Source organism: Pseudomonas violetae (genome assembly GCF_023072615.1).
In the GTDB taxonomy this organism is placed as follows: domain Bacteria; phylum Pseudomonadota; class Gammaproteobacteria; order Pseudomonadales; family Pseudomonadaceae; genus Aquipseudomonas; species Aquipseudomonas violetae.
In genome coordinates this window covers 1-45715 of record NZ_JAKNRW010000041.1, presented here as the reverse complement: position 1 = coordinate 45715, position 45715 = coordinate 1, and the positions used below count along the sequence as shown (strand labels likewise).

44 protein-coding genes are annotated in these 45715 nt (G+C 58.7%); 15 read left to right on the top strand and 29 right to left on the bottom strand.

What is annotated here, in order from left to right; translation table 11 throughout:
* Positions 1-366: 366 nt before the first annotated feature.
* Positions 367-1848 (top strand): APC family permease, encoded by a 1482-nt coding sequence (locus L9059_RS26990; protein WP_247293956.1) that lies wholly within the window; start codon positions 367-369, stop codon positions 1846-1848.
* 64 nt (positions 1849-1912) lie between these two features.
* Positions 1913-3775: an NAD(P)-binding protein gene (locus tag L9059_RS26985; protein WP_247293954.1), complete on the top strand. Its 1863-nt coding sequence runs from the start codon at positions 1913-1915 to the stop codon at positions 3773-3775.
* A gap of 63 nt (positions 3776-3838) precedes the next feature.
* Here L9059_RS26985 and L9059_RS26980 read toward each other — a convergent pair whose 3' ends face one another.
* The 3 genes from L9059_RS26980 to L9059_RS26975 all read right to left on the bottom strand — a co-directional run bounded on the left by L9059_RS26980 (position 3839) and on the right by L9059_RS26975 (position 4650).
* Entirely contained in the window at positions 3839-4081 is a 243-nt protein-coding gene (locus L9059_RS26980; RefSeq protein WP_247293952.1) for a hypothetical protein, read from the bottom strand.
* A 22-nt stretch (positions 4082-4103) separates the two neighbouring features.
* The gene (locus L9059_RS31135; protein WP_428480304.1) at positions 4104-4355 is read right to left on the bottom strand and encodes an AbrB/MazE/SpoVT family DNA-binding domain-containing protein; all 252 of its coding nucleotides are present in this window, start codon (positions 4353-4355) and stop codon (positions 4104-4106) included.
* A gap of 109 nt (positions 4356-4464) precedes the next feature.
* Positions 4465-4650 carry a hypothetical protein gene (locus L9059_RS26975; RefSeq protein WP_045061012.1) on the bottom strand — a complete coding sequence of 62 codons (186 nt, stop codon included), beginning with the start codon at positions 4648-4650 and terminating at the stop codon, positions 4465-4467.
* A gap of 388 nt (positions 4651-5038) precedes the next feature.
* Here L9059_RS26975 and L9059_RS26970 point away from each other — a divergent pair, with 388 nt between their 5' ends.
* Complete coding sequence (locus L9059_RS26970; RefSeq protein WP_247293950.1) at positions 5039-6664, top strand: glucan biosynthesis protein D; 1626 nt, start codon at positions 5039-5041, stop codon at positions 6662-6664.
* A gap of 76 nt (positions 6665-6740) precedes the next feature.
* On the opposite strand, the gene L9059_RS26965 is transcribed toward L9059_RS26970, so the two are convergent.
* The 3 genes from L9059_RS26965 to L9059_RS26955 form a co-directional block, all read right to left on the bottom strand.
* Positions 6741-7847, bottom strand: a complete 1107-nt coding sequence (locus tag L9059_RS26965) for an NADH:flavin oxidoreductase/NADH oxidase (RefSeq protein ID WP_247293948.1) — start codon at positions 7845-7847, stop codon at positions 6741-6743.
* Between the two features lie 228 nt (positions 7848-8075).
* On the bottom strand, positions 8076-9785 hold the full coding sequence (gene recJ / locus L9059_RS26960; protein ID WP_247293946.1) for a single-stranded-DNA-specific exonuclease RecJ: 1710 nt from the start codon (positions 9783-9785) through the stop codon (positions 8076-8078).
* Positions 9786-9850: 65 nt separating this feature from the next.
* Positions 9851-10393 (bottom strand): YaeQ family protein, encoded by a 543-nt coding sequence (locus tag L9059_RS26955; RefSeq protein ID WP_007897614.1) that lies wholly within the window; start codon positions 10391-10393, stop codon positions 9851-9853.
* A gap of 145 nt (positions 10394-10538) precedes the next feature.
* On the opposite strand from L9059_RS26955, the gene L9059_RS26950 reads away from it, so the two are divergent.
* Complete coding sequence (locus L9059_RS26950) at positions 10539-11738, top strand: CaiB/BaiF CoA transferase family protein (RefSeq protein WP_247293944.1); 1200 nt, start codon at positions 10539-10541, stop codon at positions 11736-11738.
* Positions 11719-12636: a TIGR02285 family protein gene (locus L9059_RS26945; RefSeq protein WP_247293941.1), complete on the top strand. Its 918-nt coding sequence runs from the start codon at positions 11719-11721 to the stop codon at positions 12634-12636. Before L9059_RS26950 ends, L9059_RS26945 begins: the two co-directional genes overlap by 20 nt.
* A 170-nt stretch (positions 12637-12806) precedes the next feature.
* Here the strand turns inward: L9059_RS26945 and L9059_RS26940 are convergent, their stop codons facing one another.
* Complete coding sequence (locus L9059_RS26940) at positions 12807-13094, bottom strand: DUF3509 domain-containing protein (protein ID WP_247293939.1); 288 nt, start codon at positions 13092-13094, stop codon at positions 12807-12809.
* 348 nt (positions 13095-13442) lie between these two features.
* On the opposite strand from L9059_RS26940, the gene L9059_RS26935 reads away from it, so the two are divergent.
* On the top strand, positions 13443-15269 hold the full coding sequence (locus tag L9059_RS26935) for a phospholipase effector Tle1 domain-containing protein (RefSeq protein ID WP_247293937.1): 1827 nt from the start codon (positions 13443-13445) through the stop codon (positions 15267-15269).
* Positions 15270-15911 (top strand): DUF2931 family protein, encoded by a 642-nt coding sequence (locus L9059_RS26930; protein WP_247293936.1) that lies wholly within the window; start codon positions 15270-15272, stop codon positions 15909-15911. It begins immediately after the preceding gene.
* A gap of 257 nt (positions 15912-16168) precedes the next feature.
* On the opposite strand, the gene thrC is transcribed toward L9059_RS26930, so the two are convergent.
* The 9 genes from thrC to ffh all read right to left on the bottom strand — a co-directional run bounded on the left by thrC (position 16169) and on the right by ffh (position 24586).
* Entirely contained in the window at positions 16169-17578 is a 1410-nt protein-coding gene (gene thrC / locus L9059_RS26925; RefSeq protein WP_247293934.1) for a threonine synthase, read from the bottom strand.
* Between the two features lie 66 nt (positions 17579-17644).
* Complete coding sequence (locus tag L9059_RS26920; protein ID WP_247293957.1) at positions 17645-18949, bottom strand: homoserine dehydrogenase; 1305 nt, start codon at positions 18947-18949, stop codon at positions 17645-17647.
* Between the two features lie 133 nt (positions 18950-19082).
* On the bottom strand, positions 19083-19814 hold the full coding sequence (gene dsbC, locus L9059_RS26915) for a bifunctional protein-disulfide isomerase/oxidoreductase DsbC (protein WP_247293933.1): 732 nt from the start codon (positions 19812-19814) through the stop codon (positions 19083-19085).
* A gap of 205 nt (positions 19815-20019) precedes the next feature.
* Positions 20020-20916 (bottom strand): site-specific tyrosine recombinase XerD, encoded by an 897-nt coding sequence (gene xerD, locus L9059_RS26910; protein ID WP_247293932.1) that lies wholly within the window; start codon positions 20914-20916, stop codon positions 20020-20022.
* 99 nt (positions 20917-21015) lie between these two features.
* Positions 21016-21366, bottom strand: a complete 351-nt coding sequence (gene rplS / locus L9059_RS26905; RefSeq protein ID WP_003175895.1) for a 50S ribosomal protein L19 — start codon at positions 21364-21366, stop codon at positions 21016-21018.
* A 45-nt stretch (positions 21367-21411) separates the two neighbouring features.
* On the bottom strand, positions 21412-22185 hold the full coding sequence (gene trmD / locus L9059_RS26900; RefSeq protein ID WP_247293931.1) for a tRNA (guanosine(37)-N1)-methyltransferase TrmD: 774 nt from the start codon (positions 22183-22185) through the stop codon (positions 21412-21414).
* Complete coding sequence (rimM, locus tag L9059_RS26895) at positions 22167-22703, bottom strand: ribosome maturation factor RimM (RefSeq protein ID WP_247293930.1); 537 nt, start codon at positions 22701-22703, stop codon at positions 22167-22169. The genes trmD and rimM overlap by 19 nt, the downstream gene beginning before the upstream one ends.
* A 5-nt stretch (positions 22704-22708) precedes the next feature.
* On the bottom strand, positions 22709-22960 hold the full coding sequence (gene rpsP, locus L9059_RS26890; protein ID WP_045059142.1) for a 30S ribosomal protein S16: 252 nt from the start codon (positions 22958-22960) through the stop codon (positions 22709-22711).
* Between the two features lie 249 nt (positions 22961-23209).
* Complete coding sequence (ffh, locus tag L9059_RS26885; RefSeq protein WP_247293929.1) at positions 23210-24586, bottom strand: signal recognition particle protein; 1377 nt, start codon at positions 24584-24586, stop codon at positions 23210-23212.
* A gap of 195 nt (positions 24587-24781) precedes the next feature.
* Here ffh and L9059_RS26880 point away from each other — a divergent pair, with 195 nt between their 5' ends.
* From L9059_RS26880 to L9059_RS26870, 3 genes are all read left to right on the top strand, one after another.
* Positions 24782-25594 (top strand): cytochrome C assembly family protein, encoded by an 813-nt coding sequence (locus L9059_RS26880; protein WP_247293928.1) that lies wholly within the window; start codon positions 24782-24784, stop codon positions 25592-25594.
* 12 nt (positions 25595-25606) lie between these two features.
* Positions 25607-26842 (top strand): HlyC/CorC family transporter, encoded by a 1236-nt coding sequence (locus L9059_RS26875; RefSeq protein WP_247293927.1) that lies wholly within the window; start codon positions 25607-25609, stop codon positions 26840-26842.
* A 350-nt stretch (positions 26843-27192) separates the two neighbouring features.
* Entirely contained in the window at positions 27193-28506 is a 1314-nt protein-coding gene (locus L9059_RS26870) for an MFS transporter (RefSeq protein WP_247293926.1), read from the top strand.
* 118 nt (positions 28507-28624) lie between these two features.
* Here L9059_RS26870 and purT read toward each other — a convergent pair whose 3' ends face one another.
* From purT to L9059_RS26845, 5 genes are all read right to left on the bottom strand, one after another.
* A complete protein-coding gene (gene purT / locus L9059_RS26865) occupies positions 28625-29806 on the bottom strand; it encodes a formate-dependent phosphoribosylglycinamide formyltransferase (protein ID WP_247293924.1) in 1182 nt (393 codons plus the stop codon).
* Positions 29807-29906: 100 nt separating this feature from the next.
* Entirely contained in the window at positions 29907-30374 is a 468-nt protein-coding gene (locus tag L9059_RS26860; protein WP_247293923.1) for a 7-cyano-7-deazaguanine/7-aminomethyl-7-deazaguanine transporter, read from the bottom strand.
* A gap of 138 nt (positions 30375-30512) precedes the next feature.
* Positions 30513-30716, bottom strand: coding sequence for a DUF1289 domain-containing protein (locus L9059_RS26855; RefSeq protein ID WP_247293922.1), 204 nt, complete (start codon positions 30714-30716; stop codon positions 30513-30515).
* Complete coding sequence (locus tag L9059_RS26850; protein WP_150701971.1) at positions 30713-31237, bottom strand: gamma carbonic anhydrase family protein; 525 nt, start codon at positions 31235-31237, stop codon at positions 30713-30715. The genes L9059_RS26855 and L9059_RS26850 overlap by 4 nt, the downstream gene beginning before the upstream one ends.
* Before the next feature lie 53 nt (positions 31238-31290).
* Entirely contained in the window at positions 31291-31890 is a 600-nt protein-coding gene (locus tag L9059_RS26845; protein WP_247293921.1) for a CoA pyrophosphatase, read from the bottom strand.
* A gap of 146 nt (positions 31891-32036) precedes the next feature.
* Between L9059_RS26845 and L9059_RS26840 the strand changes: the two genes are divergently transcribed.
* The 5 genes from L9059_RS26840 to L9059_RS31130 all read left to right on the top strand — a co-directional run bounded on the left by L9059_RS26840 (position 32037) and on the right by L9059_RS31130 (position 36905).
* Positions 32037-32588, top strand: coding sequence for an NUDIX hydrolase (locus tag L9059_RS26840; RefSeq protein WP_247293920.1), 552 nt, complete (start codon positions 32037-32039; stop codon positions 32586-32588).
* A 108-nt stretch (positions 32589-32696) separates the two neighbouring features.
* A complete protein-coding gene (locus tag L9059_RS26835; RefSeq protein ID WP_247293919.1) occupies positions 32697-33200 on the top strand; it encodes a L,D-transpeptidase family protein in 504 nt (167 codons plus the stop codon).
* Between the two features lie 363 nt (positions 33201-33563).
* Positions 33564-35243 carry a 2-isopropylmalate synthase gene (leuA, locus tag L9059_RS26830; RefSeq protein ID WP_247293918.1) on the top strand — a complete coding sequence of 560 codons (1680 nt, stop codon included), beginning with the start codon at positions 33564-33566 and terminating at the stop codon, positions 35241-35243.
* A gap of 389 nt (positions 35244-35632) precedes the next feature.
* Positions 35633-36637: a M60 family metallopeptidase gene (locus tag L9059_RS26825; protein ID WP_247293917.1), complete on the top strand. Its 1005-nt coding sequence runs from the start codon at positions 35633-35635 to the stop codon at positions 36635-36637.
* A complete protein-coding gene (locus L9059_RS31130; protein WP_428480303.1) occupies positions 36543-36905 on the top strand; it encodes a M60 family metallopeptidase in 363 nt (120 codons plus the stop codon). The genes L9059_RS26825 and L9059_RS31130 overlap by 95 nt, the downstream gene beginning before the upstream one ends.
* A gap of 416 nt (positions 36906-37321) precedes the next feature.
* On the opposite strand, the gene L9059_RS26820 is transcribed toward L9059_RS31130, so the two are convergent.
* The 8 genes from L9059_RS26820 to L9059_RS26785 form a co-directional block, all read right to left on the bottom strand.
* Positions 37322-38113, bottom strand: a complete 792-nt coding sequence (locus tag L9059_RS26820; protein WP_247293916.1) for an amidohydrolase — start codon at positions 38111-38113, stop codon at positions 37322-37324.
* Positions 38101-39249, bottom strand: coding sequence for a pyridoxal phosphate-dependent aminotransferase (locus L9059_RS26815; RefSeq protein ID WP_247293915.1), 1149 nt, complete (start codon positions 39247-39249; stop codon positions 38101-38103). Before L9059_RS26815 ends, L9059_RS26820 begins: the two co-directional genes overlap by 13 nt.
* 151 nt (positions 39250-39400) lie before the next feature.
* Complete coding sequence (gene der / locus L9059_RS26810) at positions 39401-40870, bottom strand: ribosome biogenesis GTPase Der (RefSeq protein ID WP_247293914.1); 1470 nt, start codon at positions 40868-40870, stop codon at positions 39401-39403.
* A 214-nt stretch (positions 40871-41084) separates the two neighbouring features.
* The gene (gene bamB, locus L9059_RS26805) at positions 41085-42236 is read right to left on the bottom strand and encodes an outer membrane protein assembly factor BamB (protein ID WP_247293913.1); all 1152 of its coding nucleotides are present in this window, start codon (positions 42234-42236) and stop codon (positions 41085-41087) included.
* Positions 42229-42870 (bottom strand): tetratricopeptide repeat protein, encoded by a 642-nt coding sequence (locus tag L9059_RS26800; protein ID WP_247293912.1) that lies wholly within the window; start codon positions 42868-42870, stop codon positions 42229-42231. Before L9059_RS26800 ends, bamB begins: the two co-directional genes overlap by 8 nt.
* A gap of 40 nt (positions 42871-42910) precedes the next feature.
* Positions 42911-44200 carry a histidine--tRNA ligase gene (gene hisS / locus L9059_RS26795; protein ID WP_247293911.1) on the bottom strand — a complete coding sequence of 430 codons (1290 nt, stop codon included), beginning with the start codon at positions 44198-44200 and terminating at the stop codon, positions 42911-42913.
* A 37-nt stretch (positions 44201-44237) separates the two neighbouring features.
* Complete coding sequence (gene ispG / locus L9059_RS26790; RefSeq protein WP_247293910.1) at positions 44238-45347, bottom strand: flavodoxin-dependent (E)-4-hydroxy-3-methylbut-2-enyl-diphosphate synthase; 1110 nt, start codon at positions 45345-45347, stop codon at positions 44238-44240.
* A gap of 3 nt (positions 45348-45350) precedes the next feature.
* On the bottom strand, positions 45351-45715 hold a 365-nt coding region (locus L9059_RS26785), incomplete at its 5' end, for a DUF4115 domain-containing protein (protein WP_247293909.1).

The following is a 45715-nucleotide window of genomic DNA, read 5'->3' as shown; positions in this document are numbered from 1 at the left end:
GCTGGTCAGCGAAATGCCCCATGGCGGTCAGAAATTGTCCGGGTACGGCAAGGACATGTCGATGTATGGGCTGGAGGACTACACCGTGGTGCGGCATGTGATGTTCAAGCACTAAAAAGCATCGCTGGCAAGCCAGCTCCCACAAGGGTTGGGGCGTACCCAACTCTGTGGTCAACCACAAATCCTGTGGGAGCTGGCTTGCCAGCGATGGCGTCACCTCGGTTTCAAGGCAGAAACCGGCACCCTGCACCACCAGGCGTCACACCCTACAAACCAAAACAACAATTACCGAACCGGGCGTACCGCCACAGCCGCGCCACGGTTTCGGACATCCGAAATCTGCCGATTTTCCGGAGCTAACAAACCATGAGTGCATCAACCGATCTCCCCACAGCCGTCGACAGCGATGCCGAGCAGCTACGCAAACTGGGTTACACCTCCAACTTCAATCGCAGCATGAGCCTGTGGGAAAACTTCGCCCTGGGCTTCACTTATCTGTCCCCGGTCGTAGGGGTTTATACCCTGTTCGGCCTGTGCCTCGCCGCCGGCGGGCCACCGATGTTCTGGGCCTACCTGCTGGTCGGTTGCGGCCAGTTGCTGGTGTGCCTGATCTTCGGTGAAGTGGTCTCGCAATTCCCCATTTCCGGCGGCGTCTACCCATGGGCGCGTCGTCTGGTGGGTAAGCGCTGGGCGTGGATGGTCGGCTGGATCTACTCTATCGCCCTGTGCGTAACCATCGCTGCGGTGGCAGTCGGTGCCGGCCCTTACCTGGCGGCAATGCTCGGCTTTGAACCCAGCAACAACACCAACATCATCATTGCACTGGTGCTGACGCTGTTCGCCACCCTGGTCAATCTCAGCGGCACCAAAGTGCTGGCGCGCATCGCCATGTTCGGTTTCCTGTGTGAGCTGGTCGGCGCGGTGATCGTAGGTGTGTACCTACTGGTGTTCGAGCGCCATCAACCGCTCAGCGTGTTGTTCAACACCTTCGACATCAGTATCAACGGCTCTTACCTGCCGGCCTTCCTCACCGCCTCGCTAGCGGGGATGTTCCTGTATTACGGCTTCGAGGCCTGCGGCGATGTCGCCGAAGAAACTCCGAACCCGAGCAAGCAGATCCCTGTAGCCATGCGCATGACCATCTACATCGGTGGCATCGCGGCAATGTTTGCCTGTCTGGCACTGATTCTCGCCGTGCCCGACATGCAGGCGGTCATCGACGGCACCGATAAGGACCCGGTCACCACCATCCTCAACAACGCCTTCGGCCCAGTGGGCTCGAAAGTGGTCATGGGCGTGGTGATGATTTCCTTCATCTCCTGCGTCATCAGCCTGCAAGCAGCGGCGAGTCGCCTGCTGTACTCCTACGCGCGGGATGAAATGGTCATCGGCAGTTCACTGCTGAAGAAGATTTCTCCTACCACCCAGGTGCCAGTTGCTGCGCTGTTCGTATCCGGTGTCCTGCCTGCGCTTATCATCGTGCTGGGCTTTTTCCTGCAGGATGCGGTGGCCACGATCGTCAGCTTCGCGGCAATCGGTATCTACCTGGCCTTCCAGATGATCGTGTTGGCTGCGCTTTATGCTCGCATGAAGGGCTGGAAGCCGAGCGGCAAATTCACCCTGGGCGCGTGGGGCTGGGCGGTCAATATCGGCGCGCTGGTCTATGGTGTCGCCGCCATCATCAACATGGCCTGGCCACGCACCCCGGATGCGGTTTGGTACGTCAACTACGCCATGGTATTGAGCACCGCCATCGTCATCGGCCTGGGCCTGCTGTACATGTGCCTCGCCAAACCCTACGACCACGGCACCGCGCCTGCAGGCGACGCCTGGAAAGTCAGCCGGTAACGGCTCTCGCCCCGGCACCTGAGCGGGTACCGGGGCGATTTATGAAAACCAACAAGGATTAAACATGGACATCTCCCGCCGCGACTTCCTCAACGGCGTTGCAGTCACCATTGCTGCCGGCATGACGCCACTGCAGATTCTCCAGGCAGCCCCCGATGGACGCTATTACCCGCCGGCCCTCACCGGCCTGCGCGGCAGCCACGTCGGCTCCTTCGAAATTGCCCACCAGATGGGCTGGGAGAAAAAGGTCTTCGACACAGATAAGCTGCCAATCACCGAGGAATACGACCTGGTGGTAGTAGGGGGCGGCCTCAGCGGTCTGTCAGCCGCCTGGTTCTACCGAGAGAAACATCCGAAAGCACGCATCCTGATTCTGGAAAACCACGATGACTTTGGCGGTCACGCCAAACGCAACGAATTCTCGGCCGGTGGTCGCACAATCATCGGCTACGGCGGCAGCGAAGCCTTCCAGTCGCCGAATCATTTGTATAGCCAGGAAGTGAACGGCCTGCTGAAAAAACTCGGTGTCGACATCAAGCGCTTCGAGACCGCCTTCGACCGTCAGTTCTATCCCGACCTGGGCTTGTCCCGCGCAGTGTTCTTCGACAAGGAAAACTTCGGCGAAGACAAACTGGTCAGCGGCGATCCAACGCCGATGGTGGCTGACGACATCGCCCCTGATCAGCTGCACGCCCGTTCCATTACCGACTTCATCAACGATTTCCCGCTGCCGCAAGAGGATCGACAGGCGCTGATTGCGCTGCACATGACGCCCAAGGACTATCTGGCCGGCAAGACCACCGAGGAGAAAACCGCGCACCTGGAAGCCACCAGTTACCAGGATTTCCTGCTCAAGGACGTAGGACTGTCAGCCCAGGCGGTGAAGTACTTCCAGAGTCGCACCAATGATTTCATGGCCCTGAGTATCGACGCCGTCGCTGCTTGCGACGCTTACTCGGTCGGCTTCCCAGGCTTTAGCGCAATGAATCTGGAGCCCATCAGCGAAGAAGCCCAGGCGGAAATGGAAGAGCCCTACATCTACCATTTCCCCGACGGCAACGCGTCACTCGCCCGCCTGCTGGTGCGCAGCCTGATCCCGTCAGTCGCACCGGGACACACAATGGACGATGTGGTCCTCGCCCCATTCGACTACGCCAGGCTCGATCAACCCAAGGCTGCAGTGCGCATTCGCCTCAACAGCACGGTGGTTAGCGTGCGCAACGTGGGCAGTGGCGTGAACGTCGGCTACAGCCGTGGCGGTCAACTCAGCCAGGTACGCGGCAAACATTGCATCATGGCCTGCTACAACATGGTCATCCCGTACCTGCTACGGGACCTGCCTGCGGAGCAGTCTCACGCGCTGAGCCAGAACGTGAAATTCCCACTGGTCTACACCAAGGTCGTGATCCGCAACTGGGAGGCGTTCCAGAAGCTGGGCGTGCATGAAATCTATGCCGCGACCCAACCCTACAGCCGTATCAAGCTCGATTATCCGGTCAGCATGGGCGGCTACGACCATCCGCGCGACCCGAAACAACCCATCGGGCTGCACATGGTCTACGTCCCCACCAGCCCCAATAGCGGCATGAACGCCCGCGACCAGGCACGGGCCGGCCGTGGTCGGCTGTACGGCCAGTCGTTCGAACAACTGGAAGCGCAGTTGCGCGATCAACTGCAACGCATGCTCGGCCCCGGCGGCTTCAACCACCAGACTGACATCCTGGCGATCACCGTAAATCGCTGGTCCCACGGCTACGCCTATTTCTCCAACAGTCTGTATGACGATGCGGATGAAAGCGAAAAACTGATGAACCTGGCGCGTCAGCCAGTGGGTCGAGTCAGCATCGCCAACTCGGACGCAGCATGGAGCGCGTATGCGCATGCGGCGATTGATGAGGCGTATCGAGCGGTGGGGGAAGTCGGGTAGTCAATCAGGATTTGAAAGTCCACGGATGGCATCTGCTCTGCTGTCCGTGGAAATCTACAGGCGTTACACGGGAACTATCAGCTCCACCGAAGGAACATAATTGCGATATCGCCTGGCATCACGAGTCAGTAAAGGCAATTTTTCTAATGTAGAAAAAGTCTGCGACAACTCGGCGTAAATAATAGGATTAATGGTGAGCTCATGGAGTTGGGATTGAGCTCGTCGCTGGTGAATAGACCATTCAGCCCAAACAGGATCATCTTCCAGTACGTCAATCAACACATGCGTATCGACCAGAATAATCAATCATCACCTCGCAGCAATGCCATCAAATCATCCGTTCTCCATTTGATATCGCTTTCCCGCGTGCCGCCTCAAACCGGTCCGGAGAGACTGATTTGGCAGGATCGGCTTTTTGCCTGCAACGATGCAGTACCACTTCACCTTGGGCGTTAACACTGAACTCGATAGCCGAACCTGGCAGAAGACACAGTGCGCCACGGATTGGCTTTGGAATCGTTACCTGCCCCTGCTTGTCATTGTCGTCGTCATGTCGCGCTCCCGAAATATTAGCAACCACTGGAAAGTAATACCTAGTACTTGAGACGCAACCGCCGCTGATCGTCGGAATATTATCTATGGGTAGGAGGATTCGGCCGCAACTCTCGTTACGGCCGATCCCTGCCTCGTCAAAACCGCGACACAGTCCGCATCGCGTCCACCAGATAGCGCATGGCGATCCGGTCGCTCTCCGACAGGTCGCGGTATTGCTCCACCAATTTCATTTCATCCGAACTCAATCGACGCCTTCGACGACTGACATTGAAGCAAGGAAATATTCCTAACATTTCGGTAATGCCTTGTACTTTCGCCATGGACGATGTCCTTCCATATGTCAGAGAAAACCTAAATACCATCGCCCCTATCCAATCGTGCAGCCACCGGCCTGAAGGGCAGAAACCGGTCATGCCCTTAGAATAGAAAGTTAATCGGCGCTGAAAAGGGGTTTTTAGAGTAATTAGTCGAAAAAAGCAGAAATGCCCTCAAATTCAGAACGGCCCGTCAGAAAAGTTACTCGACATTTCTTGTTTCATTGCCGAACTGTCCTAATGCCATCCATCAATTTTTCTCTGCTCCCGAACCGTTTAAGCTAATTGGCATCTGTTTAGAGTCCGTTGTGTTTGGCCGAAGGCATGTCCGAACCTCATTTTTGATCCAGTACGTGCCAGGAACGGCGCGGGATTGTTCACGACAGGTTTACTTATGCACCGCAGGAATTTGCTCAAAGCGTCCATGGCCATTGCGGCCTACACAGGCCTGTCCGCCACCGGACTGCTGGCATCCCGGGCCTGGGCTGCCAATGGCACGGCCGATGGCGATGCCCAGGCATTCGACTTCGAGGCACTGAAGATCCAGGCCAAGCAACTTGCCGGCAATCGCTACAAGGACACCAAGCAGGTGCTGCCGCCGACCCTGGCGACCATGACGCCGCAAAATTTCAATGCGATTCGTTACGACGCTGATCACTCCTTGTGGAATGATCTCAACGGTCAGCTCGACGTGCAGTTCTTCCACGTCGGCATGGGGTTCAAGCAGCCCGTGCGCATGTACAGCGTCGAACCCAAGACGCGCCTGTCCCGCGAAGTGCATTTCCGCCCTTCCCTGTTCAACTACGAGAAAACCACGGTCGACACCCAACAGCTCAAGGGTGACTTGGGTTTCTCCGGATTCAAGTTGTTCAAGGCACCCGAGCTGGACCGCCACGACGTGTTGTCATTCCTCGGCGCCAGCTATTTCCGCGCGGTTGACGCGACCGGCCAGTACGGCTTGTCGGCGCGCGGCCTAGCGATTGATACCTACGCCAAAAAGCGCGAGGAGTTCCCCGACTTCACCAAGTTCTGGTTCGAGACGCCGGATAAGAACAGCACCCGCTTTGTGGTCTACGCCCTGCTGGACTCCCCAAGCGCCACCGGTGCCTATCGATTCGATATCGATTGCCAGGCCAGCCAGGTGGTGATGGCCGTCGACGCGCACATCAACGCCAGAACCGCCATCGAACAACTGGGTATCGCACCGATGACCAGCATGTTCAGCTGTGGCACCCATGAGCGGCGCATGTGCGACACCATTCATCCGCAGATCCACGACTCCGATCGACTGGCCATGTGGCGCGGAAATGGCGAGTGGATCTGCCGGCCGCTGAACAATCCGGCGACCCTGCAATTCAACGCGTTCGCCGACACCGACCCCAAGGGCTTCGGCCTGGTGCAAACCGATCACGAGTTCGCCAGTTACCAGGACACTGTCGACTGGTACAGCAAGCGTCCAAGCCTGTGGGTAGAACCTACAACCGCATGGGGCGAAGGCTCTATCGATTTGCTGGAAATTCCTACGACCGGCGAGACTCTGGATAACATTGTCGCCTTCTGGACGCCGAAAAAACCGGTGGTGGCCGGGGACTCGCTGAACTACGGCTACAAGCTCTACTGGAGCGCCCTACCACCGGTAGGCACGCCACTGGCGCGAGTCAACGCCACACGTTCGGGCATGGGCGGCTTCACCGAGGGCTGGGCGCCGGGCGAGCATTATCCGGAAGTCTGGGCGCGACGGTTTGCGGTGGACTTCAATGGCGGCGGTCTGGATCGCTTGCCGGAGGGTACCGGAATCGAGCCGGTGGTGACGTGTTCGAATGGCGAGGTGAAGGACTTCAACGTGCTGGTGCTGGATGACATCAAGGGTTATCGCATTATCTTTGACTGGTACCCGACCAATGACAGCGTGGAGCCGGTAGAGCTGCGGTTGTTCATCCGCACCCATGACCGGACCTTGAGCGAGACCTGGTTATACCAATACTTTCCACCTGCGCCTGACAAACGCAAGTACACCTGAGATTAATCGGCGTCCGTACTCACGCCGTCCCTGTGGGAGCAAAGCTTGCTCCCACAGGGACACTTCACAGCTTCGCTCAATCGCGCAAATCCGCCTCATGAATCGGCTGGTCCCGATGCGTCGCTCGCTGATACTGCGCCGGCCAGACGGCCTTGCGCCCACCCAAATCATCATCGGCATGCAACGGCCAGTACGGATCACGCAACAGCTCCCGCGCCAGGAAAATGATATCCGCCTGGCACGTGCGCAGAATGTGCTCAGCCTGCGCAGGCTCGGTAATCATTCCTACGGTTCCCGTGGCGATGCCTGACTCCTTGCGCACCCGCTCGGCAAAGCGGGTCTGATAACCAGGGCCGATCGGAATTTCCGCATTGACTGCCGTACCGCCCGAGGACACGTCGATAAGGTCCACCCCCAATGTCTGCAGACGACGCGCCAGCTCGACAGTTTCATCAGGGTTCCAGCCATCCTCTACCCAGTCAGTCGCCGACACTCGCACAAACAGCGGCAACTCTTCGGGCCACACCGCCCTTACCGCTTCAGTCACCTGCAGGACCAGACGGATGCGATTCTCGAACGAACCGCCGTATTGATCCCGGCGCTGATTACTCAGCGGCGAGAGGAATTGATGCAGCAGGTAACCATGTGCAGCATGCACCTCTACCACTTTAAACCCGGCCACCAGGGCGCGCTTTGCCGAGTCGACAAAGGCCTGGATGATGTCAGCTATCGCCCCCTCATCCAGCTGCGTGGGTTGGGTGTGTTGCGGGTCGAAAGCGATTGGCGACGGGCCAACAGGCACCCAGCCGCCATCCTCCACCTTGACGCTGCCATGCTTGCCAAGCCACGGCCGAAACGTGCTGGCCTTGCGCCCGGCATGTGCCAGCTGAATGCCTGCCACCGCGCCCTGGGCGGCGATAAAGCGGGTAATGGGTTGCAGGGGTTCGATCTGTTCGTCATTCCACAGGCCGAGGTCCTCAGCGGTGATGCGACCATCGGCGGTGACGGCCGTGGCTTCGGTAAAAATCAGGCCCGCGCCGCCAACCGCACGGCTGCCAAGGTGAACCAGATGCCAGTCATTGGCCAGGCCATCGACGCTGGAGTACTGGCACATGGGTGATACCGCGATGCGGTTGAGCAGGGTTAGCTGACGCAGCGTGTAGGGTTCAAGCAGCAGACTCATGGGGCACCTCTCGAATCAGTGGGCAGGCTCCAGGGTTCTGTTTGAAAGTCGACGAGTGACAGTAAAAAGATGCAGAACCCGCCCCCGCGGGTAAAAAATTCGACAAGACGTCACAAGGAAAATCAAGCAGTGCTTAGAGCCTAGTCGACAACAGGGGATCGGGGAGGGTTCAGATGGAATGGGGGCCAGAAAGATCGCCTTCGCGAGCAAGCCCGCTCCCACACGGGCCTAACGCGGTTCGATATGGGCAATCATCAATTGCACGGTTTCGTTGCCACGGAATTCGTTGAGGTCAAGTTTGTAAGCAAGCTCCACCCACTTGATGGTCGGATTGGGCCAGATGTCGCGATCGATCCCGAAGGCGATGCCATCGAGCTTCACCGAACCGCACTCGCTCCTGAGCACCACTTTGAGGTGACGCTCACCGACCACGCGCTGTTCCACCAGCTGGAACACCCCATGGAACAGCGGCTCGGGGAAATGTTGGCCCCAAGGGCCGGCGTGACGCAAGGCCCGCGCCAGTTCCAGGTGAAACTCCTCGACCGCCAGGGTACCGTCCGACAGCAGGCGGCCGGTCAGGTCTTCTTCGCGTAGTTGTCGGCGCACTTCAGCGTCGAACGCTTCGGCGAACAATGGGAAATTCGCTTCCGGCAGGGTCAGGCCCGCCGCCATGGCATGGCCGCCATATTTGCTGATCAGCGTCGGATGCTGCGCCGCCACCACGCTCAGGGCATCACGGATATGAAAGCCCTGCACGGAGCGCCCCGAGCCCTTGAGCAGGCCATCGCCGGCATCGGCAAAGGCGATGGTCGGCCGGAAATAGCGCTCCTTCATCCGCGACGCGAGGATGCCGATCACGCCCTGGTGCCACTCGGGATCGAATAGGCACAAACCGAACGGCATGGACTCGACCGGCAAATCCTTGAGCTGGGCCAGCGCCTCACGTTGCATGCCCTGCTCGATGGATTTGCGATCCTGGTTCATGCCGTCGAGCTGCACTGCCATTTCCCGGGCCAGGGCCTGGCTGTCGGTCAGCAGGCATTCGATGCCCAGGCTCATGTCATCCAGGCGCCCCGCCGCGTTCAAGCGTGGGCCGACGATGAAACCGAGATCGGTGGAGGTGATGCGCGCATGGTCACGCTTGGCCACTTCAAGAATCGCCTTGATCCCGGGCCGGGCGCGCCCTGCGCGAATCCGCTCGAGGCCCTGATGCACCAGGATCCGGTTATTGGCATCCAGAGGCACCACGTCGGCGACGCTGCCCAGCGCCACCAGGTCCAGCAACTCACCGATGTTCGGCTGCGGCTTGGCCACATACCAGCCGAGGTCGCGCAATCGCGCACGCAAGGCCATCAACACGTAGAAAATCACCCCGACACCGGCCAGCGCCTTGCTCGGAAACGTACAACCCGGCTGGTTCGGATTGACGATGGCATCCGCCAGCGGCAGCTCATCGCCCGGCAAGTGGTGATCGGTGACCAACACCTGCAGCCCGGCCTTTTTCGCTGCCGCGACGCCTTCAACGCTGGAGATGCCGTTGTCCACGGTGATCAGCAACTGTGGCGTGCGGGTCAACGCCACTTCGACGATTTCCGGCGTCAGTCCGTAGCCGTATTCGAAACGGTTGGGCACCAGATAGTCGACGTGGGCAGCGCCCAGCAGGCGCAAACCCAGGACGCCCACAGTGCTGGCGGTGGCGCCATCGGCATCGAAGTCGCCAACGATCAGGATGCGCTGGCGCTGCTCCAGGGCGGTCACCAACAGGTCCACCGCAGCGTCGATGCCCTTGAGTTGCTGGAACGGAATCAGCCGCGCCAGGCTCTTGTCCAGTTCAGCCTCGGACTGCACGCCCCGTGCCGCGTACAAGCGGGTCAACAGGGGTGGGATATCACCGAGGAAAGGCAGGATGTCGGGCAGCTGGCGAGGTTCGATGCGCATGGGGTGACGGGGGCTTCTCTTGAATACGTAGGAAAATACTGTTTATCGCGACAGGCGTAAGCCGATCAGCCGCGTTCGCCGCTCAGCCACTGCAGCTGGACTTCGTGCTGACCACGGTCGTCGGTCACAAAAATGGTCCCTTCGCTGATCATCACGTCCCACTTGATCACGCGGGGCATGTCCTTGGCCAGGGTTTCCAGGACTTCCTGGGGCACCGCAGCAATGTGCACGTTTTTCAGGTTCTTGATCGCCGGGATCACCTTGGTTTCCCAGACCCGCAGGCTGCCGTAGGCCAGCAGGCTGGTGCGCTCGGTGCGACGCGAGCACCAGGTCAGGCGATCGGCGTCCGGCTGGCCGACTTCGATCCAGTGCAGAACGCGATCGTCCAGGCTCTTTTCCCACAGGGCAGGTTCGTCTACGTCCGACAGACCGCGACCGAAAGACAGCTGCTCGTTGTACCAGAAGGCGTAGGCCAGTAGCCGCACGGTCATGCGCTCTTCGGTTTCCGAAGGGTGCCGGGCAATGGTCTGCTTCACGCTCTCGTAGACGCTGCGGTCGAGGTCGGTGAGGTTCAGTTCAAACTTGTAGGTCGTGGACGGCTGGGCCATGAACGGGCTTCTTGATACGAGGAAAGGCGGCAAGTCTAACCGATGCGACCACCAATCAACGAATTGTAGCGATGAACCTTGGGCGACTGACGCCGGGCTATGCTAAAACGCTCTACCAGCCAGCCTTTGTCCTACAGGATCCAGCATGCCGTTCACCGCAAAACCGCTCTCAGGTCTGAAAGTCATCGAATTGGGCACCCTGATCGCCGGGCCCTTTGCGTCGCGGATTTGCGGCGAGTTCGGCGCCGAGGTGATCAAGGTCGAATCACCCGATGGCGGTGATCCATTGCGCAAATGGCGCAAAATCTATGAAGGCACTTCGCTATGGTGGTTCGTCCAGGCGCGTAACAAAAAATCCCTGACCCTGAACCTCAAGCACCCTGAGGGTCTGGCCATCCTAAAAAAACTGCTCGGCGAAGCAGACATCCTGATCGAGAACTTCCGCCCCGGCGTCCTGGAAAAGCTCGGCCTGGGCTGGGACGTCCTGCATGCCCTGAACCCCAAGCTGGTGATGGTACGACTGTCGGGATTCGGCCAGACCGGGCCGATGAAAGATCAGCCGGGGTTTGGTGCGGTCGGCGAGTCCATGGGTGGCCTGCGCTACATCACCGGCTTCGAGGATCGCCCCCCCGTGCGCACCGGTATTTCCATTGGTGACTCGATCGCCGCCCTTTGGGGCGTTATCGGCGCGCTGATGGCTTTGCGTCATCGTGAGGTCAACGGTGGCCAGGGCCAGGTCGTGGACGTTGCATTGTATGAAGCGATCTTTGCCATGATGGAAAGCATGGTGCCGGAGTTCGACGTGTTCGGCTTTATCCGCGAACGTACCGGCAACATCATGCCGGGCATCACGCCCTCCTCGATCCACACCAGCGCCGACGGTAAGCACGTGCAGATCGGCGCCAATGGCGATGCGATCTTCAAGCGCTTCATGCTGATCATCGGCCGCGTAGACCTGGCAAATGATCCTGCCCTCGCCAGTAACGACGGGCGCGACACCCGGCGCGACGAGCTCTACGGGGTGATCGATCGCTGGGCCAACTCGCTGCCACTGGACGCCATCATCGAGCAATTGAATCAGGCCGAAGTACCGGCCAGCCGAATCTTCAGTGCCGAAGACATGTTCGCTGACCCGCAATACCTGGCCCGGGAAATGTTTCTCCAGGCCAAATTGCCGGACGGCAAGGACTTCAAAATGCCGGGGATCGTACCGAAACTTTCCGAGACCCCGGGATCCTCGGAATGGGTCGGCCCGCAACTGGGCGAACACAACTCGCAAGTACTCAACGACCTTGGCTACGACCAGGCCCAGATCGCCAAACTGCGTGCAGACGGGGCCATTTAAGCTGAAACGCCTGTTGCCATCAGCCCTGTACAACCGCCTTGCCCTGGCGGCGCTCGCGCTATTGGCCGGGTTGGTATCGCCCAATCTGGCGCAGGCCAGGGAAACGCTGATCTGGCTGCTGCGCGATCTTCCGCCGACAATGATCTTCGAGGGACCGAAAAAGGGCCAGGGGATCATTGATCAGATGTTGCCGCTGTTGATCGCCGGCATGCCGCAATATGACCACGTACTGATGCGAGTCAATCGCGCTCGCGGCATTCAGATGCTCCAGGAAGAATCGTTTACCTGCGACCCCGCTCTGGCCTGGACCAGGGAGCGAGCGCAGTGGATCACCTTTTCACTCCCGGCCTTCCGCGCGATCAGCAACGGCCTGGTCGTTCGCCAGACTGATCATGGAGTGGTGGATGAGTTTGTCAGCGACGGTGAAATCGATCTGGCGGCGCTCCTGGCCAGTGGCCGAACCAAAATCGGCATCGTCGCCGAGCGCAGTTACGGCCAGCGCATCGACGCACTGCTCAAACAGGCGCCACCCTCGGCCGTGACCGCCCACCATGGCAACAAAGCCCTCGGCAGCCTGCTGCAGATGCAGCGCCTGGGTCGCCTGCAGGTGGTCCTGGGGTACTCGCCGGAAATCCGCTACCTGGCCAACCGGGCACAGATTACCGACGACCAACTGAGGTTCCTGCCAATCAAGGGTACGGATCAATACCTGTCAGGGCATATCGGCTGTTCCAACACGGCACAGGGCAAACAGGCGATCGGAGCGATCAACCAGTTGTTGCGCACACTGCCGCGGGACCAACTCGACCCGCTCTACGCCGACTGGCTCGACCCGCCAATGCGCAGCGATTACCTCAAGGACACTCGAGAGTTTTTCGAGCACCAAGCGCAGCCGTGACAAATCGCAGGCAAAAAGAAACCCCGGGACGTGGGGAGACGACTCGGGGTTAAACGTGGCCTACATAAAGACCCGTAACAGCAAGCGCCAAGCACCGGAGCACAATGCTTGATCCTGCCGTCACATATTCTGACTGGCGATCCCGGGATTAGGTTCCCGCAGGATGCGATTCAATTTCGACTGGCGAGCAGCTTGTCCTGTGCTGCGTTGCGCAAAGCCGCGATGACACAGGGTTCCAGACGGCCTTCGGCGATCATCAGGTCTCGACGCAAACCGTCGACTACATCCGTGAGCAGGCGCTTGTCGCTCAACTGAGCCTGGCTGAAAGCCCGTTCGACCACGATGGCGCCGGTCGAACTCTTCAGGGTCACGAGGCATTCACCATGGACACCCGACGGGGCCAGCGTGACTTGATACGGGCTCAGAGCCTCTCCGAGCAATAGACTGATACTTTCCAAATCGATCACCACTCATTAGTCCGAAAACAAAGTGCCTGGGGCAGTTCTACAGTAAATGACCACCGGCCTCAGAAGAAAGTTCTGAATGGTAACTGCAGGGGCGTCGACGTCTCGGGTTGATGAAGCATGCATGGGGAAGATGACAGGATAAAAACACCAACATAAGGCCTGTTTCTGATGGCACTTTCCCAAACCTCTGTGGGAAATTTCTGCTTTGCTGCTGCACGCATTTTATCCCCCCTTCGCCCATGTACTTTGCACTGGCCCGACTCATTCATCGGTCGGCGCACCTCATTAAACCGAGTGCGCGCCCATTACTTCAGGGCGCCCAGTACAGGGAGTTCAGCCATGCCCGAAGGCTACTTTATCCGCAAGGGAGACAAGACCACGTGTGGCGGCGAGGTTCTCGAAGCCGATACCCGCGTCAGGATGTTTGGCTTCGCCCATGCCAGTGAAGGTGATCGGGTTTCCTGCGGAAAGAACGACGAAATCTACAAGATCGTGGGTGGGATTTCGTTCATGCAGAGCCACGGAAGGCTGGTCGCAGGATCGCTGGATAGTGTCAGCAGTTGTCCGTGTCGGGCGCGACTGATCCCTTCAACGTCTGAAGGCAGCTACGAGCCAAGACGTGACCCCGGGCCCAACACGGCCCGAGCGCCCTCTGAACAACCCACTCGGCAACCGGCTCAACAATCAACGACGCAAGCACCCGCCTCTCCCTACCCATCGGGATTTATGGAGCAACAGCCCGCTCCAACCAAAATCGGGATCGCCCTGCGCATCGGGGTGTTTTTCGACGGCACTGGCAACAATGCCGATAACACGGCATTGGGAATGGCTTGTGGAGCTCACCATGCCATCAAGCCGGATGATATTGATGCCAGCTGCAAGCCGTATATGAGTGATCCGGATAGTAGTTATGGGAATGAGGCGACTAATGTAGCCAAGCTTTTCGACAGATACACCCAATTGGATGTTATGGGCAATGAGGGTCGAAGCAAGGCAGTGCAACGCAAGCTCTACATAGACGGCATTGGCACAATAACCGGTGGGAAAGACAGCCTGATAGGCTCGGGGATTGGGCGAGGCCATACTGGAGTCGTCAGCAGGGTACAACAGAGCCTTCACTTCATCAGCAGCCTTGTAGAGGCCGTAATCAAAGAAAACCCGGGCGGTGAAATCAACTCTTTAACTTTCGACACAGTAGGCTTCAGCCGAGGCGCAGCAGCAGCCCGACACTTTGCTAACGAACTGGCACTTGGAAAGAGAGGATTGTTGGAAGAGGTTTTATCCAGCAACGCAAACGGATTTGGTCGTCACTTCTTGGGCCAGTTCAACCGTGACATCCATGTCGCGTTTATCGGGTTGTTTGATACTGTGGCCTCGATCGCCGGTCTCGACAATTTCGCCAATATCAAAAGTCCAGTAGCTCCCGGATTACGCCTGTATCTGGCTCGATCCCAGTTCACCAACGTGGTCCATTTGGTGGCCTGCAACGAGTACCGGGTCAATTTCCCGCTGAGCAGGATCAAGCCGGACCATCCTGAAATCGAACTACCCGGAGTGCATTCGGATATCGGTGGAGGCTATCTCGTTGAAGCTCATGAACGAGTACTGATGAGCCCGATGCAAGGACTGACCGTACCAAAGGGCACGGATGTGAGAACCACCTCAATCTATCGCGATGCGCTGCAGCATAGAGCCGTAATGATCGCTGAAGGCTGGCCGCCCGCCATGCTGGCGGTCGTCACTCCACCGCCAAGGCTTTTGCCGCAGAATCCTAGAGACCGACTTGGCGCTCAGGAGGAGCGGGTCTACGCCGCCTTGCAGCTCAGTCGTTCAGTGCGAGGCGAACTGTCGCGAGTCTATCTGCGGGTAATGCATGCGCTGGCCAAGCAGAAAGGCGTGCGCCTCGACGAAATTCCCGACACCCCCCAGTACCAGATACCAGCAGAACTTCAACCGCTATGCGACAGGTTTATCGCTGGCGACTACCGTGTAACAGCTGAAGAGCAAGACATGCTCAGGCTGCATTACATCCACACCTCTGCACACTGGAATCACCCTCTGGATAAAACCGGACATCGCGAGGCCACGCTGCTCTACATCAACGCCCCTACTGCAGATGGGATGCGCGTGCAGCATCCGCATGTGACACATCGGGGCCAGGGATAAATGAAAAAATTGATCACCCTTGTAAGTCTAATGCTCTGCAGCGGCTGTCATTCGTATGGTAAGGAGAACCCACAGTCGCTCTGGTGGAGCATTGCTTTCAAGGGACCGCCGTACATGCTCGGGGAAGTAGAGCTACGGGTTGTCGAGGACATCAACGGTAAACACTTCCCGCGCTCAGGAGGAGGGGCGGTCGGTACTGACGCTCCTGAGGACGGTACGGAGTCCGCCCGAGGCTGGCCGCGCATTCTCGGAGGGTCAATCGAGCCTGTAACCGGTGCCGCACTGCCCAAAAGAATTTTTGTTCGCTGGCAGTCGGTCGTCGAGGCGCAGACCTACAGGGCCTGGGTGGATATTCCGGAAGAGGGACGCGAGGTCATGCGTGTGTCAACCGATCAACGCTGCCCGAAAACCCAACGATACCGCTACCACGCCTCGTTGATCATGGGCTTGGCACCCGGCGGCATAGTGCAGGTGTGGGCGAGCGACAGTTGTTATGACGCAATCAAAATCGCTCGTGCACAAGCGGAGATCGAACCCTTGGGTCCAAGCCAAGGGAAAAATGACGGCCGATATGCGTACAAAATCGGTGAGAAAACCCAACGCTACATCGAGCATTACGGGATTCCTTATGGCAGTTGGTAAGCTCTAATAGATCAAACGAAAAAGCCCGTCAGAAGACGTAATGGTGTTCAAATAAGCGCAAATCTGACCCTGTGGCGAGGGAGCTTGCTCCCGCGGGGCCGCGAAGCGGCCCCACTCTCTACCTGAAAAGCAGGGGACTGCTGCGCAGTCCAACGGGAGCAAGCTCCCTCGCCACAGGTATCTCACTCGGCTCAAGATGTCTTAAGTGAACAGCATTACGTCAGAAGACGGGCTCTTTCAGGTGACAGCTTTGACGCTTACAGCGGTTTACCGCGATTGCCACGCTGGCTGACGAATGCCTGGACGGCTTTCAGGTCGTTTGGCAGGACGGTGCAGCGCTCATCGCGCTCGAACAGGTCGGTGAGGTGCACAGGGAGCTCCAGCGCCTTGCCAACACCGGCCTTCTCCACCGCATCCGGGAATTTAACCGGGTGGGCGGTGCCCAGGATCACCATCGGAATGTCCAGGCTGCGACGGCATTCGCGGGCGGCCTTGACGCCGATCGCCGTGTGCGGGTCGAGCAGCTCGCCGGTCTGTTCGTAGACTTCGGCAATGGTTTCGCAGGTTTGTGCGTCATCAACGGCCAGGGAGTCGAACAGTTTGCGCGCTTCGGTCCAGCGTTCTTCTTCGACGCTGAAACCGCCACCTTGCTTGAAGCTGTCCATCAAACCGGCGATCGCCGCGCCGTTACGACCGTGCAGGTCGAACAGCAGGCGTTCGAAGTTCGACGACACCATGATGTCCATTGATGGCGACAGCGTTGCGTGCAGGGTTTCCTTGACGTACTGGTTGCCGCTCATGAAGCGGTGCAGGATGTCGTTGCGGTTGGTGGCGACGATCAATTGGTTGATCGGCAGGCCCATGTTGCGCGCCAGGTAACCGGCGAAGATGTCGCCGAAGTTGCCGGTCGGCACCGAGAACGACACCGAACGAGCCGGCCCGCCCAGTTGCAGGGACGCGTGGAAGTAGTAAACGATCTGGGCCATGATCCGCGCCCAGTTGATCGAGTTCACGGCCACCAGGCGAGTGCCCTTGAGGAAGCTCTGGTCGGCAAAGCTGGCCTTGACCATTTCCTGGCAGTCGTCGAAGTTGCCTTCGATGGCGATGTTGTGGATGTTCTCGCCGAAGATGGTCGTCATCTGCCGACGCTGCACTTCGGACACGCGGTTGTGCGGGTGCAGGATGAAGATGTCGACGTTTTCGCAGTGCTTGCAGCCTTCGATGGCGGCCGAGCCGGTGTCGCCGGAAGTCGCGCCGACGATGACCACGCGCTCACCGCGTTTTTCCAGCACGTAGTCGAGCAGACGGCCGAGCAGTTGCAGGGCGAAGTCCTTGAACGCCAGGGTCGGGCCGTGGAACAGCTCCAGCACCCACTCGTTGCCGTTCAGTTGACGCAGCGGCGCGACGGCACTGTGCGAGAACACGCCGTAAGTTTCTTCGAGAATCTTTTTGAAATCGGCATCGGGGATGCTGCCGGTCACGAACGGGCGCATCACCCGGAAGGCCAGTTCGTGGTACGGCAGGCCGGCCCAGGAGGCGATTTCTTCCTGGGTGAAACGTGGCAGGTTTTCCGGGACGTACAGACCGCCGTCGGTGGCGAGACCGGCCAGCAGGACGTCTTCGAAATTCAGGGCCGGTGCCTGGCCGCGGGTACTGATATAACGCATGACTGGCTCCAATAGACAGTGTTCGCAAACCCGGGCCCGCTCGCGAGCCCGGTGAACGATAACGGCTTAGTTCAGGTGCTCGACTCGGATCCGTACAACCGGACCCACCACGCCCGCCAGGGCTTCCAGGGCAGCGATCGCATCGTTCATGTGCTGTTCCAGCACACGGTGGGTCAGCAGGATCATCGGCACCAGGCCGTCATGCTCCTCGACTTCCTTCTGCATGATCGACTCGATGTTGATGCCCCGCTCCGACAGGATGCTCGCCACCTGGGCCAGCACACCCGGGTGGTCCTTGGCCTGAATCCGCAGGTAGTAGGCACTTTCGCAGGCTTCGATCGGCAGGATCGGGTGGGCGGACAGCGAGTCCGGCTGGAAGGCCAGGTGCGGCACGCGATTCTCCGGGTCGGAGGTCATCGCGCGAACCACGTCTACCAGGTCGGCGATCACCGACGAAGCGGTCGGCTCCATGCCGGCGCCAGCGCCATAGAACAGGGTCGAACCGGCAGCATCACCGTTGACCATCACGGCGTTCATCACCCCGTTGACGTTGGCGATCAGGCGATCGGCCGGAATCAGCGTCGGGTGCACGCGCAACTCGATACCGGCGGCAGTGCTGCGCGCGACACCCAGGTGCTTGATGCGGTAGCCCAGCGCTTCGGCGTAGTTCACGTCAGCAGTGGTTAGCTTGGTGATGCCTTCGGTGTAGGCCTTGTCGAATTGCAGCGGAATGCCGAACGCGATGGATGCCAGGATCGTCAGCTTGTGGGCTGCATCGATGCCTTCGACATCGAAGGTCGGATCGGCTTCGGCATAACCCAGTGCTTGCGCCTCGGCGAGCACATCTTCGAAGGTGCGACCCTTCTCGCGCATTTCCGTGAGAATGAAGTTGCCGGTGCCGTTGATGATACCGGCGACCCAGTTGATACGGTTGGCGGACAGGCCTTCGCGGATCGCCTTGATCACTGGAATGCCACCGGCCACAGCCGCTTCGAACGCAACGATCACGCCCTTCTCGCGTGCCTTGGCGAAAATCTCATTACCGTGAACGGCGATCAGTGCCTTGTTCGCGGTGACCACATGCTTGCCATTCTCGATGGCCTTGAGTACCAGCTCACGGGCAACGGTGTAGCCGCCCACCAGCTCTATGACGATGTCGATCTCAGGGTTCGTGGCCACTTCGAAGACATCGTTGGTAATCGCAATACCGGTCGTTTGGAACTGAGGCTTTGGCGTGCGCATGGCAATTTGTGCCACTTCGATTCCACGCCCGGCACGACGAGCAATTTCCTCGGCGTTGCGCTGAAGTACGTTGAAGGTACCGCCACCGACGGTTCCTAACCCACAGATGCCTACTTTGACCGGTTTCACTGTGAACTCCCCATAAAACGGCCGACGCAAGGTCGGCCGTGAAAACAACCGCATGCTCGCGGTTCTCTATTAATGGCCCGGCGAAACCGCCGCCAGGCCATGATCGTCAAAGGCTGACCGTGACGATGCGAATTTACTTCGCGCCAAGCGCCAGTTTGGCGACTTGTGGCGCAGGCTGGTAGCCCGGAATGACCTGACCATCAGCCAAAACGATGGCCGGTGTACCGTTCACGCCGATCGACTGACCGAGGGCGAACTGCTTGGAAACCGGGTTCTCGCACTTGGCGGCCTTGATTTCCTTGCCGTCGACCATTTTATCCATGGCCGCTTTCTTGTCCTTGGAGCACCACACCGCCTGCAGCTGTTCATCGCCCGGCGAGCCCAGGCCCTGGCGCGGGAACGCGACGTAGCGCACTTCGATGCCACGCTTGTTCAGCTCAGGCACTTCGGCGTGCAGCTTGTGGCAGTACGGGCAGGTGGTGTCGGTGAATACGGTGATGTGCGACTTGGTTTCGCCGATGGCCGGGTAGACCACGGTCTCAGCGACCGGAATGGCGTTGACCAGCTTGGAAACGCCCAGGCGCTCGGTCTTCTCGGTCAGGTTGACCGGTTTACCGTCCTTGAGCTGGAACAGGTAGCCCTGTACCACGTACTGGCCATCGGCGCTGGCATAGAGCACCCGGCTGCCTTGCAGCCTGACTTCGTACAGGCCTGGCAGGGGGCTGGCGGAAATGCTTTCTACCGGAACCTCAAGCTGGAGGTTCTCCAGGCTTTTACGAATGGCTTTGTCGGCCGCGTCATCGGCGACGGCAAAGGTACTGACCAACGCAATGGCTGCGGCGGCGATAATTTGGGTCAGACGCATGAGAACTCCTGAAGGCGGACAAATGGGACGATCAGAACGCCCGTGCCGAAGCACCGGGTCACAACCGCCCACCGTTCAAACCGGCAAAGCCTATCACATAAGGGCTACGGGGCCGAATGCGGGTGTCGCAAGACTTTACGGACCACACCCCCTGCCGGACACAATGCCCTGTGGGGATTCATTCCTGCGGGAGCGGGCTTGGTGCTCAGCCGCGCGGGTGGTGTTTGGCGTGCAGGTCCTGCAGGCGGGCGCGGGCGACATGGGTGTAGATCTGGGTGGTCGACAGGTCGCTGTGGCCGAGCAACATCTGCACCACCCGCAGGTCGGCGCCGTGGTTGAGCAGGTGCGTAGCGAAGGCGTGACGCAGGGTGTGCGGCGACAGCGACTTGCCGATACCGGCGACCTTGGCCTGGTGCTTGATGCGGTGCCAGAACGTCTGGCGGGTCATCTGCTCGCCGCGCAGACTGGGGAACATGACATCGCTGGGACGCCCGCCGAGCAACTGGCTACGAGCATCGCGCATGTAACGCTCGACCCAGACAATCGCCTCCTCCCCCATCGGTACCAGCCTCTCCTTGCTGCCTTTGCCCATCACCCGCAGCACGCCTTGGCGCAGGTTGACCTGCTCCAGGGTCAGGCTGATCAGCTCCGTCACCCGCAATCCGCAGGCATATAGCACCTCGAGCATGGCACGGTCGCGCTGGCCGATGGCTTCGCTCAGGTCCGGCGCCTTCAGCAGCGCCTCGACGTCTGCCTCCGACAGGGATTTGGGCAGCGGCCTGCCGAGTTGCGGCATGTCGATGCGCAGGGTCGGATCGACAGCGATCAATTTTTCCCGCAGCAAGTAACGATAAAAGCCACGCACTCCCGAGAGAAACCGCGCGGTGGATCGTGGCTTGTAGTTTTGTTCCAGGCGCCAGGCCAGGTGATCGAGGATCAACTCGCGTCCGGCGTTGATTAACTCCAGCCCTTTCTCCTGCAGCCAGCCGTTGAACAAGGCCAGGTCACTGCGATAAGCATCGCGTGTGTTATCCGACAAGCCTTTCTCCAGCCACAACGCGTCGAGAAATTGATCTATCAATGGATGTTCGATGGCGGGCATAAAGGCTCATGCAAGACCGTCAGTAAGGTCAGGGAAGATAAATCGCAGGCAACAAAAAAGCAGCCCGCAGGCTGCTTTTTTTTGCATCGGAAGCTGGACTTAAGCCAGTTTTTCCTTGATGCGAGCTGCTTTACCGGACAGGTCACGCAGGTAGTACAGCTTGGCTTTACGTACGTCACCGCGACGTTTAACGGCCATGCTGTCGATTTGCGGGCTGTAGGTCTGGAAAGTACGCTCTACGCCAACACCGTTGGAGATTTTACGAACGGTGAAAGCACTGTTTACGCCGCGGTTACGCTTGGCGATAACAACACCTTCGAACGCTTGCAGACGAGAACGGTCGCCTTCCTTCACTTTCACCTGAACGACAATGGTGTCGCCCGGGGCAAAGGTAGGGATCTCTTTGGTCATCTGCTCTGCTTCGAGTGCAAGGATGATTTTGTTAGTCATGCTGTGCTCCTAAGGTAAATCAACGGACTTACCATCGATACGTTGTTAACTATCGTCCCGCTCGCGGATGTATTCCTCGAGCAGCTTCTTCTCTTCTCCAGAAAGCGAGCGGCTTTCCAGAAGATCGGCGCGTCGTTCAAAGGTCCTACCAAGGGACTGCTGTAAACGCCAACGCCGGATATGCGCGTGATTGCCACTTAGCAACACGTCGGGAACACGCTGATCCGCATACACCTCAGGTCGGGTGTAGTGCGGGCAATCCAGCAAACCATCCGTAAAGGAATCTTCCTCGGCGGAGTCCGCATGCCCTAAAGCTCCAGGCAGCAGTCGTGTAACCGCATCGATCAGGACCATTGCCGGCAGCTCGCCGCCAGACAGTACATAGTCGCCAATCGACCACTCTTCATCGACATAAGCATCTATAAAACGCTCGTCAATGCCTTCATAGCGGCCGGCAATCAGGATCAATGCATCCGAATTCGCCAACTCGCGTACCGCCGACTGTGTCAGTTGACGGCCTTGGGGGGACAGGTAAATCACCTTCGCCGCCTCCCCGGCTGCTGCCTTGGCCTGAACCAGAGCATCTTCCAGGGGCTTGATCTTCATCACCATGCCTGGGCCACCGCCAAATGGGCGGTCGTCCACAGTGTGATGTCGATCCGTCGTGTAGTCTCGCGGATTCCAACAGGTAAGCTGCAACAGCCCCTGTTTCACCGCACGACTGGTGATGCCGTACTCGCTGATGGCGGAGAACATCTCGGGAAACAAACTGATCACTTCTACGCGCAAATTAGCCACGCTTAGAAGTCCGCATCCCATTCCACCTTCATCTCGCCTGCTGCGAGGTCGACTGCCAACACACATTGCTCCGTATAGGGCAACAGGCGTTCGCGATCATCCAGGCTGCCAGCGCAAGGCTTGACCACCATTACATCATTGGCGCCGGTTTCCAGAAGATGATCGATTTTCCCGAGCAATTGCCCCAGTTGATCAATAACCTTCAGACCTTCGAGCTGGTACCAGTAGTACTCGCCGTCGGTCAATTCAGGGAACAGGTTGCGCGGCACACAGATCTCATAACCGGCCAGAAGACGAGCTTCTTCACGGTCATCAAGACCTTTGAGCTTTGCGACCAGGAACTTGTCGTTCCCGCGTCCACTGACCAGCTCAACCTGTTTCACAATGCCTTCGCGCTTGAGCGTCCAGGTTTTGTACTGCAACAGGTTTTCAGTCGGATCAGTAAAGGAATACACCTTCACTTCGCCGCGAACGCCATGAACAGAGTAGATCTTGCCGATAACGATCAAATCATCAGCAACAGCAGGCGTCGCGTTCATATTGCTCAGGCCGCAGCCTTAGCCGAGTCCTTCAGCAACTGAGCAACACGCTCAGAAGGCTGTGCACCAACGCTCAGCCAGTAGGCTACGCGCTCTTGGTTCACGGACAGACGGACTTCTTGACCACGAGCAACAGGGTTGAAGAAACCAACCTGTTCCTTGTGCGAACCGTCGCGCGGGTTGCGGCTGTCGGTTACGGTCAAGTGGTAAAACGGGCGCTTTTTGGAGCCGCCAAGGGCAAGACGGATTGTTAGCATGTGAACATCGTTCCTGTAGTCGGTGCTGCAAATCTAAAGGCACAGCGGGCATAGGTGCCCGAAAGGCCGCATATTCTAAGGAATATCCGGACTTTTGCAAATGTCTTTTTCCGGCGGCCTATCGGACGCCATGCAGATTTGCTATAGAGCCGTCGTTGAAAACGGCCAGTCAGCTCCCGCCAAGTGCGGGTTTGCTGTTGATCCCACATCGCTGTGGGCAGCGCAAGGGCAAGCCCTTGCGCAGATTCTTTACATCTTGGGCATGCCGCCGCCGGGCAACATACCGCCCATGCCGCGCATCATTTTGGCCATTCCGCCTTTGGCGGAGAATTTCTTCATCATCTTCTGCATCTGCTTGTGTTGCTTGATCAAGCGACCGATGTCCTGCACCTGGGTGCCGGAACCCATGGCGATCCGGCGCTTGCGCGAACCGCTGATGAGCTCAGGGTCGCGGCGCTCGGCCGGGGTCATGGAGTTGATGATGGCTTCCATCTGCTTGAATTGTTTCTCTGCCGCACCCTGGGCGTTGCCCATCTGCGCCAGGTTCACTCCACCGATGCTCGGCAGCTTATCCATGAGGCCGCCGAGGCCACCCATGTTCTTCATCTGTTGCAGCTGATCGCGGAAGTCTTCGAGATCGAAACCCTTGCCCTTCTTCAGCTTCTTGGCCAGCTTGTCGGCCTTGTCCTTGTCGAGGGTCTGTTCGGCCTGCTCAATCAGGCTGAGCACGTCGCCCATGCCGAGAATACGCGAAGCAATACGCTCAGGGTGGAACGGCTCGAGCGCTTCGCTCTTCTCGCCCATACCAATGAACTTGATCGGCTTGCCGGTGATGGCGCGAACCGACAGTGCGGCACCGCCACGGGCGTCGCCGTCGACTTTGGTCAGGATCACGCCGGTCAGCGGCAATGCATCGCCAAAAGCCTTGGCGGTGTTTGCGGCGTCCTGGCCGGTCATCGCGTCGACCACGAACAGGGTTTCCACCGGGTTGATCGCGGCGTGCAGCGCCTTGATCTCGCCCATCATCTCTTCATCGATGTGCAGGCGACCGGCGGTATCGACGATGACCACATCAATGAACTTAAGCTTTGCTTCTTTAATAGCTGCTTGCGCGATCTCGACCGGCTTCTGGCTCAGGTCGGAGGGAAAGAAGGTCACACCCACTTCACCGGCGAGCATTTCCAGCTGCTTGATCGCCGCCGGGCGGTAGACGTCCGCGGACACTACCATGACCGACTTCTTCTTGCGCTCTTTAAGGAAGCGCGCAAGTTTACCGGCGGTGGTGGTTTTACCAGCACCTTGCAAACCGGCCATCAACACGATAGCTGGCGGCACGGCGCTCAGGTTCAAGTCTTCGTTGGCCGCACCCATCAGGCTTTCGAGTTCGGCCTGGACAATCTTCACGAACGCCTGGCCCGGCGTCAGGCTGCGCGACACCTCGGTGCCGACAGCACGCTCCTTGACCGCATTGACGAAGTCCTTGACCACCGGCAAGGCCACGTCGGCCTCGAGCAGCGCCATGCGCACTTCACGCAAGGTGTCCTTGATGTTGTCTTCAGTCAGCTTGGCCTTGCCGGTGACATGGCGCAGCGTCTGCGAGAGACGGTCGGTTAAGTTTTCAAACATTGCGCGATCCTTTCAGGCCCTGTGTAGACCGGGATAATGGCGGCCCAGACCGGAATAAACATGTGCTCGGCGAGCCTGCGGCGTGGGCAGGTCGCGGATTATAGCGAAGACTGCGTCTGGCGGACACCTCGCACTTTCGTGCGATGAGGGTTCTATGCCAAACTCAGCGCCTTTCGGGCTTGCCTATCAGGATTTATGCTCCCCTTGTCACCCAGCTTGCTAACTACCCTCGCCGCCGCCTGCCTCTACGCCGCTGCGACCATCTATCAGGGCACTCGTCTGGCTTCCGGTGCCAAGGCGAACAAACGCCTGCTGGTCACGCTCGGCATTTTGGCCGTACTGGCCCACAGCGCCAGCCTGCTGACCCACCTGTTGACGCCAATCGGCCTGGGCCTGGATTTCTTCAGCGCCGCCAGCCTGATTGCCGCAGCGGTCATCGCCCTGACCCTGCTGGCCTGCTCGCGCATTCCGGTGGAGAACCTGCTTATCCTGCTGTTCCCGCTGGGCGCCGCCACCGTGCTGCTCGCGCAATTCGCCCCCGCCGGCACTGTCCAGATCATCGACGAAGCGCCGGGCATCCTCGCGCATATCCTGCTGTCGATCCTGGCCTATGGGATGTTCACCATCGCGGTGTTCCAGGCGTTGTTGCTGCTGGTCCAGGACCATCAGCTCAAGCACAAGCACCCCTCCGGCCTGATCAAGAACTTCCCGCCACTGCAAACCATGGAAAGCCTGCTGTTCGGCTTCCTCTGGGCTGGCTGGACCCTGCTATCGCTGTCGCTGATTTCCGGCTGGCTGTTCGTCGAGAATCTGTTTGCCCAGCACCTGGTGCACAAGACCCTGCTGGCCTGCCTGGCCTGGATCGTGTTCAGCGTGCTGCTGTGGGGCCGCAATCGCCTCGGCTGGCGCGGACACAAGGCCATCCGCTGGACCCTCGCCGGCTTCTGCCTGCTGATGCTGGCCTACTTCGGCAGCAAGCTGGTCCGTGAATACATCCTGCACATCTGACGGGCGGCAATAATGGACGACTTGCCGATAGGGCCGATGCTCGCAGTGATCGCCCTGCTGATTTTGTGGTCGGGGCTGTTCACCGCCATTGAAGTCGCACAACAACACATGCTGGCCCAGCGCACCGCCTCGCGCTCGAGCGACAAGCCCGTGGCGAAGCTGAATTTCCCGCTCAACAGCCTGATCCTTTGCAACACCTTGTGCCGCGCACTGGTAATGGTCATCAGCACCCTGCTGGCGATTGTCACCTGGGCGGAGAATGGCCCATGGGCAGCGTGCCTCGGAGCGGGCGCGATCCTGCTGGTGTTCGCCGAATATCTGCCGCGCACCCTTGCCGTGCGCTATCCGGATACCATCCTGAGCCTGGGCAACACCTTGCTCGGCGCGCCGTTGAAAATCGTCTACCCTGCCGCCTGGTTGCTCAATGGCGCCAGCCAATTGCTGATGCGCCCGTTTACCCGCAAAGTCAATGCGGTGCAGCAAAGCGAAGACGAACCCACCACGGATCGGCAAGAAGCCCACGAACAGTCATCCTGCCGCCCGCACGTCCTATCGGGCATTCATGCGCTGGACCACATCACGGTCAACGACATCCTGGTGCCACGCAGTGACGTCGAAGGGATCAACCTCGACGACTCCCTCCCCGAGATAATCGAACAGTTGAGCAATAACCGACGCACACGCCTGCCGGTGTTCCACAACGATATCAACCAGGTCGAAGCGGTGCTCAATACCCGGCAGATCCTCCATCTGCTGCCGGATGCCAGCCTGACGATCGAAGCGCTGCTGGCGGCTTGCCACGAGCCGTACTTCGTGCCTGAAAGCACCCCGCTACAGCTGCAACTGCTGAATTTCCACAAGCAACAGCGACGCCTGGGCATGGTGGTGGACGAATACGGCGAAGTGCTCGGCATCGTCACCTTGGAAGACATCCTAGAAGAAATCGTCGGCGAGTTCGAAAGCCAGCACAGCCTGGATAACCCGCACATTCATCCACAGCCGGATGGCCGACTGATGATCGAAGGTGCAGCGTCGATTCGCGAACTGAACAAGAGCCTGGGCTGGCACTTGCCCAGCGATGGACCGAAAACCCTCAACGGCCTGGTAACCGAGGCGCTGGAGACCATTCCGGAGAGTGCGGTATGCCTGAAGATAGGGCGTTATCGGCTGGAGATTCTCGAGACCGAGGACAACCGTGTGACGCAGGTACTGGTCTGGCATACCAGTTCAGTGCCTGTAGCAATATAGACCCCGGCCACATTCAAAGAGCTTGACCCCATTCCCGATGGAGAGGGCGCTCGCTCCCGCCGGACTGACTGCTAAGCCGTCCCTGTAACAGACGCCGCGATCATCCTGAAAGAACGCATTCAACACTTTGCGGCCGCTTCGCGCCCGAGCGGGGGCAAGCTCCCTCGCCACAAAAGTGCTCATCAGCCTCGCCTCTTGTTGAATCGATAGCCGCCTTCCTATAATCGAGCCGCTTACTCAAGCACCGCCACACCCCAGTGCTACCCGCACTCTGCGTCAAACCCACATCCCTGGGTGTTCAACCCTAATAACTCGCTCCACTGGGGCACATGACTGTCAGGGATAACCGCATGACAACCAGTACGACTTACAGCCAAAGCACGCCTGCACCTACCAACTCCGCCACCCGCGTGGCCACGGCGAGCTTCATCGGCACCGCCATCGAGTTCTATGACTTCTACGTCTATGCTACCGCCGCGGCGCTGGTGATCGGCCCGGTATTTTTTCCCCAGACCTCCGGCACTGCGCAAATGCTGTCGGCCTTCCTCACCTTTGGTATCGCGTTCCTGGCCAGGCCTCTGGGTTCGGCACTGTTCGGCCATTTCGGCGACCGCATCGGACGTAAGTCGACCCTGGTCGCCTCGCTATTGCTGATGGGCGTATGCACCACGCTGATCGGCGTACTTCCGGGTTACGCCAGCATCGGTGCCTGGGCGCCCATCCTGCTCTGCGTATTACGCTTCGGCCAGGGTCTGGGGCTTGGCGGCGAATGGGGCGGCGCAGCGCTGCTGGCGACGGAGAATGCGCCCAAGGGCAAACGAGCCTGGTTCGGCATGTTCCCCCAGCTCGGGCCTTCGATCGGCTTCCTCGCTGCCAACGGACTGTTCCTGACCCTGGCGTTGATCCTGAGCGACGAGCAGTTCCGCTCGTGGGGCTGGCGGATTCCGTTCCTGCTGAGTGCAGCGCTGGTAATGGTCGGTCTGTATGTACGCCTCAAACTCCACGAAACCCCGGTGTTCGCCAATGCCGTGGCGCGCCAGGAACGGGTGAAAATCCCCTTGGTCGAGCTGTTCAGCCAATACTGGGTGCCGATGTTACTGGGTGCCGGCTCGATGGTGGTCTGCTACGCGCTGTTCTACATCTCGACAGTATTTTCTTTGAGCTACGGCGTATCGACACTGGGCTACACCCGCGAAACCTTCCTTGCTCTACTGTGCTTCGCCGTGCTGTTCATGGCGGCCGCAACTCCGCTCTCGGCCTGGGCCAGTGACCGTTACGGTCGCAAACCGGTACTGATTATCGGTGGTGTGCTGGCGATTCTGTCCGGGTTCCTTATGGAACCGCTGCTGACCCAGGGCTCGACCTGGGGCGTCGCGCTGTTCCTGTGCATCGAGTTGTTTCTGATGGGCGTGACGTTTGCGCCGATGGGGGCGCTGCTACCCGAGCTGTTTCCTACCCATGTGCGTTACACCGGCGCGTCGGCTGCCTACAACCTGGGCGGAATCGTCGGAGCCTCGGCGGCGCCGTTCTTCGCGCAGAAGTTGGTGGCGATGGGCGGGTTGGGTTACGTCGGAGGGTATGTGTCGGGGGCGGCGGTGTTGAGCCTGATTGCAGTGCTGTGTTTGAAGGAAACGCGGCATAACGATTTGAATCGGGTGGCCTGAAGCCAGGGCAAAAGCTTCGCGAGCAAGCACGCTCCCACCGGGTTTGAGATGTACACAATATTGGTGAACACCATAGATCCTGTGGGAGCGGGCTTGCTCGCGAATGCCGCGCCTCGGTTTACAGCTCTACAACAACAGCCTGTGAGGCTCGGGTAGCCTTCGCCCGAGCCGCTTCAATCGACTCATCCCGCGCCAGCGCCACGCCCATGCGGCGCTGACCATTGACTTCCGGCTTGCCGAACAAACGCAACGCCGTGTCCGGCTCGCTCAACGCAGCGCCAAGATTATCGAACGCCGTCTGGGCCGACTGTCCTTCCACCAGAATCACCGCCGAAGCCGAAGGACCAAACTGACGGATCAACGGGATCGGCAAGCCAAGAATGGCCCGGGCGTGCAGCGCGAACTGCGACAGGTCCTGGGAAATCAGAGTGACCAGGCCAGTGTCGTGTGGACGCGGCGAAACTTCGCTGAACCACACCTGATCGCCCTTGATGAACAATTCGACGCCAAACAGGCCACGACCACCCAAGGCCTCGGTCACGGCTTTGGCGACTCGCTCGGACTCCGCCAGCGCGATCGGGCTCATGGCCTGCGGCTGCCAGGACTCCTGGTAATCGCCCTTCTCCTGGCGATGACCCACCGGCGCGCAGAACGTGGTACCGCCTACATGACGCACGGTCAGCAGAGTGATTTCGTAATCGAAGTCGATGAAGCCCTCGACGATCACCCGGCCTTTGCCGGCACGGCCGCCTTCTTGCGCGTAGTCCCACGCAGCCTTCACGTCATCGACACTGCGCAGCAGGCTCTGCCCCTTGCCCGAAGAGCTCATTACTGGCTTGACCACGCAAGGGAAGCCGAGGTCTTCGACCGCCTTGCTGTAATCCTCGAACGTGTCGGCGAAGTGGTATGGCGAAGTCGGCAGGTCAAGCTCTTCAGCCGCCAGGCGGCGGATGCCTTCACGGTTCATGGTCAGCTGCGCGGCACGCGCAGTCGGGATCACGGTGAAACCTTCGGCCTCCAGCTCGACCAGGGTCGCAGTGGCGATGGCTTCGATTTCCGGCACGATGAAGTGCGGCTTTTCTGCTTCGATGACCGCACGCAGGGCGGCACCGTCAAGCATGTTGATCACGTGGCTGCGATGCGCCACCTGCATGGCCGGTGCGTTGGCATAACGGTCCACGGCGATCACTTCAACGCCCAGGCGTTGCAGCTCGATCACCACTTCCTTGCCCAACTCGCCACAGCCACACAGCAATACGCGGGTCGCGGTCGGCGACAATGGAGTTCCGATACGGGTCATCTCAGGTCCTCAAAGAAGCGGATCATCGAGGGATGCAACGCAAGGCGCGCTTCCCATGGGGAGAAAGCGCGGCATTTTACATGAACCGGCGGGTTTGGCTTCAGCTGGCGACGGCCTGTTTGCGCAGGCGCCACGCCATGATCAGCCAGACGGCGGTCACGCCAGCGAACTTCGAGGCCATGGCGGTAAGGATCACGGCCGGGGTGAACGCGTCGATCATGCCAAAGAAGATGAACGTATCGAGGGGGATGCTCAGCGCCGAACTTATCCACAGGCGATCGTGCAGCGGACGCTTGGTGATACTGAACACGAGCCAGTCAATACACTCGGAGACCGCGAACGCCGTGGCGCTGGCCAGGGCGATGGACGGATCGGAGGTGACATAGGACAACACCAGCGCCGCCAGCATGGCGACGATCGCGCCGTGGCCAAAGCGCGTTTGCACCATGTCCCGCAGCACGAATACCAGACCACCCCAGGCCGACCAGATGATGTCCAGATGCGGGGCAGTGGAAAAGGCGTAGTTGATCAGCACGACGCTGCTGATGTAGGCGATCAAAAAAAGCATGGGACGAAAAGACACCTGTAGGAGCGAGCTTGCTCGCGAAGGACGTTAACGATTACGCGTAAAATCAGGTACCCCGTGGCGCCCTCAGGTTTTCGCGAGCAAGCTCGCTCCTACAAGGGCCGCGATGAACTTCCGGAGTTATTTGCCAAGCATCCACACAAGCCCGCTGGACTTCGCCCTTTCATGGCACAACCCCAACACCTTGCGCCGCTCGTCGTTGTCCATCCGGCTCCAGCGCGTGATCTCTTCGACCGTGCGCTGGCAACCGGTGCAGATGTCATCCTCGTCCAGCGCACAGACATTCACACAAGGCGAGCGCACCGGCCGTTCAGCGGTGCTCATTCTTCCTGCTCAGCCAGGTCGCGGGCATACCGCTGCGAGTTATGGACATAGTGCGCGGCGCTGGCCTCGAGCATTTTCTTTTGCTGTTCTGTCAATTCGCGCACCACTTTTCCCGGTGAGCCCATCACCAGGGAGCCATCGGGAATTTCCTTGCCCTCGCCGATCAGCGAATTCGCTCCGATGATGCAATTTTTACCGATTTTCGCACCGTTGAGAATCACCGCGTTGATGCCGATCAGGCTGTAATCCCCCACCGTGCAGCCATGCAGCATGGCATTGTGGCCAATGGTCACGCCGGTGCCGATGGTCAACGGGTAGCCCATGTCGGTATGCATCACAGTACCGTCCTGGACGTTGCTGTTTTTGCCGATCAGGATCAATTCATTGTCGCCACGCAGCACCGCGTTGAACCAGACGTTGGCGCCCTCCTCCAGTTTGACCTTGCCCACCAGTACGGCATTGGGGGCCACCCAGCTTTGCGGGTGGGTTTCGACTCGGGCGTCGCCCAGGCGGTATTTCATCTTGTTGTCCTCAGGGCCAGGCTGGCTTGGGTATTGCCATGCGAACGATGGCGTCAGGTATTGATAAAGCTTTTGGGCGGCTGGTGCAGGCTGATTTTCGCGTCATACAGCAGGTTGATCAACTCAACGACCATGATCGCCGTCAGGCCCCAGATCTTGTACTCGCCGTAACGGTAGCTCGGCACGTACCAGCTGCGACCCTGATAATCGATGCGATGGGTATGTTCGCGGGGGTCCTCGCGAAAAAACTCCAGCGGTACGCTGAACACTGCAGCGATCTCGGCATCGTTGGGCCGATACTCGACAAAATCCGGAATCACCCCGACATAAGGCGTGACCTTAATGCCATGCAGCGAGATCAGCGGGCTGAGTGGCCCGATCACTTCAACGAGCCCGGGCGGCAGGCCGATCTCTTCTTCGGCTTCGCGCAAGGCGGTGAAAATCAGGTCCGGGTCTTCAGGGTCGCGACGGCCTCCGGGAAACGCCACTTCACCTCCATGGGTCGAGAGCCCGCTGGCGCGCAGGGTCAGAACCAGTTCCGGTTCGTCACTGCGGGTGATGGGGACCAATACGGCAGCCTCGGGAAAACGTTTGTCGGTTTCCAGGGGGCGCGGCGTGTGGTTGCTTACCCGATGCAGTAGCTCGTCCAGCATGAATGATCTCGATCTGTGCCTTACCCTGCATCATGCACCAATCACACTGACCGCCCAAGCCCCGAACGGCCGTCTGTCGCGAAACGACAACTTGCCGACCGGCACCACCGCACGCCAAGATAGGCACAGCATTCAGGAACCCAAGCATGAAATTTTGCAGCCAGTGCGGCAACCCGGTGACCCAACGTATTCCCGAGGGCGATTCGCGCCTGCGGTTTGTCTGTGACAGCTGTCACACCATCCATTACCAGAACCCCAATATCGTCGCCGGCTGCGTGGCCACCTGGGGCTCAAAAGTTTTGTTGTGCCGGCGGGCCATCGAGCCTCGACTGGGATACTGGACCCTGCCCGCAGGGTTCATGGAGAACGGCGAGACCATTGAACAGGCAGCCATTCGCGAGACCGCCGAAGAAGCCTGCGCCCGGGTGCGCGACCTGAGCATCTATACCCTGATCGACGTACCACACATCAGCCAGGTGCACGTGTTCTATCGCGCCGAACTGGTGGACCTGGACTTTGCAGCAGGCATAGAAAGCCTCGAAGTGCAGCTTTTCGAGGAAGCCGACATCCCTTGGTCCGACCTGGCTTTCCGCACGGTGGGACGTACTCTAGAATGCTTCTTCGCTGACCGGCGGTCCGAGGTCTATCCCGTGCGATCGGAATCGATTCCGCCGCTGGCTCAGCCGGTCATTGTTTGATTGGAAATGTAGATTTTTTGCAAAGGCAAAAAATCGTCCACCTTCGGGCCAAACCTTCGGCAGCGCCTACAATAGATAGTCGCGACACCTCTTAGGGATATCGTTTCAATGCGCTGGTTGCTTGCCCTGTTTTGCCTGTCGTTCATTGCCGTGTCCCAGGCTTCCACCGTGGTGACCCTGGATGGCAAACCTATCGAAAAAGTGTTGGTGCTCAAGTCCGCTCATCAATTGCAATTGATTGCCGATGGCCAGGCGCTGCGCACCTACCGCATTTCCCTGGGCAAGCAGCCCAAGGGCGCCAAGTTGATGGAGGGCGACAAGCGCACCCCGGAAGGCTTTTACTGGGTGGACTGGCGCAAAGTCAGTGACCGCTTCAACCTGGCCATGCACATCTCCTATCCAAATGCGGCCGACTCTGCGCGATCACTGCGTGAAGGCGTCGCGCCTGGGGGCATGATCATGATCCACGGCACTCCCGATTCCTACGACTACCCGGAGAACCTGTTCCACACCCTGGACTGGACCGACGGATGCATTGCCATGCGCAATATGGACATGCGTGAAGTGTGGGGCCTGGTGCCGGATGGAACGATGATCGAGATTCGCCCGTAACCGCCCATTGCAACCGAAGCCTCGACACGAGAAAGCCGGCCTGATCGATTGCGCAGTGTTTAAACCATTAGCAATCATTAGGACAATCAGGGCTTATACGAGCAATTAAATCTCGCAAAAATGCCTCACAAGAGTATTCCTCTCAATTTTTTTCGACCGCTTGCCAACCTTCATCCTCGCGGTTAGGGTTGAAGGCATGAAAACCTCTCACACCCTCATTCAGCTTCGCCAGCACCGCAGTCTGTGCCTCGTCAGTGCACGACTGCCAGGCTGAATCGCGGTGCCTCGTCCTACGCTTCACCCCAGAACTTTTGATCCACCGGCAGGCCGCCTTTTTTCGGCCCCTACAACAAGGATTTCCCGATGAGCATGCTCAAAGACCCGTCTTCGAAGTACCGCGCGTTTCCGACCATCGACATCCCGGATCGCACCTGGCCGTCGAAGACCATCACCGCCGCGCCGATCTGGTGCAGCTCGGACCTGCGCGACGGCAACCAGTCGCTGATCGAACCAATGGACGCGGTTAAAAAGCTGCGCTTCTGGAAAACCCTGGTGCAGGTTGGCGTGAAAGAAATCGAAGCCTCGTTCCCGGCCGCTTCGCAAACCGACTTCGACTTCGTGCGCACCTTGATCGAAGGCAACCACATCCCGGACGACACCACCATCCAGGTGCTGACCCAGGGCCGTGAAGACCTGATCGAGCGCACCTTCGAATCCCTGCGCGGGGCAAAGAAAGCCATCGTTCACCTGTACAACGCGACCTCGCCGTCTTTCCGTCGCATTGTTTTCAATCAGGACAAGGATGGCATCAAAGAAATCGCCGTCAGCGCGGCCAAGCTGTTCGTCAAGTATGCCGCCCAGCAGCCGGAGACCGAGTGGACCTTCGAATACTCGCCAGAAACCTTCAGCGCCACTGAACTGGAGTTCGCCAAGGAAGTATGTGATGCGGTGATCGAGGTCTGGAAACCGACGCCCGAGCACAAGATGATCCTGAACTTGCCGGCCACCGTCGAATGCGCCACCCCGAACATCTATGCCGACCAGATCGAATGGTTCGGTCGTCACATCAATCGTCGTGACAGCGTGATCATCAGCCTGCACACCCACAACGACCGTGGCACCGGCGTTGCCGCTACCGAATTGGGCCTGATGGCCGGCGCTGATCGCGTCGAAGGCTGCCTGTTCGGCAATGGCGAGCGCACCGGTAACGTCGACCTCGTGACCGTGGCACTGAACCTCTACACCCAGGGCGTACACCCTGAACTCGACTTCTCGGACATCGACGGCGTGCGCAAGGTCGTCGAGGAGTGCAACCAGATCCAGGTGCATCCACGCCACCCTTACGTTGGCGACCTGGTTCACACCGCGTTCTCCGGCTCGCACCAGGACGCCATTCGCAAGGGCTTTGCCCAGCAGAAACAGGGCGCCTTGTGGGAAGTGCCGTACTTGCCGATCGACCCGGCCGATATTGGGCGTAGTTATGAGGCGGTGATTCGCGTCAACAGCCAATCGGGCAAAGGCGGTATCGCCTACCTGCTGGAACAGGAATACGACATCAGCTTGCCGCGTCGCATGCAGATCGAGTTCAGCCAGGTCGTCCAGGCCGAAACCGACCGCGTTGGCCTGGAGATGACCGCACCGCAGATCTACGCCTTGCTGCAGCGCGAGTACCTGCAAGCCAACACGCCGTACGCGCTGGTCAGCCATCGCCTGCAGGAAGAGAACGGCAACAGTTCGGTAGAAGTCGAAGTGTCGAGCAAAGGCCAAGGCGAAACCAACCTGCGCTGGCACGGCAAAGGCAACGGCGCCCTGGAAGCCCTGGTGGCCGGTTTGCCGATTCCTGTGGAGATCATGGACTACAACGAACACGCGATCGGCGCGGGCACCAATGCCAAGGCAGCGGCCTACATCGAACTGCGAGTCAATGGTGAGCGTGCGGTGCACGGCGTCGGTATCGACGAAAACATCACGACCGCCAGCTTCAAGGCCCTGTTCAGCGCACTGAACCGCTCGCTGAGCCAGCCGCAAGCAAAAGCGGCGTAAGGCTTTAGCTGCAATGCAAGAGGCCCCTGGGTGAGAACCTGGGGGCCTTTTTATTTACCTGATGTTTCGTGCGTTGTCTGTTATGACCCCTTCGTCGGAAACCGCGCACGATACACCGCCAACTCCAACGCATTCAGCACCACCTGAAATATCCCGTACCCCACGTTCGAGCTAGACATGACCATACGTCGGCACTGTCAATTATGACAGTAGAGTATCTGCAAACTTTCCCTATTGTGTTGTTACATCAACTGAAACAATGGCCATGGCATGAGCACACCATTAGTATTCACAGAGTCACTAGGCAAACTAGTAATTAAACCCCTTACGGTATCCACGCAGCAAAGCTTTAGGTTGGTAGAACTGGAAACCGCTGGAAGATTTGCAATATGCGGCTCTACCTTAATAAAAACTCATGCATTACGGCAGGCAACCCAGACGTATTGATAGAACTATACCCTGGATACATTACGCAACAGTTTGTACTGGAGGAATTTCCCGATGGCTCTTACGCGATACTTAATCACTACACACAGCTAGCACTGACTACTGTAGACGACCAAGTGCAAATGAGGCCATACTTTTCCGGCAACAGAAACCAGCGCTTTGAAAAATTCCTAAGGACGGACAACTCGACTGGTTTTCGCAAAGTAACAAGGTCAGTTTTCTCGGGCACACCAGACCCCATGGAGAGCATAACAAGGATTGAAAACTGGTTCTTTAACAGCTACAGGCAATCCACAGGCTTTTACACTCCAAAAAATACTCGCATCAAACTCGAAATCGCCTGTGAAAATGTATCCGGACAAAGTGATCCAAAACTTTGGGTCGGCGCACCTTTCGCCGACCCCGACACTCAATATTCACGCCCACGCGTCTATTCATTGCAAGAGGGCGAAAATACAATCACAGATCCAGGCGGGGGAATTATCTACCTCCAACTGACTGGCGAACGCAACACTGCAAATTTAAGTTTTTTAGAGGGCATCATCGACCTGCCCTACTTCGAAGCTAAAAAGACAAGACACCATGAATACATGGATATGCTTCAACAATGGAATTTATCGCCCTATGTGGAACTATATTCCGAGCGCTCGCAAGTTACCGTCAGCCGCTCCGCAGCCTTGGCATACGCGCCCACCAGTGAAAGTGACATGGATACGCTCATGTGGGTATACGAAACTATAATCTCTACCAGTGAAGACGTCATAGGCCTTGATGCATCCACACCCCTTCACACTCGCGCGGCTTGGAAATACCACCTTGTTCTCGGCAATTACGGGGGCGCCGGCGGCGCACATGCTAGCCATGGACATACGGCTTACATGGAATACTTTGCTCAGGAAATGCTCACACCGGAATACCTTAAAAAATCCTGGGGGGGTGCCCCATGAGTTAGGCCACCAAAACCAGATGCTTGGTTACAAAGCTCCCGAGTTTAGTGAAGTCACCAACAATATCAGTGCACTTGCCGTACAGCGAGCATTCGGGCTACCGTCGATACTGCTCGCCAAAGGTGATGACGGTCTGGACACTTGGGCCATTCTGCTAAATAAACTCAACACTCCCCAAGCCAAGATCGAACTCTCGACTTGTATGAACGCCTCGCTGTACTTGAACAGCTCAGACTTGCACTGGGTGACGACTTCTGGAAAACGATGAATAAAACAACCAGAGAAAAATGGCATTCCAACGGTTATAGCCCGGCCCCCTCGAAAGCCTATGATAATTTTGCGCTGTTTGCCTGCATGGCTGCAAAAAAAACCTGCTTGATTACTTCACCGCATGGGGATTCCCCATTACGGAGAGCGGAAAACTAGAGATCCAAAAATTGAATCTACCTTCCCCCACCGCACCAATCCAGACACTTAGAGAAAAAGCCTCATTGGACCTTGACCACTTGCCTCACCAAGTCTTGATTGACTGTACCCTCAACACGGAGCCTCGAAAGACGTAGAAACTAATTCCGAACCAAAACTTGAACTGTGAAAGCTCACAACTAAAACTGTAACGTTAAACAGTGTGAACTTTCACCTTTTTCAGTACACATCAAAAATAACTGATCCGGCATTTAGCACTTAGGTAAACAAAAAGGTATCCGCATCCAGATTCGCCGGAAACCTTGTGCGGTACGCCGCCAATTCCGCCGCGTCGAGTACCACCTGAAACACCCCATCGGCTTCCCCCGCACCCAGCAACGTCTCACCCTGGAAATCCAGCACCTGGCTGTCCCCGGTGTAGGCAAAGCCCTTGCCGTCGGTGCCCACGCGATTCACCGCCGCGACATAACACAGGTTTTCAATCGCCCGCGCCGGCAGCAGGCGGTTCCAGTGTTGGCGCCGCGCCCCGGGCCAGTTCGCGGTGTACAGCAACAGGTCGGTGTCCTGTGAGTCACGGCTCCACACCGGGAACCTCAGGTCGTAGCAGATCAGCGGACGCACACGCCAGCCCTTGAGCTCGAATTGCACCTGGCGCTCGCCCGGGGTGTAGTGGTTGTGTTCACCCGCCATGCGAAACAGATGGCGCTTGTCGTAATGCAGCACCTCGCCGTCCGGGCGCGCCCACAACAGGCGATTGCGATGGCTGCCATCGCTGGCTTGAACGATGACACTGCCGGTAATCACGGCGTCGAACTTCGCCGCCTGCAGCCGCAACCATTTGCTGGTGGGACCGTTCTCCGGCTCGGCCAGAGTCTGGGACTCCATGGAGAAACCGGTAGTGAACATTTCCGGCAGGATAATCAGGTCCGCGCCGCGTGCCTGCTCCAGCAGTTGCTCGAAGTGCTCCAGGTTTGCCTGACGGTCGTGCCAAGCGAGCGTGGTCTGGATCAGCGCAATGTTCAGATTCGGCAAGGTACTCAGATCACGCATAGTTTTTCCGCTGCTTCACGCAGGGTCTCCTCTCGTTTGGCGAAGCACAGGCGTATCAAGCGCTGGCCTTCGGGCGGGGACTGATAGAACACCGAGATCGGGATACTTGCCACGCCGTGTTCACGGGTCATCCACAGCGCCATGTCGACGTCATTGAGGTCCGGGCGGATCTGCGAGTAGTCGACCAACTGGAAATAGGTACCCGCCACCCGATTGAACGTGAAGCGCGACGGCGCCAGCAAATCGCAGAACAGGTCGCGTTTGGCCTGGTAGAACGCCGGCAGCTCCTCGACATGCTCCGGGTGCTCGACCATGAAGTCGGCCAGGGCAAATTGCAGCGGCGTTACCCCGCAGAAGCTGACGTACTGGTGAACTTTGCGCATTTCCGCGGTGAGGGCCGGTGGAGCAACCACATAGCCGGTTTTCCAGCCCGTGACGTGATAGGTCTTGCCAAAGGAGCTGATCACGAATGCGCGCTGGTACAACTCTTCGTGGGCCAGCACGCTGACGTGAGGCACGCCGTCGAACACCAGATGTTCGTAGACCTCGTCGCTGATGAGGTAGATATCGCGATCACGGATCAACTGCGCCAGTTGATCCAGCTCGGCACGACTGATCAGTGCACCGCTGGGGTTATGCGGTGTATTGAGAACGATCATTCGCGTACGCGGCGTAATGGCTTCGGCGAGCGCCTGGAAGTCGATGGCGAAATCATCCAGCCCAAGCTGCACATGAACACAACGACCGCCGGCTAGCTCCACCGAAGGTTCATAGCTGTCGTAGCAAGGGTCGAATACGATCACTTCGTCGCCGCTGTTGATAACGGCCTGGATCGCGCAGAAGATCGCCTGAGTCGCACCCGGGGTGATCGTCACTTCGCTGTCGGCATCGACGTGGATGCGGTAGCTGCGAGCGATCTTGGTTGCCACTTGCTGCCGCAAGGCCGGCAGGCCAGTCATTGGCGAGTACTGGTTGTGGCCCTGGGCGATGTGCCGGCCTACCGCATCGCACAGCGCCTGCGGGGCATCGAAATCGGGAAAGCCCTGGGACAGATTCAACGCGCCGGTTTGCGCCGCGAGCTGCGACATCTGAGTGAAGATAGTGATGCCGACATTCGGCAGCTTACTGGTGATCATCGGTGGGCCCCTGCAGGTGAGCTGCAAGTTTCCAGCTGCATGCTGCAAGTGGTCAAGCATCAAACCTGCAGATGCAAAAAAGGGCCCCAAAAAGGGCCCTTCTACGCTGACTTGAAGCTGAAGTATTGAGGCTTCAAGCTTACCGCTACTTCTATTTCTTATCGCGGCGCTTCTTGTCGGCTTTCTTGTGGTGCGACATCATCCGGCGTTTTTTGTTGACCTGGCGGTCGGTGAGCGAATTCTTGTTACCTTCGTACGGGTTCTCGCCGCCTTTGAACTCGATGCGGATCGGCGTACCAACCAGCTTCAGAACACGGCGATAAGTGTTTTCCAGATAACGAACGTAAGACTTCGGCACCTTCTCGATCTGGTTACCGTGGATCACGATGATCGGCGGGTTAGCACCACCCAAGTGGGCATAACGCAGCTTGATACGGCGGTTGTTGACCATCGGTGGCGCGTGCTCACCGACCGCGTCTTCCAGGATCTGGGTCAGGCGGTTGGTTGGCCAGCGGGTGACCGCGGACTTGAACGAGTTCTGTACCGAAGCGTATAGGTTGCCCACGCCGGTGCCGTGCAGCGCCGAGATGAAGTGGATGTCAGCGTAGTCAACGAAGAACAGTCGACGTTGCAACTCGACCTTCACGAAGTCACGCTCGCTCGGAGTCATGCCGTCCCACTTGTTGATCGCAATGACCAGCGCGCGACCCGACTCGATGGCAAAGCCCAGCAGGTTGAGGTCGTGATCCACCACGCCTTCGCGGGCGTCCATCACGAAGATGACCACGTTGGCGTCTTTGATCGCCTGCAGGGTTTTCACCACGGAGAACTTTTCAACTTCTTCGTGGATCTTGCCGCGCTTACGCACACCTGCGGTGTCGATCAGCGTGTACTTCTCGTCGTTACGCTCGAACGGGATGTAGATACTGTCGCGGGTGGTACCCGGCTGGTCATAAACGATTACCCGGTCTTCACCAAGCATGCGGTTGACCAGGGTCGACTTGCCGACGTTCGGACGGCCGATGATGGCGATCTTGATCCCGTCTTTTTCGCTTGGGCCAGGAATGCGCTTGGCTTCCTCACCTTCGGCAACGATCTCTTCTTCGCCATCTTCCGGCTCTTCTTCGTCTTTCGGGAAGTCGCTGAGAGCGATTTCCAGCATCTGGGTGATGCCACGACCATGGGCGCCAGCGATCGGGATCGCGTGGCCCATGCCCAACGGGGCGAATTCGGCGCGGGCCATTTCCGGGTCGATGTTGTCGACCTTGTTGGCAACCACGTAGGAGCGCTTGTTACGTTTGCGCAAATGCTCGGCGATCATCTGGTCGGCGGCGGTGAAACCGGCCTTGGCATCTACCAGGAACAACACCACATCTGCTTCTTCAATGGCCAGCAGCGACTGCTCGGCCATTTTTTCGTCCATACCGTGCTCGTCACCAGAGATACCGCCGGTGTCGACCAGAATGTAGGAACGCCCTTGCCATTTGGCCTCACCGTATTGGCGATCACGGGTCAGACCGGACAAGTCGCCGACGATGGCGTCACGAGTCCTGGTCAGGCGGTTGAACAAGGTGGACTTGCCGACGTTGGGTCGGCCCACCAGGGCGATTACGGGAACCATGCGGCTCTCCACTTCGTTATTTCAGAAAATACAAAAGCCGCTGCTAGGCAGCGGCTGGTGCTCGGGGCATTTCATGTAGGAGCGAGCTTGCTCGCGAGAAACGCAATGACACCGCGTTTAATCAGGTAGCCAACGTAATAGTTGACGTCCATCGCGAGCGAGCTCGCTCCTACAGAAGCCGCTCGGGGGTTAAACCCCAAGCATAGTCAAACCTTTACTTGATGGTCAGGGCTTCCAGTTTGCCGCTGTTGCCATACACATAAATCATGTCACCCATCACCAGCGGCCGGGCGCGCAGGCCGTCGCTATCGATGCGCTCGCGACCGACGAAGCGACCATCTACCTGGCTCAGCAGGTGCAGGTAGCCTTCCATATCACCGACAGCCACGTAGCTGGAGAACACTTCCGGAGCCGACAGTTGACGGCGAGCCAGCGAATCGTTGGTCCACAAAGCTGTGGTGGTACGTTCGTCAACGCCTTCAACGGTGCCCGAGGACAGGCTTACGTAGACGCTGCCAAAACCCTGGGCGACACCGGCATAGCTGGAAGCATCACGCTGCCAGAGCTGACGACCGCTTTCCAGGTCAAGTGCCGCAACGCGACCCTGATAGCTGGCCACATACACCGTGCCACCGGACAGCAGCAAGCCGCCGTCGATATCGACCACACGCTCCAACTCCGAACGACCTTGTGGAATGGCAACGCGTTGTTCCCAGACCGGCACGCCGTTGGAGATGTCCAGGGCCACCACTTTACCGGTCGACAGGCCAGCCACCGCGAAGCGATTGGTCACGATCGGAGCACTGGTACCGCGCAGGGTCAGGACTGCAGGGGTGCTGTCATACAACCAGCGCTGGTTGCCGGTGGCGGCATCCAGGCCGATCAGACGATCATCCTGAGTCTGAACCACCACCACATCACCATTGCTGGCAGGCGGTGCGAGGACTTCACTGGACACGCGAGCGCGCCATTTCTCTTCACCGTTGCTGGCATCCAGGGCAACGATTTCGCCCTTGAGCGTACCGATCATGACCAGCCCATAACCTACGCCAACGGCGCCGGAAACTGGCAACTCAAGATCTTTCTCCCATTTGACGTCGCCGTTGCTACGATCCATCGACATCACCACGCCAGTGACGTCGGCGGCATAGATGGTATCGCCATCGATCGCCGGAACCAGCATGTTATAGGTCTCGCCCTGACCGTCACCGATCGAACGACTCCACTGCTTCTGCAAAACCACTTCTTCTTTGAAGTCGGTCAACTCGGCCGGTGGCAATTCCTTTTTGCTGTTGCTGCTGCAACCCGCGGCCAAAATGGCCAGAGCCAGCAATGCTGCATGTTTCCAACGGATCACGTCACGCATCCCCTTTGGCCAGGTCATCCAGCTTGATTTGTAGGCCACCTACTGCCGCTTCATCCGACAGTGCCGCCTTGGCTTTTTGATACGCCGTGTTTGCTTCATCAGTGCGGCCCAGTTTCACCAGCAGGTCACCCTTGAGTTCTTCACGGGTGGCTAGGAAGGCGGTGTCGGCGTCGCCTTCGAGCAGTTTCAGGGCTTCATCAGCCTTGTCCTGCGCAGCCAGAACCTGCGCCAGGCGCTGACGGGCGATTTCGCCCAATGCCGAATTGGCCGGTTTGGCGACGATCGCTCTCAGCTCACTTGCCGCGTCATCCAGCTTGCCGCTGTCGACTGCGACCTTGGCCACGAACAGGCTGCCGTACTGCGCGTACGCGGTGCCGCCGAACTCACTGTTGAGCTTGCCGGCCAGGTCCGATACACGGGCCACATCAGGTTTTCCGTCAGGGGTCAGCGTGGTTTCGAGCAATTGCTGATAGAGAATCGAGGCGCCTTGTGCCTGATTGCTCTGATACTTCTGAAAGGCCTGCCAGCCGAACACGATGACCAGCGCCAACAGGCCGCCAGTGACCAGGGGCTTGCCGTTGCGTGTCCACCATTCCTTCAAATCCGCCAGGTTTTCGTCTTCGGTACTCGACACCCCAATACTCCTTAATCGCTAAATCAGCTGTTTGACAGCTTCAACCCTGCACGACGCAGGTGGCCAGGTGTGCAGCAAGCGCATCCCAGGCAATGCTTTGTTGTTCGCCCTGGCCACGCAGGGGTTTGAAACCTACCACTTGCTGGGCCATTTCGTCGTCGCCAAGGATCAGCGCGTACAACGCACCGCTCTTGTCGGCCTTCTTGAACTGGCTTTTGAAGCTGCCGGCGCCGGCATTGACTTGCAGGCGCAGGTTGGGTAATTGATCACGCACTCGCTCGGCCAGGGTCAGGCCGGCCAATTCGGCTGCTTCGCCGAATGCGCACAGGTAGACGTCAACCTGACGGGAAATCTCTGCCGGGATCTGCTCCAGCGTTTCCAGCAGCAGGACCAGACGCTCGATACCCATCGCAAAACCGACGCCCGCAGTCGGCTTACCGCCCATCTGCTCGACCAGGCCATCGTAACGTCCACCGGCACAAACGGTGCCCTGGGCGCCCAGCTTGTCAGTGACCCATTCGAAAACAGTCTTGCTGTAATAATCCAGCCCGCGCACCAGCTTCGGGTTGATCACATAAGGAATACCGGCAGCATCCAGGCGAGCCTTGAGGCCCTCGAAGTGCACGCGGGACTCTTCGTCGAGGTAGTCGGCCATCTTCGGCGCATCCACCAGCACGGCTTGAGTGTCGGCGTTCTTGGTGTCCAGGACGCGCAACGGGTTGGTTTTCAGGCGGCGCTGGCTGTCTTCGTCCAGCTTGTCCAGACGCGCCGAAAGATACTCGACCAGCGCCACGCGGTAACGACCACGGGACTCGGCAGTGCCCAGGCTGTTGAGTTCAAGCTTGACCGCGTCACGAATCCCCAACTCGCCCCACAGGCGCCAGGTCAGCACGATCAGCTCGGCGTCGATGTCCGGACCGTCAAGGTTGAACACCTCCACCCCGATCTGGTGAAACTGGCGATAACGGCCTTTCTGCGGACGCTCGTGGCGGAACATCGGACCGATGTACCAGAGTTTCTGCACTTGGCCACCACCGGTGATGCCGTGTTCCAGAACCGCACGCACACAAGCTGCCGTACCTTCAGGCCGCAGGGTCAGGGAGTCGCCGTTGCGGTCGTCGAAGGTGTACATCTCTTTTTCGACGATGTCGGTCACCTCACCGATGGAGCGCTTGAACAGCTCGGTGAATTCAACGATCGGCATACGGATCTGCTTGTAACCGTAGTTATCCAGCAAACGCGAGACGGTGCCTTCGAAATGACGCCACAGGGGAGTCTGTTCGGGCAGGATGTCGTTCATGCCACGTATGGCTTGCAGAGACTTGCTCACTATAAATCCTTAAATTCGTTCGGCTCTTCAGTCGGGCTCAGCCGCGCGCGATAACCGCTGCGTCAGCTTCGACCTTCTCGGCCGCTTTCCGGCGGATCAAGCGTTCAAGCTCATCCACCAGATTGTCATTCGTCAGTTTCTGCGACGGTTTGCCGTCGATGTAAATGAGGTTCGGTGTACCGCCAGTCAAGCCTATATGGGCTTCCTTGGCTTCGCCGGGGCCATTGACCACGCAACCGATCACCGCGACATCCAGCGGCACCAGCAGGTCTTCAAGGCGTCCTTCCAGCTCGTTCATGGTCTTGACCACATCGAAATTCTGCCGCGAGCAGCTCGGGCAGGCGATGAAGTTGATGCCACGGGAACGCAAGTGCAGGGATTTGAGGATGTCGTAGCCGACTTTCACTTCCTCGACCGGATCAGCCGCCAACGAGATGCGAATAGTATCGCCAATCCCTTCGGCTAGCAGCATACCGAGGCCCACGGCGGATTTCACCGTGCCTGAACGTAAACCACCGGCTTCGGTGATACCCAGGTGCAACGGCTGGACGATTTCTTTCGCCAACAAACGATAGGCTTCGACGGCCATGAACACGTCGGAGGCCTTCACGCTGACCTTGAAGTCCTGGAAATTCAGGCGTTCAAGGTGCTCGACGTGACGCAGGGCGGACTCGACCAGCGCAGCGGGGGTCGGCTCGCCGTATTTCTTCTGCAGGTCTTTTTCAAGGGAACCGGCGTTGACACCGATGCGGATCGGAATCCCGCGATCACGGGCGGCATCGACCACCGCACGCACGCGATCTTCGCGACCGATGTTACCCGGGTTGATGCGCAGGCAGTCAACGCCCAGCTCAGCGACTCGCAAAGCGATTTTGTAGTCGAAATGGATGTCGGCCACCAACGGCACTTTGACCAGTTGCTTGATCTTGCCGAATGCTTCGGCAGCGTCCATGTCTGGAACAGAAATGCGCACGATGTCAACGCCCGCTGCCTCCAGACGGTTGATCTGGGCCACAGTGGCCGCGACGTCATTGGTATCGCTGTTGGTCATGCTCTGCACAGCGATAGGCGCATCGCCGCCCACGGGCACATTACCGACCCAGATCTTGCGAGATTCGCGACGTTTGATTGGAGATTCGCCGTGCATGACTTATTGACCCAACTTCAGGCGAGCAGTCTCGCCACTGGTGAACGGAGCGACATCGACCACCTGCCCGTTATAGCTAAGCTGCGCGCCACGAGCGTAGCCCAGACGCACCGCAAAGGGTGGTTTGCCGCTGACGGAAACATTTTCGCCTTTACGCTTGAGACCACTCAACAGCACCTTACCGGTGCCATCGGTGACTTGCGTCCAGCAATCGGCGGTGAACTGCAGGGAAACCTGGCCCTGACCAACGACTGCAGCGGGCGTTGCAACGGCGGGAACGCTCAGTGCAACCGGAGCAGTCACCACCGGCGCTGGCACGACAGGAACGGCCGGGGCAGGAGTCACCGGGGTCGCAGCGGCCGGCGCAG

Excerpts from the sequence above, each read along its gene's own strand:
- L9059_RS26990 (WP_247293956.1), top strand. The coding sequence starts at position 367 with ATGAGTGCATCAACCGATCTCCCCACAGCCGTCGACAGCGATGCCGAG.
- L9059_RS26985 (WP_247293954.1), top strand. The coding sequence starts at position 1,913 with ATGGACATCTCCCGCCGCGACTTCCTCAACGGCGTTGCAGTCACCATT.
- L9059_RS26975 (WP_045061012.1), bottom strand. The coding sequence starts at position 4,650 with ATGGCGAAAGTACAAGGCATTACCGAAATGTTAGGAATATTTCCTTGC.
- L9059_RS26970 (WP_247293950.1), top strand. The coding sequence starts at position 5,039 with ATGCACCGCAGGAATTTGCTCAAAGCGTCCATGGCCATTGCGGCCTAC.
- L9059_RS26965 (WP_247293948.1), bottom strand. The coding sequence starts at position 7,847 with ATGAGTCTGCTGCTTGAACCCTACACGCTGCGTCAGCTAACCCTGCTC.
- recJ (WP_247293946.1), bottom strand. The coding sequence starts at position 9,785 with ATGCGCATCGAACCTCGCCAGCTGCCCGACATCCTGCCTTTCCTCGGT.
- L9059_RS26955 (WP_007897614.1), bottom strand. The coding sequence starts at position 10,393 with ATGGCCCAGCCGTCCACGACCTACAAGTTTGAACTGAACCTCACCGAC.
- L9059_RS26950 (WP_247293944.1), top strand. The coding sequence starts at position 10,539 with ATGCCGTTCACCGCAAAACCGCTCTCAGGTCTGAAAGTCATCGAATTG.
- L9059_RS26935 (WP_247293937.1), top strand. The coding sequence starts at position 13,443 with ATGCCCGAAGGCTACTTTATCCGCAAGGGAGACAAGACCACGTGTGGC.
- L9059_RS26930 (WP_247293936.1), top strand. The coding sequence starts at position 15,270 with ATGAAAAAATTGATCACCCTTGTAAGTCTAATGCTCTGCAGCGGCTGT.
- thrC (WP_247293934.1), bottom strand. The coding sequence starts at position 17,578 with ATGCGTTATATCAGTACCCGCGGCCAGGCACCGGCCCTGAATTTCGAA.
- dsbC (WP_247293933.1), bottom strand. The coding sequence starts at position 19,814 with ATGCGTCTGACCCAAATTATCGCCGCCGCAGCCATTGCGTTGGTCAGT.
- xerD (WP_247293932.1), bottom strand. The coding sequence starts at position 20,916 with ATGCCCGCCATCGAACATCCATTGATAGATCAATTTCTCGACGCGTTG.
- rplS (WP_003175895.1), bottom strand. The coding sequence starts at position 21,366 with ATGACTAACAAAATCATCCTTGCACTCGAAGCAGAGCAGATGACCAAA.
- trmD (WP_247293931.1), bottom strand. The coding sequence starts at position 22,185 with ATGGGATGCGGACTTCTAAGCGTGGCTAATTTGCGCGTAGAAGTGATC.
- rimM (WP_247293930.1), bottom strand. The coding sequence starts at position 22,703 with ATGAACGCGACGCCTGCTGTTGCTGATGATTTGATCGTTATCGGCAAG.
- rpsP (WP_045059142.1), bottom strand. The coding sequence starts at position 22,960 with ATGCTAACAATCCGTCTTGCCCTTGGCGGCTCCAAAAAGCGCCCGTTT.
- ffh (WP_247293929.1), bottom strand. The coding sequence starts at position 24,586 with ATGTTTGAAAACTTAACCGACCGTCTCTCGCAGACGCTGCGCCATGTC.
- L9059_RS26880 (WP_247293928.1), top strand. The coding sequence starts at position 24,782 with ATGCTCCCCTTGTCACCCAGCTTGCTAACTACCCTCGCCGCCGCCTGC.
- L9059_RS26875 (WP_247293927.1), top strand. The coding sequence starts at position 25,607 with ATGGACGACTTGCCGATAGGGCCGATGCTCGCAGTGATCGCCCTGCTG.
- L9059_RS26870 (WP_247293926.1), top strand. The coding sequence starts at position 27,193 with ATGACAACCAGTACGACTTACAGCCAAAGCACGCCTGCACCTACCAAC.
- purT (WP_247293924.1), bottom strand. The coding sequence starts at position 29,806 with ATGACCCGTATCGGAACTCCATTGTCGCCGACCGCGACCCGCGTATTG.
- L9059_RS26860 (WP_247293923.1), bottom strand. The coding sequence starts at position 30,374 with ATGCTTTTTTTGATCGCCTACATCAGCAGCGTCGTGCTGATCAACTAC.
- L9059_RS26855 (WP_247293922.1), bottom strand. The coding sequence starts at position 30,716 with ATGAGCACCGCTGAACGGCCGGTGCGCTCGCCTTGTGTGAATGTCTGT.
- L9059_RS26850 (WP_150701971.1), bottom strand. The coding sequence starts at position 31,237 with ATGAAATACCGCCTGGGCGACGCCCGAGTCGAAACCCACCCGCAAAGC.
- L9059_RS26845 (WP_247293921.1), bottom strand. The coding sequence starts at position 31,890 with ATGCTGGACGAGCTACTGCATCGGGTAAGCAACCACACGCCGCGCCCC.
- L9059_RS26840 (WP_247293920.1), top strand. The coding sequence starts at position 32,037 with ATGAAATTTTGCAGCCAGTGCGGCAACCCGGTGACCCAACGTATTCCC.
- L9059_RS26835 (WP_247293919.1), top strand. The coding sequence starts at position 32,697 with ATGCGCTGGTTGCTTGCCCTGTTTTGCCTGTCGTTCATTGCCGTGTCC.
- leuA (WP_247293918.1), top strand. The coding sequence starts at position 33,564 with ATGAGCATGCTCAAAGACCCGTCTTCGAAGTACCGCGCGTTTCCGACC.
- L9059_RS26825 (WP_247293917.1), top strand. The coding sequence starts at position 35,633 with ATGCGGCTCTACCTTAATAAAAACTCATGCATTACGGCAGGCAACCCA.
- L9059_RS31130 (WP_428480303.1), top strand. The coding sequence starts at position 36,543 with ATGCTAGCCATGGACATACGGCTTACATGGAATACTTTGCTCAGGAAA.
- L9059_RS26820 (WP_247293916.1), bottom strand. The coding sequence starts at position 38,113 with ATGCGTGATCTGAGTACCTTGCCGAATCTGAACATTGCGCTGATCCAG.
- L9059_RS26815 (WP_247293915.1), bottom strand. The coding sequence starts at position 39,249 with ATGATCACCAGTAAGCTGCCGAATGTCGGCATCACTATCTTCACTCAG.
- der (WP_247293914.1), bottom strand. The coding sequence starts at position 40,870 with ATGGTTCCCGTAATCGCCCTGGTGGGCCGACCCAACGTCGGCAAGTCC.
- bamB (WP_247293913.1), bottom strand. The coding sequence starts at position 42,236 with ATGCGTGACGTGATCCGTTGGAAACATGCAGCATTGCTGGCTCTGGCC.
- ispG (WP_247293910.1), bottom strand. The coding sequence starts at position 45,347 with ATGCACGGCGAATCTCCAATCAAACGTCGCGAATCTCGCAAGATCTGG.